The following is a 56,578-nucleotide window of genomic DNA, read 5'->3' as shown; positions in this document are numbered from 1 at the left end:
GATGCCGATGGGCAAGGTCACCGACATGTCGTACGTCCGTTCACCGCTGGCCCGAGCGCTGGGTTACGGCACGTTCATCATGGAGAGCGCAGGCCAGGACCAGGCCCTGCACCGCATCGAGTGGGTGCCGCAGCCGCAGGAGGTCTACAAGACCCTGTGCAGCCAGATCTTCATCTCCCACGACCCCGAGGACGACCCGCGCCTGCAGTTCCTCTCCGATGATCCCGACATCACCAACCCCGGCGTCCGCCCGCCGGAGTTGGCACCGGTGACGGTGCGCATGCGCGGCGACCGGGAGCAGGGCAACCCAGCGGCTCGCCGGGTCCCTGCCGACCGCTTCGACTCGACCCAGGTTCCCGTACGCCGGTCGCCGGACTACCGGCCCCGGCCCGCCGCTGAGCCCAAAGGCTCACTGCGCCAACGTATTCTGCGCGGGCCGCAGGCCTTGCAGAAGCACGAATTCAGCGACGAGGTCCGGGCGTACAACGTCAGCCGGGAGGACGCTGCGCCCCGACAAGAAGTCCGCAATCCGTGGTGGGACCCAAGCGGCCCCGATGACCGTGATTGACTAGCGCCGAGTCTTTCACCAGCAGGAGGCGCGACCCGCATGGCAGTCCGGCCCATCACGATCATCGGGCACAAGGCGTTGCACCAACCGACCAAGAAGGTCCGTGAGGTCACCCCGGAGATACGCACCTTGGTCGCCGACATGTTCGACACCATGGACGCCGCCAACGGGGTCGGGCTGGCCGCCAACCAGGTCGGCGTCCGGTGGCGGATCTTCGTCTACGACTGTGAAGACGGCGACGACGTGCAGCACCGCGGCGTGGTGATCAACCCGGTTCTGGAAAAGGGCGCCGTACCGCCCGGCGACCCCGATCCGAGCGAGGGCCTGGAAGGCTGTCTGTCCGTGCCGGGGGAGCATTACCCCACCGCCCGCTCCGACTGGGCCCGGGTCACCGGCACCGACCTCGACGGCAATCCCGTGGTGCTCGAGTCGACCGGCGGGACACTGGCCCGCGCTCTGCAGCACGAGACGGACCACCTCGACGGGCACCTCTACGTCGAGCGCCTGTCGCCGCGCTACCGCGACGAAGCGCGCCGCGACATCAAGCGCCGGGCCTGGGCCGAGCGCGGTCTGTCCAAGTGGGACCCCGCCACCGTCGAGGCAGAGGACGTCTGAGCCGTGCGCGCCGAACCCGTCGGCCCCCCGCAGGCATTCCACGCCGAAGGTCCGGTGTGGTGGCCGGAGTGGGATGACGGTGGCGGGCGCGACGGGTTCTCCGCCCTCAAGTACGTCGACCTGCTGGCTGGCGACGTCCTCACCCTCTCGCCGTCCGGGTCGGCGACCCGCGTGCACGTCGGCCGCGTGGCGGCAGCGTTGCGGCCGCGATCGCTGGGTGGCGCAGTCGTCGCCACGGAGCGTGGTTTCAGCCTCGGACGGACCTCGTCGCTGACGGATCTCGTGCCGGCACCGGATCTGTGGGCCGACCCTGGGATCCGCTTCAACGACGGCGGTTGCGACCCCGACGGCAACTTCTACTGCGGCACGATGGCCTACTCGCAGGCACCCGGAGCGGGCACACTGTGGCGGCTGGGTACCGATGGGTCCGCGAGCGCCGTACTCGAAGGGGTCACGATCTCCAACGGGTTGTGCTGGTCGCCGGAAGGCGAATCCGCTTACTACAACGACACTCCCACCGGCCAGGTCGACATTTTCGACTGGTCGTCGGCCACGGGTCTCACGCGGCGCCGCCGGTTCGTTGCGATCGACGGCCTGCCCGACGGTTTGTGCGTCGACGAGCAGGGCGGGGTGTGGGTGGCCATTTACGGCGGCTCGGCGGTGCACCGCTACAGCCCGGCCGGTGTCCTGGACGAGGTGATCGAGCTCCCGGTTACCAACGTCACGGCCTGCACCTTCGGCGGTGTCGACCTCAGGACGCTGTTCATCACCACGACCCGCGAGAACGTGCCGGACGGGGAGCAGCCGCTGGCCGGAGCTGTCTTCACCTGCCGGCCCGGCATCGGCGGTATCGCGACCCGCCCCTACGCCGCGTAGCCCGCCTCGCTCCCCGCCGACCCCGCCACTCACGCCCATTGACAAGGGCTTGGAGGCGGATGCCCCTGTTTTGCCAAATCCCGGGGCCGCAGCGATCTGAGCCGGTCTCAACGAACTAACTCTGCCTCCTGCTCGGTGGAAATCGGCTCATCAGCGTGAATAATTGTCGCAACGGTCGATATCGAGACGTGCGCAGACCGGAACGCGTCCGACCTCAAAAACCCAGCTCTGTCGCAAGCCGACACACCCTCAACGGCCGTGTTAGGTTCAGCCCAGCTGTCGCCACGTGGCGGCCGCAATCGTAGCGGAGGGAATGATTCAGTGGCTACAAGACTGAAATTGGGAATAGCCCTAGCCGTCACAGGCGGGCTTATGGCGTTGGGTGCAGGGTCGGCAAACGCTCTTTCCAAGAACTATGCCCACTGCGTATACAGCGGCAGCACGTCGCGTGGGTGCACGAGTGGCACATGGTGGCAAGTGGACAGCACTCGGTATCTTTACGACCGGGCCTACTGGCACTATGTCTTCGGCCCGAACTCAACATATCACGTGACGTATTTTACAGAAGAAGACCTCGGCTCGCTAAGCGAGAATTTTCGATCTTCGAACACGAAGAGCAAAACAGATTTGACCGCGCGCTACCAACATTCCCCCGCCCAGGGTGGCGTCCTTGCCTCCCATTGGACCATCTCCGCCGACGTCTGCGAAGATGAATTTCTATCTCCGGACAACTGCCGAAGCGCAGGCGAACACCTCAGCGGCACAGAAAATTAGACGCAAATGACGTCAGTTTCTTTTTATCAGGTGTCATACAGGTACCCGCGGAGTAGTCGTGTTGCACTCAGTGACATTTCATTTGGCCTCAGCCCGGGGGTCACGGGTCTCATTGGAGTGAACGGCGCCGGAAAATCGACACTGATGGAATTGATAGCGACGATGAGAGCCCCCTCGTCTGGACGAATTGAGTGGGATCCTGCCGGTTCTTCAATTCGAACAATCCAGGAAAGGGTATCACTGGTACCTCAGTCGGCAACGCTACCCCGCGGGTTCTCCGTCTACGATTTCCTCAGGTATTCCTGCTTTTTGAAAGCAGTCCCTCGCTCGTGCCGCGAATCGCGGATAGCAGACTCCATCGACAAGGTGCACCTCACCGACATGTTGAAGGAGAAGTGCGGATCCCTTTCTGGCGGCCAAGCTCGGCGCGTAGTGATCGCGTGGGGCCTGTTATCCCAACCGGAGGTGCTACTGCTGGATGAGCCAACCGCGGGACTCGATGTGTACCAGCGCAGGTCCGTGCGAGAGCTCGTTAAGAGCGGACTCGCTCCTGTCACCTTGATTAGTAGTCATCTCCTTGGGGATCTCTTGGGTGTCGCCCAAAACATGTTGGTGCTCAATAACGGCAAGCTCCATTATCAAGGAAGTATGGCGGAAGCCGTCGAGCTAATAGAGGCGACCGGTGCACCGAAAGATTCCGAAGAGCAATTCATAGCGCTCCTCGAAGGCTCCGAGGAAGGGCGGTCCCTTTGAAGTGGTCGCCGCGGTACGGACCCGCGGTTCTGTTCACCGCAGCAATGCTGGTGCTACAGATGGCAGCAGTCTTTTCGAGGGGCACAAACACCTTCTGGGTTCGCGAGCCCGGGAGTGCGGTCGATTGGGCCGTAGGATCGACACCCTTGGTTGCCGCATGTGTCCTCGGATACTCGGCCTACGCCGCGAGCTCTTTCGTTCCGGGTGGGACTGCACGTGAAACGTTGACGCAGTCACGACCGATCCGGTTGGGAGTGTTCGCCGCACTTCCGGCGTTCTGCGCGGCGCTATCGTCGACGATCATTACGTTGGTCGTGGTGCTGGTCGAGGTATACGCGCACCGGCAAGGCAGCATCGTCGTACCGCACACGCTCGCTCTCCTGGCCCCCGTGGCCTGCATGTACGCCGCAGCGGCTGTCGTGGGCGCGTGTATCGGGATGCTTCTCCAGGGGCCAGCCGTCCCGTTCATCCTAACGATTCTCGGTTTTCTTGCCTTTTTCCTGGCGCGACCGTTTCACCTAGACCGTCTTCTACGAATCGGCGGCAGTACCGGTTCGTCCGCGGACTCAAGCCTTGTGATGAGCAAACTGATGGCTTGGTGCGCCGCTTTTCTTGTGCTGGCACTCATTCCAATGGCGATTGTCGGTCACGTCTCTCGACGGATGCCTGCCTTGGCGTCAACCAAAATCGCTACGGCCATCGCGAGTCTGGGCGCAGTGGTATTCCTCTTCTTTAGCTCCGTGAGCGGTGGGAACGGTTATGCGTACAGGACAATGGCCACATTCCCCGATCACTGTGCACGTACAGGTGACGAAGCCGTCTGTGTGCGATCGGACTCAACCTTTGACGCACAAGATACGGCTCGTGCCCTCAAGCCGTACATAACCTCAGTGGACAGCCTTGGCTCAGTGCCACGGATAACCCGGTGGGGAGTCCTGTCTATCCCTGGTTCTGCGCCGCCAGCATCAGCCGGATACATCATCGCCAATGGTGATGCCTCTCCCGTTCCTCTCAGCTACGAACTCGCACAGGGGGTACTGACAGGTCCGGGTTGCGCCACATTGGCTGGCGACGAGAAGTACGCGGCAACCGTGACAGTTGCGGGTGAGTGGATTATGCACGATGCGACAGGCACAATGACGCCAGGTCTTAGCGCGGCCGAGGTCGCCTGGCTAAATGGCCCGGCCTCGCGGCAATGGGTAGCGCACGCAGCCGCCGCGTTGAGAGCATGTGATCTTTCAAGCGTAACCGCTCCGCCCGGCTGGCCAGCACGTGAGAGCGGCTTCACCTGGTGAAGACCGCGTTACTGTACGCGCGCGCCCGCGGCGGCTCCCTCATTGGCGTAAGCCTTGTAGTGGGCATACTGGTCCTACAGGTATTTCGCGGCGACGTAGTTTTCGCGCCTGGTCAGCCCGAAGGAACACTGATACAAGTATGGTTGCCGATTGGAGCCTCCGTTATAGCGGCTCGAAGCTGCTACGACGTCCTCGGAGAATTGGTTCCGCCATTTCCGCTGCGCCAGAAAATGTGCGCCGACGCGGTATGGCTTAGTCTGGTCGCATTCGCACTCCTGATGCTCAGCGGGCCCGGACTATCGCTCGGTCCAGAGCAGATCCATAGCGGTAGAATATATCCGTTCTTGCCAGTAGCCTTAGTCGTCGCGCTCGCAAATGTACTGAGTCCGCATTGTGGTTTTATCACCGTGTCGATAGTCAGCATCTGCTGCGGCATCATCTTGTATCTTCTTGCTGGACCGACATTGCGTGATGGGAGTGGTTTCGAAATGAGACTGTGGAGCGGAGGAGGGTCGCACGGAACGATGATTGCCATTTTGATAGTTCTGTTCTCGATTGCATACAAAGTGACGTCACCTCTCATCGTCTCGCGGCGGCGATAGCGGATACGTTCTGGACGACCCTCGCCTCCGCCGTCCTCCATCTCGCGCGAATCCTCCGAGCGCAGGGTGTCGTACTGCCGCTGGTCGCATCGCGCTCGTGGTGCCAGCCGTCGTACTTCGTGGTGACGCCGAGTGCACACGCTCGATCACTCCCAGCGTTCGAGCGGCGGTTGACCCATCTGGTACCGGATATGGGGCAATCGCTTCCAAACCTTCCGGACACCATCCCGACACCGCGCTACACCTCGATTTAGCGACTGCCGCCCCGACCGGCTAGAGTGGGGCGTCGCATGACAAGCACCCGTAGCTCAACGGATAGAGCATCTGACTACGGATCAGAAGGTTTGGGGTTCGAATCCCTACGGGTGCACGTACTGAGTTGAGACAGTGCATGAGGACCCCGGGCGGATGCGTCCGGGGTCTTCTCTCATGCCGACCTCACGGTCAACTTGCCGCGCAGCAGGCTGTCACCGGAGTGGGCCGGGTTGTTGTCGTACTGCTCCTGCGAAATGTCCACGATCAGATAGCCGCTCTTGACCAGGCCGGCACTCATCGGGAAGGTCTCGACGCCCTCACCACGCAGCACACCCACCGGGACCATGCGCTTGCCGTCGGTGTTGAGCAACCACACCTGCAGATATCCGTCGCCGGCGTTCAGCGGCTTGGTGGTATCGATGCGCAGCGCCATCCCGGACCGGGAGTCGATCAGTTGGGCCGAGCCACCCTGCTGTCCGGTGTCCAACGTGTCCAGCGCGACCTGGGTGACCGTCGTCGATCGCGGACCGTCGCTCCCCACCAGACGGCCCGCGCCGAACCCAATGACAATGCCCACGACGGCCACGGCTGCTGCCATTGCGAGCTTGCGGGGCCAGGATCGCCGTCGAGCAACCGCACCCGTCTCCGACTGGATGGCCGCCCACACCGACGCCGGCGGTGCCAGCCATTCGGCGTCGTCGGGCGCACCGTAGGCGACAGAGAGCAGATCCCGGAATTCCTGCACCGAGACGCCGCACTGATCGCACGCGCCGATGTGGTCGCGCACGTCATCAGGCAGGTTCTCGCCGAGGGCGGCGGCAGCCAGGATGTCGTCGTCAGGGTGCGCCATCGCTGCTCTCCTCCTTCAACCGCCTCCGTAGTTCGAGCAGTCCTCTGCGGACGTGACTCTTGACGGTACCCAGCGGGATACCGAGTCGTTCGCTGATCTCCGCGTACGGCCGGTCCTCCACGATGGCCATTCGTAGCACCGCGGCGCGTGGATCCCCCAACCTCTCCAACTCGTGCAACAGGAAGATGCGTTGGGCCGCGTCGTCGACCTGCGGGTACGTCGATCCGGCCGCCACCGCGTCCGCGTTGCGTCGCGCGCGGTGCCGCTCGGCCCGCAGATCGGCGATCCGGTGCTTGGTGATGGCGACCAGCCACGCGGCCGGTGAACCCCGGCCGGGCACCAGGGTGTGCCGGCTTCGCCACGCCGACAGGAACACCTGCTGGGTCACGTCCTCGGCGTCCTGGGCGTCCTCTAGCGCCCGGCGGGCGATGGTGTGCACCAGCGTTCCCCAGCGCCGGAACATCTCCGCGAGCGCGTCAGGATCCCCGGACACCAAACGGGCGGACAGTTCGGCGTCCGCGCGCGAGTCCCCCTGCGCCGACACGCCGCTCAGCCAACCACACAAAGCGGATGCCGAGGGTGTGGCCGACGAAGGTACGCCGAAACGCGGACGCGAGCGCACGGCGTACCTTCGTCAGCGGATGGGTCAGAGATCAGCGGGACGCAGCACCGCGGTGATGCCGTGCGCGATCTGCTTGTTGCCGTAGTTGAGGTTGAGCTGGAACAGGTTCACGAACGGGTCGGCGGTGTTCGGGTCGTTGTCCTTCAGCCGGATCAACGGCAGCGGCTTGAGGACATCGACGGTGAACGTCTTGCCCGCTAGCGCCGTGGGCAGGACCGCGTTGTCCGAGCGCAAAGCGGTCACGGCGTCGATCGTTTTGCCCGGCACCACGTGGTACTCCAGGATCTGCTCGATGGTGTCGATCCCGAGACTGCTGACGACGTTGAAGACCTGCTGCTCGGAGCGGACCCACTTGCCGGTCAGGTCATGCACCAGATTCCGGAAGGCGAAGTCCTCCGGCAGGAACGCCGTCAACGGCACGTTCCCGTCCGCGAGGAGGGCGACGGGGCTGGTCGGCTTGGCCTTCACCACGGCGAGGACCGCAGCGGTCACGATGTCGTAGTCGTAGGGGTTGTTGTCGAATCCGACACCGCCCGCGGTCAGGTAGGCGGCCAGGCTGCGGCTGCCTGCGGTGGGCACAGCGGCCTTGGTCTGGGCCGATGCCGGAGCGGCCGCGAGCGCAGGCACCGCCAGTGCGACGGCAACGGCGACTGGTACGAGGTGACGCGTTTTCATCAGAGGGACTCCTCGGAATAGGTAGCGGATGCCAGCAGGCACCCACCAACTTCTCCGGTGCACGGGCCCCGCAGGATGCACCGGACCTCAACCGGTCGACCTACCGACCGATCAGTGTGCGCACCGCGTACAGCTCGGGGAAGAACGTCAGGTCCAGGGCCCGGCGCAGGAAGTCCACGCCGGAGCTACCGCCGGTGCCCGTCTTGAAACCGATCGTGCGCTGCACCGTACGCAAGTGCCGGAACCGCCAGAACTGGAACGCGTCCTCCAGGTCGACCAGGTCCTCGCAGGCGGCGTACTCGGCCCACTGACTACTGGTGTCCTCGTAGATGCGCTCGAAGACCGGCAGTAGCACGTCGTCCTGCACCCACGCCCGTGTCACGTCCCGCTCGAGGACGGATGCGGGTACGTCGTGCCCGTGCCTGGCGAGGTACCGCAGGAATGCGTCGTAGACCGTCGGCGTCTCCAACAGCTCCTGCAACTCGGCCTGCGCCTCCGGCTGCTCGGCGAAGACCCGCAGCATGCCGGCGTTCTTGTTGCCCAGGATGAACTCGACGGCCCGGTACTGGTAGGACTGGAAACCGGAGGATGAGCCCAGGAAGCCGCGGAACTCCGCGTATTCGCTCGGAGTGAGGGTCGCCAGCACCGACCACTGCTCGGCCAGCGTGCGGAAGATGTGCTTGACCCGGGCCAACGCCTTGCGGGCCCGGCTGACGTCGTCGGCCTCGAGATAGGTGCGCACGGCGCGCAATTCGTGCAGGACGAGTTTGAACCACAGTTCCGTGGTCTGGTGCTGCACGATGAACAGCAGCTCATCGGGGTGCACCGGCTGGCTCATCGGGTGTTGCGCGGACAGCAACCGCTCCAGCTCCAGATAGCTGCCGTAGGACATCCGCGAGCTGAAATCGGTGCGGATGCCCGCCTCGATCGGTCGCTCGCCGTCGTTCACCGTCATCGTGGTCCTCTCCTCGGCATAGATGCTCCCACGTGCAAGCGATTGACCAGGCGCGAAGACCCCGTAGCCCCGCAGCGCCGTACTAGCGTCGGAAGGTCCGTCAACACCGACTCGGAAGTGGTGCGCCACCCATGCCCCGATCCAGATCAGCCGCGACAGCGCTCGTCGTCGCAGCCACGCTCCCGTTGCTCAGCCTCGCCAGCACGGCCGACGCCCGGACGACCCCGCGGGTCCCCGATGCGGCCGTCAAGAGCCTGAGCCAGTTCACCGACCAGTTCCTCACCCCACGCACGCACTTCACGATGCAGGCAGACGGTTCGAGCGGGAAAACCGTTGGTGGAGCAGGCATTCCGAACATCGACTCGGTGAAGTCGACGATCCGGACCTACTACAACGCGGACGCGACCGGTATCGCGAACAAGACCAGCTCGCCGTACATCAATGAGATGTCCTCGCTCCTGCGCAAGACGGCCAAGCAGCTGAAGGCGATGTACGCCAAGAGCGCCAAGTCCGGCAAGAAGCCGGCCATCGTCCTCGACGCGGATGACACCACGTTGTGGACCTATGACATGGAAGACAACGCCATGCACTTCAACTTCGACCCCGCATTGCAGGACGTGTGGGTGCAGGGGCAGAAGTTCCCGGCGACCCCGGGGATGGTGAGCTTCGTCAAGGCCGCGCAGGACGCCGGCTTCGCCATCTTCGGCCTGACCGGCCGCGGCGACAGCCAGAAGGCGGCAACGCTGGGCAACCTGTCCAAAGTCGGTTACACCGCCTTCAACTCCGGCAACTTCTACACCAAATGGGCTGGAGCGCAGCCGGATTACATCACCTGTGCCGCCGTGAAGTGTACGACCGTGGAATACAAAGCGGGCACCCGCAAGCACATCGAGTCGCTGGGTTACGACATCGCCCTGAACGTCGGTGACCAGTTTTCCGACCTGCAGGGCGGGTACGCCGATCGGCCGCTGAAACTGCCCAACCCCACCTACTACCTGCCCTCCCCGGACCTGCCGGGCAAGAGCGAGCCGTGGCTCTCGCCGCGCACGCACTTCACCATGAAGGCAGACGGTTCGAGCGGGAAAACCGTTGGTGGAGAAGGCATTCCGAATATCGACTCGGTGAAGTCGACGATCCGGACCTATTACAACGCGGACGCGACCGGTATCGCGAACAAGACCAGCTCGCCGTACATCACAGAGCTGACCCGCCTGACCGGCACCATCAGCCCGGCGCTGAACGCGGCGTGCAGCCTGAGCTCGCGGTTCGGCATCAAGCCGGCCATCGTCCTCGACGCGGACGACACCACGTTGTGGACGTACGACATGGAAGACAACGCCATGCACTTCAATTTCGACCCCGCCCTGCAGGACGTATGGGTACAGGGGCAGAAGTTCCCCGCGACGCCGGCGATGACGGCGCTGGTCAACTCCGCGAACAAGGCCGGATGCACCCTGATCGGTCTGACCGGTCGCGGCGCGGCCCAGAAGGACGCAACGCTGGGCAACCTGGCCAAGGTCGGCTACACCGGCTTCGCCGCCGAGAACTACTACACCAAGTGGGCCACGGGCGAGCAGCCGAGTTACATCAACTGTGCGGCCGCCAAGTGCACGACGATCGAGTACAAGAGCCAGACCCGCGCGCACGTGCAGTCGCAGGGGTACACGATCATCGCCAACTTCGGTGACCAGTTCAGCGACCTCATCGGCGGAAGTGCCCTGGTGCCGGTGAAATTGCCGAACCCGACGTACTACCTGCCCTAGCCACGGGGTACCACGAGGGCCGGGTCGATGCGACCCGGCCCCTTCCTGTTTCCGTCCCCGGACCCCGCTTGACGCGCACCGCCCCTCGTGTCTTAGGTTAGCCTTGCCTGCCTATCCGGGTGGGGGTTCGCTGGGACGAACCTGGACGAAGACTGTGAGCGCTCATGCCGGCCTACACCCGCTGGGAAAAACTCCAGTTGAAGGCCGTCACGGCGTACGCCGGAGCGGTCATGGCCCCGGCGCCGCAACGTACCTACTACGACCTGTTCGAGGCCACGGTCCGCCACGTTCGGCAGGTGGCTCAGCAGGTCCGGCGGATCACCCTCACCGCGCCGCGGATCGCCCAGGCGAGGACCAACGGTCCCGACGAATACTTCGGCCTCACCGTCCCGGGCGCCAGCGGCGACCTGCACCTGCCGGCTCCGAAGATGAACGTCCGTGCTGCGATCGCCGCGATGCCGGAGGCTGACCGCCCCGATCTGCGGTGGTACACGATCCACGAACTACGCACCGCCGCAGCCGAACTCGACTTCGACGTCGTACTGCACGGTGACAGCGGCCCCGGTTCTGCGTGGGCCGTTCGCGCTGAGCCCGGGATGCCCGTAGGTGTCCGCCAGGGCACCGCGACGTACGCTCCCCCACAAGCCGGCGCTCGCCTGCTGATCGGCGACGAAACCGCCGCCCCCGCCATCGGCGCGATCCTGACGCAGGGGCCGTTGCCCGAAGGCTCTCGGGTCCTGGTCGAGACTCCGGACGCCGACCACCTCAGCCCGCTGCCCGACGTACCCGGATTGAGCGTTCTCACCCGCGGCGCGGACGTTCCCGGCAGCGCGCTCACCACCGCGCTGGCCCGGGTCGACACCACTGACCTGGCCTACGCCTGGGTCTGCGGCGAACAGTCGCTGGCCACGGGCATCCGCCGCACGCTCGTCAAAGAGCGCGGCATGGACCGCAAATCGGTTCTCTTCTCCGGCTACTGGAAGCTCGGATCTCCCCGTTTCTGACCACCTCAACCGACTACAGGAGTACCCACCAGCATGACCGTCTCTCGTCGCGCCGTCCTCGGTGCCTTCGGTGCCCTGGGCACCACTGCCGCGCTCGCTGCCTGCTCCACCGGCTCGAGTGACAGCAGCACCCCCTCCGGCACCGGTAGCGGCCCGGGCACCGCGTCCGGCACCTTCCCGGTGAGCATCAAGAACTCGTTCGGTACGGCGACCATCACCCGAGCGCCGGCCCGGGTCACCACCGTGGGTATCGCCAACGAGGACTACCTGGCGGCGCTGGGGGTCGTGCCGGTGATGGCGCCCAAGTGGGAGCAGCCGTCGGGCAACGCCAGCGGTTCGACCGATTGGTTCGACGCCGCGGTCAAGGAACTGGGCAAGGAAGCGCCCCAGCGGTACAGCGTCAGCGACGCCACCCCGATCGACGAGATCGCCAAGTCCACACCGGACCTGCTCTTCGGGCCCTATTCCGGTCTGACCGCGGACGAATACGCCAAGGCGACCAAGCTCGCCCCGACGGTCGCCGCTCCGGGAGCGCCCTACGGGGCCACCTGGCAGCAGTGCCTGGAGATCGCCGGGCAGGCCATCGGCAAGGTGTCCGAGGCGTCGACCGCCAAGGCCGAACTGGAGAAAAAGATCGCCGACGCGGTCGCGAAGTACCCGGCCATCAAAGGCAAGTCGGTCGCAGTGCTGCGCTTCATGCCGACCGACACCTCGAAGATCTATTCCACCACCACCCTCGACCCGCGCACCGCTTTGTTGCTCGAATTCGGTTTCACGACACCGCAGTTCGTCACCGACCTTTCCAAGGCGAACCCGCAGTCCTACGGTGCCGCGATCTCCGCGGAAAAGGCGGCCAGCACCATCGCCGCCGACGTCGCCCTGATCTTCACCGACAAGGAGTCCAGCTTCGACGTGCTGAAGTCGAACGCCCTGTTGGGCAAGATCCCCAACGTCCAGAACGGCACCGCGGTCTTCCTGGCCGACACCTCGGACACCAACGCGATGAACACCCCGACCGTCCTGTCCATACCGGTGGTGCTGGAGAAGTTCCTGCCCCAGATCGGCGACGCAGCAGGGAAGGCGAAATGAGCAACCGAGCCTTCACCCGGCGTACCCTCCTCGGCGTCTTCGGCGCGGGGGCGGCCGGCGCCGCACTCGCCGCCTGCTCGACCGGTTCCACCACTGGATCGCCCTCCGGCAGTGACGGTTCGGGCACCAGCGACGCGGGCACCTACCCCGTCACGATCAAACACGCCCTGGGTACGACGACGATTACCAAGGCGCCCACCCGCATCGCCACCGTGGCCGAGACCGACCAGGACCTGCTGGCCTCCCTCGGGATCGTGCCCGTGCTGGTTCCCGCGACCAGCTGGGGCGGTAACTCCCGCAAGTCGACCGACTGGTTCGACGCGGCCATCAAGAAGCTCGGCAAGGACTACCCGGCGCAGTACAACAACGCCGACAAGCTGCCCGTCGACGAGATCGCCAAGGCCACCCCGGATCTCATCCTGGCCACGAACTCCGGGCTGACCGCCGACGACTACGCCAAGCTGTCCAAGATCGCGCCGACCGTCGCCTACCCGGGTGACCCGTGGGGTACGACGTGGCAGGACTCCCTGGAGCTCGTCGGCAAAGCGGTGGGCAAGACCGGCGAGGCCGCAGCGCTGAAGGACCGGACACAGAAGCAGATCGACGACGCCAAGGCGAAGTACCCGCAGATCAGCGGCAAGACCGCGACCTGGCTCTACCTGGACCCGACCAGCAATGCCACGTTCAGCGTCTACCTGCCGCTGGACAACCGCCCGCGGATGCTCAACGAATTCGGCTTCAGCACACCGGCTTTCGTCGAGACCCTGCAGAAGGCCAACGACGGCAAGTTCTACGCGGACATCTCCGCGGAGAAGGCCAACACCGCACAGGCCGACGTCGCGGTCTTCTACGTGACGGCGCCCGGTGACGTGGACAAGCTGAAGTCGGACAAGCTGCTGGGCCAGATCCCGTCGCTGAAGTCCGGCACCTACGTGGCAGCGGCCGACAACACCATCTCCCTGACCATGGGAGTGCCGACGACCTTGAGCATCCCGGTGGCCATCGAGAAGTTCGTGCCCGACCTGGCGAAGGCTGCGGAAAAGGTCTCGTGACGAAGCGCTCCAGCACAGCCGTGATGGTCAGCATCGTGATGCTGGCCGTCACCGTCATGTTGTCCCTCATGCTCGGCGCGCAGGCCCTGTCCCCGATTGAGGTCGTCAAAGCCGTCTTCGGCGGCAGCACCCCCGAGGTGCAGGCGATCGTGCAGTCGCGCGAATCGCGCACCCTGATCGGCATCATTGTCGGGATTGCGATCGCCCTGTCCGGCGCGGCGATGCAGGGCATCACCCGCAATCCGCTGGCCGATCCGGGACTGCTGGGCGTGGACTCCGGTGCCGCGCTGGCCGTGGTGATCGGTCTCACGACCGGGGTGGCGACCAGCCAGCTCAGCTTCGTCCTGCTGGCGCTGCTGGGCGGAGCCGTGGCGGCCGTGCTGGTCTACTTGATCGCCTCGGCCGGCGCTCGCGGCCCGGACCCGATCACGATGACCCTGGCCGGGGCGGCGATGGCCGCGGCCGCCAGCGGACTGATCGCCGGGCTGCTGATCACCCACCAGCAGGCACTGGACGTCTACCGATTCTGGTCGGTCGGCTCGGTAGGCGGGCGCGACCTGTCGGTGCTGCCGACGACACTGCCCTTCCTGATCGTCGGCCTGCTCATCGTGCTTGCGGGGGCGCCGGCGCTGAATGCTCTGGCGCTGGGCGACGAAATGGCAACGACCCTGGGCCACAACGTACTTCGTGCCCGGGCTCTCATCGCCCTCGGCGCGGTGCTGCTAGCGGCCGGGGCGACATCGATCGCCGGACCGATCGCCTTCGTGGGCCTGGTGATCCCCCACTTCGCGCGCATCCTGCGCGGCCCGGACTACCGGTCGATCCTGCCGCTGTGCATCGTCCTCGGCCCGGTGCTGCTGCTGCTCGCCGACGTCATCGGCCGCGTGATCCAACCCCCGGTGAAGTGTCCGCCGGCATCCTGACCGCAGTCGTGGGTGTGCCGGTGCTGATCTACCTGGTGCGCCGACCGGGGGTGGTGGTCGCGTGACGACGATCCTGTCCCAGGAAATCCGGCCCGAGTCGGTCGAGAAGGTGCGCTCGACCCGCAAACGGGTGGCTCGGCGTACGTCGATCGTGCTGACCGCGGTCATCCTCGTCTGGTTCACTCTGTTCGCCGCCCGGGTGCTGCTCGGCGACTTCACCATCACCATCCCGGACTTCTTCCGGATCGCCTTCGGCGGCGCACAGCTGCCGCCGGCGACCTTCATCCTGATGGAATCCAAACTGCCTGCGGCAGTGGCGGGTACGCTCGCCGGTCTGGCGTTCGGCGCCAGCGGGGCCGCCTTCCAAACGATGCTGCGGAACCCCTTGGCCAGCCCCGACGTCCTCGGCGTGACGCTGGGCTCGTCTGCCGCAGCGGTTTTTGCCCTCGTCGTGCTCGGCTGGTCCGGCCTGAGCATGTCCCTGGCCGCTCTCGTCGGCGGTATGGCTGTCGCAGTGGCGATCAACCTGTTGGCGGGGCGGGGCTCGGCCGCGACGTACCGGATGATCCTGATCGGCATCGGTGTCTCGGCGGGACTGTCCTCGTTCATCCAATGGATGTTGCAGCGCACCAGCATCTTCCAGGCGCAGGACGCGATGGTGTGGCTCACCGGCAGCCTCGCGGTCATCCCCTGGGACGGCGTCGCGCGCCTCGCGATTGCGGTGGTCGCGCTCCTGCCGCTGCTCGTGGCGTGCCTGCACGGTCTTCGGTTGCTCGAACTCGGTGACGACACCGCGCTGGCGCTGGGTCTCAACGCCGGTCGGCTACGACTCACCGTGAGCGTGCTCGTGGTGCTCCTGTGCGCGATGGCCACCTCGGTGACCGGACCCATCTCCTTCATCGGGCTGCTGTCCGGCCCGATCGCCCGTCGCCTGTGCGGCGGACGCCCGAATATCCTGGTCGCGGCGTTCGTGGGAGCCGCGACCGTGGTAGGCGCCGACTACATCGGCACCTACCTCATCCCCAACACCAATCTGCCAGTGGGTGTCATCACGGGTATCGCAGGTGCTCCCGTGCTGATCCTCCTGCTGCTCAAGTCGAGAGCGACGATCAAGGATGGCTGAGTTGACTGCCCTTCCCGTGACCACCAGCCGGTTGTCGGCCTCCGGGGTGAGTCTCGGGTACGACGACCGGCGGGTCATCGAGGACCTCACCTTTGCGCTGCCGGACGGTGAGATCACCGCCATCGTGGGGGCCAACGGTTGTGGCAAGTCCACCTTGCTGCGCGGCCTGACCCGGTTGCTGAAACCGACGTCGGGATCGGTCGTGCTGGACGGAAGGGACATTCACGCCATGTCGGGCAAGGAGGTCGCCCGCACGGTGGCTCTCCTGCCGCAGTCGCCGCTGGCGCCGGAAGGCATCACGGTGACCGAGCTGGTCAGCCGTGGCCGGCACCCCTACCACGGGATGTTCAAGCAGTGGTCGGCCGCCGACGAACGCGCGGTCACCGAAGCACTCGAGGTCACCGGCACGATCGAGATGGCCGACCGGGCGGTAGCGCAGTTGTCCGGTGGGCAGCGGCAACGCGTGTGGATCGCGATGGTGCTGGCCCAACAGACCGACCTGCTCCTGCTCGACGAGCCGACGTCCGCGTTGGACATCGCGCACGCCGTGGACGTGCTCGACCTGGTGACCGAGCTCAACCGCGACCGCGGGACGACGGTGGCGATGGTCCTGCACGACCTCAACCTGGCGGCGCGCTACGCCACCCACCTGGTCGCCGTACATCGTGGCTCGATCGTCGCCTCCGGTGCACCCGCCGACGTGGTCAATCCCGAGGTGGTCGAGCAGGTCTTCGGCATCGCCGCGCACGTCATCGCCGACCCCGTCTCGGGCACCCCGCTGATCATCCCGATCGGTCGCCACCACCGCGGCTAGACCGCTCTGCCTGCGCCGCGGCACCTTCATCGCGGCACCTTCATCGCGGCATCTTCATCGCGGCACCTCCTCATCCCTGCACCCTTTCCCCTGCGGTTTGGAAGCCGCCGCACCACGCTGCGCGCTCGTACGGTGCAGCGGCTTTCAAACCTCTGCTTGGCGTCGTGTCATGAAAAGTTGACATCCTTTCTGACGTCAAGTAATCTTCACAACGTGAGCGATCAGGAGATCCCGAGCCAGCAGCTTTCGACAGCTGCGACCGACGCAACGAGCCTGGACCCACGGACCGGTCTGACCGCCGTACGGGCCCTGCGCCAACTCGCGGACGCGCTCGAGCAGGTCCAGGTCGCCAACGCCCGCTCCCAAGGGTGGAGCTGGCAAGCCATCGCCGACGTGCTGCAGGTCAGCCGTCAGGCAGTGCACCAGAAGCACTCGCAGTGATTGCTTCCCCCAACTTTTCAAGGAGAACCGCATGTTCAACCGTTTCGATACTGAAACCCGGATCGCCGTCATGCAGGCGATCGACGAGGCCCGCGAACTGGGCCACGACCAGGTGGGCACCGACCACCTGCTGCTCGGCCTGTTGGCCAACGCCCGCGGCGACGCGGCGCGTGCGCTGACGCAGGCCGGTCTGGATTTCGCGACTGCCGAATCAGCCGTGATCGCCTTCCACGAAGCACACCCCTCCCCCGAGGCCGAGAACAAATCCGCCTCGGACGACGAGGAATTGGACGCCGACCTGGCCGCAGATCGTGAGTCGTTGGCCGCCGTCGGCATCGATTTGGACTCCGTCCGGGAGGCCGTTCGTCGGCGCTTCGGCGCAGACATCGCCGAGAACTGGGGCACCGGCCGGCGGGGCGACGGTTTCGGCCCGAGAGGCCGTGGCCGGGGACGGCGCGGTCCGCGCAGCGAGCGCCTCGGCCCGATGCGTCGGTTCAGTCCGCAGTTGCGCGACGTGATGACCGGCCTCATGCACGAGGCGAGGATGGACTTCACCCAGAGCCGGCTCGACGAGGCGCAGGAGCGTCTCAACGAGCAGCGCGAGGCGGGCCCACGTGACTTCGCGGACGCCCGGGAGGGCGGCCCGCGCGGTGAGCGCGGCCCTCGGGGTCGCGGCCGGGGTCACCACACCCACCACCGCTTCGCACCGGGCGGTCCGCGAGAGGGCATGCGCCCCGGGCCCGGCGAATGGGGTTTCGGCCCCGACGACTTCGGCGGACGCGGACCCGGCCGCGGCGAAGGCCGCGGGGAGGGTCGCGGCGGACGCCGTGGTTTCGGCGGCCCGCGACTGAGCGCTGACAAGGTGCTCGTCGCCCTGCTGCAGTCCGACGACCCGGCCCTGGGCGCTGTACTCGGTCAGATCGACCGGCAGGCCCTGATCGGTGCAGTGGGCACCGACGCCTGACCCGGCAAATTCACTGGCCGTGGGGGCTTCATGACCTTGAGTCATGAAGCCCCCACGGCCATGTCACGACCCGCGGGTTTCCCGAATGATGAGATAAATGACTAATTCAGGAAACCTTATGATCAGGAACCCTGTTTTTTAAGAGTGGCCGGTGTCACTCTTTCTAGCGGTGCGGCACTTCCGCGCTGACCAGACGAAAGGACACCGTTCATGCACGTGAGGTTCTCGACCCTCGTCGGATGCGCAGCAGCCGCTGCACTCGCCCTCGTGGCCCCGGCGGCCCACGCGACCACGTCGCCGGGACCCGCTGCCGGCACCCAGCATTTCACCGGAGCGCTGCCCGACGGGGCGACGTGGGTCGGCGACCTGCCGGCCAACTGGAATGGCACCTTGGTGTTGTACAGCCACGGCTTCGGCACCCTCAATCCCGTCGACTCGCCCAATGCCGCAACACAATCCGCTCTCCTACAGGAGGGTTACGCATTGGTGGGGTCGTCGTACGCCGGTCCCTCGTTGTGGGCGGTCGCCTCTGCGCCCGCGGACCAGTTCGCGGCCCTGGCCGCCATGAAGAAGCTGACTGGACGCCCCAACCAGGTGCTGGCCTACGGTACGTCGATGGGCGGGCTGATCAGCTCGCTGGAGGACGAGCGGGCGAACGGACGCCTCGACGGCGCACTGACGACCTGTGGCCTGCTCGGGGGCGGGGTCAACCTGAACAACTACCAACTGGACGGCGAGTACGCGATTGCCCGGTTGCTTGCGCCGGGGCAGGACATCAAGCTGGTCGACTACGCGTCACCGGCCGAGGCGAGTACGGCTGCGGCGCAACTGAAAGCAGCCGTCGTCGCGGCCCAGCAAACCCCCGAGGGCCGCGCGCGAATCTCTCTGGCGGCCGCCTTGCTGAATACACCGGACTGGTTCGCCGGTGACAATCCGCCGCGCTCGGCGGTCGAGCAAGAAGTCCAGCAGGAGCAGTGGCTGGAAATCCAGATCGGTTTCGTGGTCGGTGCCCGCCCGTCCATCGAGCAGGCGGTCGGCGGCAATGCCTCGTGGAATGCCGGAGTCGATTACGACAGCCTCCTGCAGCAGTCCGCGCAGTACCGGACGGTGAAGTCGTTGTACCGCGCGGCGGGCGTGAACCTTTCGACGGATCTGCGCAATCTCACCAGCCATGCCGACATCTACCCCGATGTTGCTGCGCTGAAACGGCTTTCGAAGACGGCCGTGCCCTCTGGGCGGTTGCAGGTCCCCGAGCTCACCCTGCACACCATCTCCGATCAGCTGGCGCCGGTGTCGTTCGAGAATTGGTACCGCGACCGTGTGCAGCAGGCCGGAAGAAGCACCCTTCTCCGCCAGGCATACGTGAAATCCATCGGGCACTGCAGCTTCTCCCCGAGCGAGATCGTCGCGGGGCTGAAGAGTCTTCAGCAGCGCGTCAGCTCCGGCTACTGGCCAGCCACGAGTGCGGCCGCGCTCAACGCACGGGCACAGGCCGGGGGCTGGGAGCTGGCCGCTTCGTGAACTTCGCGCCGCCGACGTTCGTCAACGCCCGCGGATTCGCTGGCTGGCCGCGCGGCTGACCAGCGCATCGTCCTCGGCGGGTTCATGACTGCGGGTCATGAACCCGCCGAGCCGCAAGTGGTCACAGCCACTTGTTGCGTTTGAAAAGGAAGAAGAGGGTCCCGCACACCAGGACCATCAGCATCAGGCTGAACGGATAGCCCTCGGCCCAGCTCAGTTCCGGCATCTTCGTGAAGTTCATCCCGTAGATCCCGGAGATCAGCGACGGCGCGAAGAGGATCGCGGCCCACGCCGAGATCTTCTTGACCTCGTCGTTCTGCGCCATCCCCGCCTCGGTTAGCCGGCGCATCTCCTCGTTCTGGGTCTGCGCGACCATGGTCGCGTTGAGGGTGAGGATGTTGGCCAGGGATTCGCGGAACCCGCTGACCCGCTCGGCCACGATCGTGGCGTGGTCGGCGACGTCGCGGAAGTTGTTCTGCAAATCCTCCGTGGTGCCGTACTTCGCGAAACCCTCTTCGATGTGATGCAGCACGTCCAGCAACGGGCGCACCGCGCGTTGGAATCCGAGGACTTCCTGCGACAACTCGTAGATCCGTCGCGACACCGTCGGGTCGGATTCGAAGACCTGCGCCTCGATCTCGTCGATGTCGTTCTCGAGGCCTGCGACCACGGGCCCGTAGCCGTCCACCACGTAGTCGGCGACGGCGTAGAGCACCGCCTCCGGGCCCAGCGCCAGCAGCTCGGGACTGGCCTCGAGCCGCTCGCGTACCGGTGTGAGCGAAGGCTCGGGGCTGTGCCGGACGGTGATGACGAAGTCGGGGCCGAGGAAGACGTGGATCTCACCGAAGGCCACCGTCTCCGTGCGGTCGTCGTAGGTTGCGGCCCGTAGAACGACGAAGAGCGTGTCGCCATAACGTTCGATCTTGGGTCGCTGGTGGGCCAGGATCGCGTCCTCGACCGCCAGCGGGTGCAGGTTGAACGTCGCCGCGAGCTCGTGGATCTGGTCCTCGCTCGCTCCGTGTACGCCGATCCAAGCCATCGGCGCGCGACCCGCCTCGGTCTCGTGCAGGGCGAGGCAGTCGCGGACTTCACCGATCGTCTCCGGCCGATCGACCCGATGCCCCTCGAGATAAACCGCTCGCTCGACCACCGAGGAATCGACCGGCCGGGTGGCCGCAGGCGTCTCGGCCGGTTCAGGCTGCTGTGCGGACCGGGTACCGAGCGAGCGCAATACCTCGGGGATGTCGTCGTTCCCCCAGCGTTTCCACGTCGGCACGCGCTCAGCCTACGGCTCCCCGGCTCGGGTGGAGGACGAAGCTGCGGCCTAGGGGTTGGCGGCCAGGAAGACGAACGCGAAGAGGATCCACAGGTGCAGCGCGCCCTGCATCCGGGTCGCCCGGCCGGGCACCACGGTGAGGATGCCCACCGCCACGGTGAGCGCCAGCATCACGATCTGCATCGACCCCAGGCCCAGGTGCAGCGGCACCGGCAACCAGATCGACGCCAGGGCGATCACCGGGATCGTCAGACCGATGGAGGCCATCGCCGAGCCGTACGCGAGGTTCAGACTGATCTGCACCCGGTCTCTGCGCGCGGCGTTGACGGCCGACAACGATTCGGGCAGTAGGACGAGCATCGCGATGATCACACCGACGAACGAGTGCGGAAAGCCCAGGGCCGCTACGCCTTCCTCGATCGGCTTCGACTCGACCTTGGCCAGGCCCACCACTGCGACCAGCGAGACCAGCAGCAGTCCGAAGCTGGCCCACGCCGAACGCGTCGACGGCGGCTCCGCGTGATCGTCGGACATGTCGACCAGTTCGTTGTTCTCATCGACCGGCAGGAAGAAATCGCGGTGCCGGGTCGTCTGCGTCACCACGAACAACCCGTAGATGACCAGCGAACAGACCGCAGCGAAGATCAACTGGGAGCCGGTGAATTCCGGTCCTGGAGCGCCCAGGGTGAACGACGGCAACACCAGGCACACGGTGGCGAGCGTCGCCACCGACGCCAAAGCGGTCGCCGTACCCTCGACGTTGAAGTTGACCGTGTCGTGCTTGATCGAGCCGGCCAACAACGAGGCGCCGACGATCCCGTTGCACGTGATCATGACCGCCGCGAACACGGTATCCCGGGCCAGGGTCGACGCGTCGTCCCCGCCGCTGACCATCAGCGTCACGATCAACGCGACCTCGATCACCGTGACGGCCACGGCCAGCACCAGCGACCCGAAAGGTTCACCGACCTTGTGTGCCACGGCTTCCGCATGCTGCACGGCAGCCAGCACGGAGCCGATCAGCAGGACGGCTACCACGGCGATCCACACCGGGCCAAGGTGCTGGCCCCAGGTGAAGGGCAGGGGGATCAGCGCAAGGATCGGAGCCAGAGTGGTCCAACGCAACCAGAACGGATGTCTCGGCGGTACGGACGTCGCCACGTCGAAATTCTCCTGTGCGTGGTGCGGGGTCGGGAGGCCATCCTCCCATGGCGACGAAACCGCACGAGCGACCGCACAAAGGTCAACGGATCCTCCCAACGCCCGGATTTTCCCAGCGGTGCCCTGACCCGCTCCCATAGCGTTGAGGAGTGACCACTCTCGCATCGGCGATCACGACGCCCGACCCGGCAGCACTGGAGGAGTGGCTCGATGAAACTCCTGACCGCGGCGACCGAGAACGCCAGTTGCGCGAGCTGGCCACGCCCGATCGGACGCGCCTGGTGGCTGCTCTGCAACCGCAACTGGCGGACCGGCTGCTGGCGGTCATCGAACCCCGCACCGCCGCGAATCTGCTCACCTCCGCAAGCCCCGCCACCGCCGCCGGTCTCCTCGCGGCGCTCGACTCCGATATCGCCGCCGACATACTGCGAGAGCTTCCGGAGTCGACCGCCGTGGCCTTGATCGGGGCGCTGCCCCCGGCGCGTGCGCTGGTTCTCAACGGCCTCCTGTCCTGGCCGCCGGACAGCGCCGCTGCGCACATGGTCCCCGAGGCGTTGGTGATCTCGAAGGACCAGGACGTGGACAGCGCGCTGCGCCAACTGCGGGAGCAGACCGCTGCAGCGCCCGTGGATTCGCTCGCCGCGGCGTACGTCTACGTGGTGGACGACGACCGCCGGTTGCTGGGGGTGGTGTCTCTGCAACACCTCGTCCTTGCCGCTCCGGGCACCCCGGTGACCGATCTCACCGAGACCGACATCATCACGGTCACAGCGGACACCGACGAGGAGGTCGCCGCGCGCACACTGACCGACAACCGGCTCGCCGCCCTGCCGGTCATCGACGAGAACAGCACGTTGCTCGGCGTCATCACCGCCGACGTCGCCGCGGACATCGTGGAGGACGAGACCACCGAGGACGCCGAGCGGCAGGGTGGCTCGGAGCCGCTGGACGTGCCGTACCTGGACGCGTCCCCGGTGCGGCTGTGGCGCAAACGCGTCATCTGGCTTCTGGTGCTCTTCATCGCCGAGGCCTACACCGGGACGGTGCTGCGCTACTTCGAGGACGAACTGGATGCCGTGGTCAGCCTGGCTTTCTTCATCCCGTTGCTGGTCGGTACCGGCGGTAACACCGGCACCCAGATCACCACGACGCTGGTGCGCGCGGCCTCGACCGGTGAGGTGGGCCTGCGCGACCTGCGCAAGGTACTGCCGAAGGAACTGAGCGCTGCGGTCATGATCTCGGCCACCATGGCCGCCGTCGGGCTGGTGCGAGCTTGGACTCTGGGCGTCGGGTGGCCGGTCATGATCACGGTGTCCATCAGCCTGGCCGCAATCGTGTTGTGGTCGGCCCTCGTCGCCTCGATCCTGCCGCTGCTGCTCACCAAAACCAGGATCGATCCCGCCGTGGTGTCGGCGCCGATGATCGCGACCATCGTCGATGGCACCGGACTGCTCATCTACTTCATGATCGCCAAGGCCATCATTCCCGAGCTCGGCCAGTAACCCAGCCGCCCGCGAGCGACACAGAGCCCGCATAGACTCCTCACAGGTTGACCCTGGCGCACACATAGTGCCCGACCTGAAACTGGACACCATGAGCACATCCACGTTGAAGCGTTCCGACGGCACGCCCGTTCGCGTTCTGGTCGTCGACGACGAGAGCAACCTGACCGAGTTGCTGAGCATGGCCCTGCGCTACGAGGGCTGGGAGATCAAGAGCGCGGCCACCGGTACCAGCGCGGTCAAGACGTCCAAGGAGTTCAAGCCCGACGCCGTCGTGCTGGACATGATGCTGCCCGACTTCGACGGGATGGAGGTGCTGCGCCGGCTGCGCGACGACGACCCGACCCTGCCGGTGCTCTTCCTGACTGCCCGCGATTCGGTGGAGGACCGGGTCGCCGGCCTGACCGCCGGCGGCGACGACTACGTCACCAAGCCGTTCAGTCTCGAGGAAGTGGTCGCACGGGTGCGTGCCCTGCTACGGCGTTCGGTGCAATTGACGCAGGATTCCTCCTCCGTGCTCGTGGTGGGCGACCTCAAACTCGACGAGGACTCCCATGAGGTCACCCGGGACGGCGAAGAAATCAGTCTGACGGCCACCGAATTCGAGCTGTTGCGGTACATGATGCGCAACCCCAAGCGGGTCCTGTCCAAGGCGCAGATCCTCGACCGGGTCTGGCACTACGACTTCGGCGGCCAGGCCAATGTCGTCGAGCTGTATATCTCCTACCTGCGCAAGAAGATCGACGCCGGTCGCGCGCCGATGATCCACACGATGCGCGGCGCGGGTTACGTGCTCAAGCCCGCATCCTCCTGACCCTCCGGAAGTTCCGTGACCTTCACCGCCAACCCGGCCCGCTGGACGCTTCGCACCCAGCTGGTCGCCTCGTTGATCGCGCTCTTCCTGATCATCACCGCCGCCGTGGGCAGCCTCACGGTGGTGGCGCTGCGGAATACATTGACCAATCAGGTCGACCAGCAGTTGATGGCGAGCGCCCAGGCCATGGCCAACGGCGGGCCGGGCATCGGCGGCCCGAACGGCAGCCCGAGCAACGGCGGGTCGCTGGAGGTCGACTACCTGTCCGACGGCAGCGTCCTGCAAATGACCGACCGCTACACGAACGTGACCAGTCCCCGGGCGTTCGTCACCCGGCTGGGCGGAGAGAACATCCAGCTCAGTGCCGTCCAGATCGCCTCGCTGCGCGAGTCGGGGATCAGTAGAACCCCGACCACCGTTTCCCTGGGAAGTGAGCTCGGCAGCTATCGCGTGGTCTCCGTCCAGAACGACCTGGACTACCGGACCGCCGACGGGGACCGGGCCACCGTCCAGGTCGTCAGCGTGATCGGGCTGCCCGTGGACTGGGTCGACAGCACGGTCGCCCGGACCGCTTTGGCCATCGCGTTGCTCTCCGGCGCCGGCGTGCTCCTGGTCGCTGCCGGCGTGGCCTGGATCGTGCGCCGTACCCTTCAACCCCTGCGCCGGGTCGCCGCCACCGCGACCCGGGTCTCCCACCTACCCCTCTCCGAGGGCAAGGTGGAGATGTCCGACCGGGTGGCGGAGGCGGACACCGATCCGAACACCGAGGTCGGCCAGGTGGGCGCTGCGCTCAACGAGATGCTCGATCACGTCAACCACGCGCTCGACGCGCGGTACGCCAGCGAGTTGCAGGTGCGCCAGTTCGTCGCGGACGCCAGCCATGAGTTGCGTACGCCGCTCGCCTCGATCCGCGGCTACGCCGAATTGTCCCGCCGCGAGAAGGAGCCGGTGCCCACCGGAGTCAGCCACGCCCTGGGGCGGATCGAATCCGAGGCCGACCGGATGACAGCACTGGTCGAGGACCTACTACTGCTCGCCCGTCTCGACGCCGGCCGTCCGCTGGAGCGCTCCGAGGTCGACATCACCCGGCTGCTGCTGGAGACCATCGGCGACGCGCACGCCGCGAGCCCGGAGCACGATTGGCAGCTGGACCTGCCCGATTCGCCGGTGGAGGTCGAAGGGGACGAGGCCCGGTTGCGGCAGGTCATCATCAACCTGCTGGGGAACGCCCGCCGGCACACTCCCGACGGCACCACTGTCGTCGCCCGAGCGCGAACCGCCGGCGATCAGGTCGAGATCTCCATCACCGACAACGGACCGGGTATCGCACCGGAACTGGTCCCGCGCATCTTCGAGCGATTCACCCGTGGCGACGAAGCCCGCACTCGTACCGAGGGATCCACCGGTCTGGGGCTGTCCATCGTCAGTGCCGTGGTGGCCGCCCACCACGGGACCGTCGAAGTCCACTCGCGGCCGGGCGCCACGACCTTCACACTCTCGATTCCTCGCCGGGCCGGCAGTGGGCCTACTGTCGACTCCGAAGGCGTGACCCTGGCGGAGCCCGACCGGCCGAGCCGGCCCGCCACCACCACCTCCGAACCGACCAGCGACGACGCTGTGGGAGCCAGTCGATGAGCACCGCCAACTACCATTCCCCGATGCCGTCTGACCGGCGGGTCCTGACCGGGCAACTGATCCGGTTCGCGGCAATCGGCGTCGCCAGCACCGTGCTCACCCTGGGCCTGTTCGCCGCCTTCGATCAGTTCATGGGCCGCCAGCTGGCCAACCTCACGGCCTTGGTGCTCGCCACCGTCCTCAACACCGCCGCCAACCGGTACTTCACCTTCGGGGTGCGAGGGTCGCAGGGGCACGCCAAGGTGCAACTGCAGAGTCTGGCGCTGCTGGCCATCACCTGGGCGGTCACCGCTTTGTCGCTCGTCATCCTGCACCACGTGGCACCGGGAGCTTCGACCTTCTGGGCGACCGTCACCCTCGCCGCTGGCAACCTGATCGCGACCGCCGTGCGATTCGTGCTGCTGCGTCGATGGATGAAACCGTCTACCTCCTCGGCGCAGAACGCAGCCGAGGCCATCCCGACCGAACTCTGAGCGTCGTTCAGCTCGGCTTGGTCATCGACAGGACGTCCAGGGCACTGTCCAACTGCTCCTCGGTCAACGTGCCGTTCTGCACGTGACCGCGCTCGACGACGACCTCACGGATCGTCTTGCGCTCCTTCAGCGACTGCTTCGCGATCGCAGCCGCCTCGTCGTAGCCCACGAAGTGGTTCAGCGGCGTCACAATCGACGGCGAGGACTGCGCGTAGGTCAGGCACTGATCCACGTCCGCCTCGATGCCGTCGACGCACCGGTCCGCGAAAACCGTTGTCACACTGGACAACAGCCGGATGGACTCCAGCACGTTGCGCGCGATCACCGGGAGCATCACGTTCAGTTCGAAGTTGCCGGCGGCGCCGCCCCAGGCGACGGCCGCATCGTTGCCGATGACCTGCGCAACCACCTGACACATCGCCTCGGCCAGCACCGGATTGACCTTGCCCGGCATGATGGACGAGCCCGGTTGCAGATCCGGCAGGTGGATCTCGGCCAACCCGGTGCGCGGCCCGGAGCCCATCCAGCGGATGTCGTTGCTGACCTTGTTCAGGCCGACCGCGATCGTGCGTAGCACCCCGGACAGCTCGACCAGTCCGTCGCGGGCGCCCTGCGCCTCGAAGTGGTTGCGAGCCTCGGTCAGGGGCAGACCGGTCTCCTCGGACAGCAGGGTGATGACTTCACCGGCGAATCCGGCGGGAGCGTTGATACCGGTACCGACCGCCGTACCTCCCAGGGGAGCTCGGCGACCTGGGGCAGTACGCCGCGCAGCCGGTCCACGCCGTACCTCACCTGGGCGGCATAGCCGCTGAACTCCTGGCCCAGGGTCACGGGCGTGGCATCCATCAAGTGCGTGCGGCCCGACTTCACCACGGTCTCGAAGGCGGTCGCCTTGGTCTCCAAAGCGGCCGCCAGGTGTTCCAGCGCCGGGATCAGGTCGTTCACGACCGCCTTGGTCGCGGCCACGTGCATGGCCGAGGGGAACTGGTCGTTGCTGGACAGCGGATCGTTGACGTCGTCGTTGGGGTGCACCGGCTGACCCAGCTTCTCCTGCGCCAACGTCGCAATGACCTCGTTGGCGTTCATGTTGGAGGAGGTTCCCGAGCCGGTCTGGAAGACGTCGATCGGGAACTGGTCGTCCCAATCGCCCTGCGCCACTTCGGCGGCCGCAGCGGCGATGGCGTCGGCCTTGTCCTGGTCGAGCACGCCGCGTGCGGCGCGCACCCGGGCGCCGGCGCCCTTGATCAGGGCCAGGCCGGCGATCAGTTCGCGCTCGATGGGTTGCCCCGAGATCGGGAAGTTGGCCACCGCCCGCTGCGTCTGTGCCCGCCACTTCGCGTCGAAGGGGACCTCGACCTCCCCCATCGAATCCCGCTCGATCCGTACCTTCACCGGTCCCACGTCAGTCGTCATATTTCAACGCTACGCCGGATGAGGTGGCCCTGACGGCCGGGGATCAGTCCAGCGGGTTGCCCTCGATGTTGCTCACGATGCCCCGGACGATGCCGGTGCCGTCCTCACAGCGCAGTTCGTCGTACCACGCTTGCGTAGCGGCCGGGTCCTTCGCGTGCGTCACATCGCACCGCTTGCGCGCGCGCAACACCAGGTCACCGGCGCGTTCGGTGCGCTTCTTCTCGTATCGTTTGAGCGCATCCTCGACGCCAAGAGTGTTGACCCGCAATGCAATGGACAGTGCGATGGCGTCCTCCATCGCCGAGCAGCCGCCCTGGCCGATGTCCGGAGTCGTGTTGTGCCCGGCATCGCCGACCAGTGTGACCCGGCCTTTGGTCCAGGTGTGGAACGGCTCGACGTCGAAGATCTCGACCCGGTTGGTGGTCATCGGGTCGAGCGTCGAGATCAACGATTGGACGCCCGGCGCCCAATGCCCGAAGTGCTCGGCGAGGACCTCCTTGGCACTCGCCCGGTCGTAGTCCAGGCCTGCCGGCAACGGCACATCGAAGAAGAAGTAGAACCGGCCCTCGGATACCGGCATGACCGAAACCCGTTTGCCCTCACCGACATACGTCGTCCACTGGTCCGCCGGTCCGAAGTCGGTGTTGACCGGGACCAATCCGTTCCAGTTGACGTATCCGGCGTACCGGCGCTGCGTGGGAGCACCCAGGACGTAGTCGCGGGTCATCGACTTGGCCCCATCGGCACCGATCAGCAGATCGCCGGTCGCCGTCGAACCGTCGGCGAAGGTGGCCGTCACCTGCGAGCCGTCATCCGCGATGTCGACCATCCGCATGCCGAAGTGGATCTCGTCGATGCCGTACTCCTGCATCAGCATCAACTGCAGTTCCGCACGCGCGACCGGGAACGGCCGTTGCCCCACCTGCTCGATCAGCGGCGCCAACGAGAACTGGCACATGCCCTCGCCGGTCAGGCCATCGACGTACGCCATGGAGTCCATCACCCCGCCGAGTTTGACCATCTGCTCGTGCAGGCCGAGGTAGTTCATGCACTTGACCCCGTTGGACCATACGGAGATGGCGGCACCGACCGGTTTGTTCTCGGTGACCTGCTCGTAAACCTCGGTCTCGAAGCCGGCCTGCTTCAGCGCGATCGCCGCACTCAGTCCGCCCATCCCCGCACCGATGATGATCGCTTTCATATCGCGCTCCGTCCGTGCCGATCCGCCTCGTGTCGACGCTATGGGCGGCGTGCTTCGGGGAATGTGCGATGACGTTGCCACCGTGTTACGGCCGGAGTACGACGAAGTGACCTCGGTCACTTCGGGCGGTTGGCAACCGACCTTCGCATGCGTAGGTTCTGGCCATGAGACTCCTACGCATCGCAGCCGCGGCCACCCTCGTCACCGCCGCCGCTCTGGCGGGGAGCACCGCGACGGCGTCCGCCACCACGGCGCCGACCAAGCCCGTGGCCTCCGTCGACCTCACCCGCTACCTCGGGTCGTGGTACCAAGTCGCCGCCATCCCGCAGTGGTTCTCCCTGCAGTGCGCCAAGGATTCGACCGCCACCTATACCGCCAACCCGGACGGGACGGTCGGCGTACGCAACGCCTGCACCACCTACTGGGGATCCAGCAGTGTTGTGACCGGCAAGGCCAAGGTGCAGAACGCACCGGCCACTTCCGAGCTCGCCGTCTCGTTCCTGAAGCTCTTCGGTCAGCAGATCTATACCGGCACCAACTACCAGGTCATCGGCCTCGGCGCCGCCTACGACTGGGCCGTCGTGACCGACCCCGCTCGCTCGAGCGCGTTCGTGATTTCCCGTGCCCCGGCGCTGACCGCTGCGCAGAAGGCCACGGTTGAGTCTGTGCTCACCGAGAACGCCATCGACCCGTGCCGCCTGCAGGTCACGCCCGTCACCGGTGGAAAATCCAAGACCGGCAAGTTCTGCTAGTCGTCTCGCATGGCCTCGATGAGTTCGTCCTTGGTCATCGTTGAGCGTCCCGGGATCTGCAACTCGCGGGCCCGCTTCACCAGATCGGCTTTGGTCCACTCTTCGTAGCCGGGGGATTTGCCGCCCTTCCTGCCGACGGCAGACCGCGACGACTTCGCGGCTGCGTTGGCGATCCGGGCGGACTTCTGCTTGGAGTTGCCCTCCTCGCGCAGCGTTTCGTAGAGCTCCGGATCCTTCACGGACGGTCCGGGGTCGCGCTTCTTGGCTGGCATGAGGGCACCTTCCCTTCGTGGGGTTGGCAGCCAGCCTCTCGCCGTACGTCGATCGGCCGCACCACCCGAACGGCGCTAAAGGCGCCACGACAGGGCCACTCGACCCACGCAACCGCCCTACCCCCGCACCACCGGAACAACACAGGGCCACTCGACCCACGCAACCGCCCTACCCCCGCACCACCGCAACAACACAGGGCCACTCGACCCACGCAACCGCCCTACCCCCGCACCACCGCAACAACACAGGGCCACTCGACCCGGACGCCGGACGCCCACCCCCTGTGGATATTCCACGACCCGCGACCCGGGAACCGTCAACACTGGCGACATGCGCACGACATTCAGCACCCGTAACCAACTGTTGGCGCGCGGGTGCCGGCGGCACAGCTTCGACCGGGTGGGGCTTACCAACGGATAACTCGCGATGTCTTCGTCGATCCGCACGTGAAGGTGACCTTCGAACTCCGGGTCGACGCGTTTCTGCATCGGGCTCCGACCCGAGCAGTCGTATCACGCCACACCGCAGCGACTTTGCTGGACGCGATCGTGCCGCACAGCGGGACAGTTCACTTCAACGGGCCGGCGGGCTCGCGCTGGCGCCCGGCCGGCACCACGATTCACCGCCGTCAGGACACCCCGTGGGTCCTTCACAATCACCGGCCGGTCACTCCCGCGGCCTGCACCTTCACGGAGTTGGCCGAGGATCTCGAACTCGTCGACCTGGTGGTACTCGGCGATTCCCTGGTCCGAAGAAAGCACGTGTCGTGCGAGGGGCTGGTCGCCGCGGCCGCGGACGGCAGCGGGAGGCATGCGATCCGAGCACGGACTGCGGCGGGTTTGGTTCGCGCGCGGGTCGAATCGGCCAAAGAAACCCGGACGCGCCTGCTCCTGGTCTTCGCCGGGCTGCCCGAACCCGAATGCAACTACCGGATCCTGGACGAGCACGGTCGCGAAAAGTGGCGGCTCGATCTGGCGTACCCGGCACTCAAGGTCGCCATCGAGTACGACGGTGACCATCACTTCGACTCCGCCGAGCAACGCCAGAAGGACCGGCTGCGGCGTGAGTGGTTGATGGCGCACGGATGGCAGGTCATCACGATCGTCGCGACCGACCTGTGGCGTCGACCGGGGCAGGTCCTCGACCGTGTTGTGCAAGCGCTCGCGGCCGCCGGTTCAAAGGCCCGGGTTTGCCGTTTGGCCTGGCAGGAACACTTCCCGGTGAGGTGAGGCGGGTCGACCCCGGCAAAACAGGGCCACTCGACCCAGGCAACCGCCCTAGCTCCGCGCCACCGCAACAACACAGGGCCACTCGACCCACGTGCGCAGCGGGTACGAGTAGGCAACGAAATGTCCGGCACCCCTCGCTTGCGCGCGGAGCACCGGACATTTTCGTTGGCGGAGGCGGAGGGATTTGAACCCTCGATGGGGGTTTAGCCCCAAACCCGCTTAGCAGGCGGGCGCCATAGACCAGACTAGGCGACGCCTCCCCACCCGGCCAGGGGCCGAGTCGCTCACACCGCCGCAGCAGGTGAGCGACCGCAAGGCTACCGGCCACAGCACTCCGCTCCAAACTGCGCTCGGCGACGGGCGCTCGCGACGAAGCTGGGCATTTCCTGTGGCAGCCCCGTCGGACCCGTATATCGCTCGATTGCATGTCATGCTCAGCGATGGATGCAATGATCGGACGTTGCATAAGTGACAATTGCTGATGCACACCGTTTGAAAGCGAGACTTTTCGATGCCAGACAATCCTGGCACCACTGGGGGGAGCGGCGGGGCCACGGCGCACCGGCTGCCGGGGCAGGGTGCAGCGAGTAGTCGCACGCCGCCCCCGCGGCCGGGGCCGGCGTCGGACGACCCGCCCCCGAGCCGGCACGCCGCGCGCACCGTGCGCTCCTATGACGTACGCCGAGCGCTGACCTTGATCGCGATGAGCACCGTGATCCCCGGGCTCGGCCTGATTTTCACCAAGGCTCGCAAAGTCGGCGTCATTCTGCTCGGGATGTTCCTGGTCGCAGCCGTCGTCCTGGGTTTCATGCTGCTCAAGGGCGGTTTCGTCCAAGGCGCGGGTCGCCTGGGAACCGGAAAAGGTCTGTGGTTCCTGCTCTTCATGTTCATCATCGGCGGCTTGTTGTGGTTGGCCGGCATCGTCCTCACGGCTCGCGAGACGATGGATCTGCGGTGGCCGCAGCAGACGAAGTGGCTGCAGCGCGGTTTTGCCTTCGTGATGTGCTTGCTCGTGGAGCTTGTCAAGTTTTCTGTGTAAGGAATCGGTTTCTCGTTGTTGGTGTTTTGGGGTTTACAGGTGGGGGTTGATGCGGTCGGGGTAGAAGACCGCGAGTTGTGCGAGGGCTTGTTTCCAGTTGGTGACGACTTGTCCTTCGACGAGGCGCCCGGGGGCTTTGCGTGTGGCTGCGGGTCGTCCTTTCTCTTTGGCGCGTTCGCGGGCTCGTTTGTCTTCGATGTTGCAGATCGCTAGCCACAGCAGCTTGATGACGGCGTCGTCGGAGGGGAAGTGGCCACGGTTCTTGGTGACCTTGCGCAACTGGAAGTTCAACGACTCGATGCTGTTGGTCGTGTAGATCACCCTGCGTAGTTCGGGTGGGAACCCCAGGAACGGGATGAACCGGTCCCACGCGGCGTACCACGTCTTCCACGCGTGTGGGTATTTGATGCCCCACTCGGAGTCAGCGAAGTCATCCAGCGCCGCTCTGCTGGTCTTCTCATCGACCGCGGTGTACACCGGTCGCAGTGCAGCGGCGACCTTCTTGCGGTCCTGGTAGCCCACGAACCGCATCGCGGCCCGGATCAGGTGCACCACGCAGGTTTGCACGGTCGCGGCCGGCCAGGTCGCTTCGATCGCATCGGGCAGGCCGGTCAGCCCGTCGCAGCACACGATCAGCACGTCGCGCACGCCGCGGTTGGCCAGGTCCGCGCAGACCCCGGCCCAGAACTTCGCGCCTTCGGTTTGCTGCAGCCAGATCCCCAAGACGTGCTTGATGCCGTCCATGTCGACCCCGACCGCGATGTGCGCGGCCTTGTTGATCACGTGCCCGCCGTCGCGGACCTTGACCACGATCGCGTCCAGGTAGATCACCGGGTACAACGCGTCCAACGGGCGCGCCTGCCAGGCCAGGACTTCCTCGGTCACGGCGTCGGTGATGTTGCTGATCGTCTCGTGGGACAGTTGCGTGCCCAGCGTGGCTTCGAGGTGGTCGGCGATATCGCGGACCGTCATCCCGCCGGCGTACAGGCTGATGATCATGTCATCCAACCCGCCCAAGCGCCGCGAGCCCTTGGGCACCAGCCGCGGGGTGAACGTCCCGTCCCGGTCCCGTGGCACCGCCAGATCCACATCCCCGGCCTGCGTCGCGAGCGTCTTGGGGCTCGAGCCGTTGCGGGAGTTGGGGAACTGGTCGGCGTCCGGGTCGCCCTTGGCGTAGCCGAGGTGATCGGTCAACTCCACGGCCAGACCCCGTTCCAGGCTGGCCTTGATCAGCTCGGTGACGAACCCGCCATCCCCGGTCAGTTCCAGCTGCCCGTCATCGATCTTGGCGAATAGCCCGTCCAACGCCCCGGACTCGGCCAGCTCGCTGACCGCGGCCCGCGCCGGGGACGCAGCCCGGATCGCGCGCCGGGCAGCCAACCGGCTCTCACCCTTCACGGACGGGGCATCGTTCACTTCAGCCTCAACAGTTTCATTGGTCACAGACGACATCGTGTCGCTCATAACGGTCCTTTCTCAGGACCGACTCCTTACACAGACCATTGGACACGCTCTGCTCGTGGCCGCACCCGCCACGGCGGCGACGCGCTACGTGCTGGTCACCCAGGACACGTTCAACACGATCTTCACCGATTACAAGAATCCCACCGCGCACGGCCCGACGACCGGTGACGACCCGTGGGCGGACACCCCGCGGGTGAACATGCTGTTGATCGGGTCCGATGCAGGCGCGGATCGCTGGGCGGTCCGCACCGACTCCCTGATGGTGGCCAGCATCGACACCCGGACCGGTGACACCACGCTGATCAGCATCCCCCGCAACTTCGAGGGCGTGCCGTTCCCGGAGGACAACCCGCTGCACACGATCTATCCCGACGGGTTCCGCTGTCCGCAGCACGCCTGCCTGATGGATGCGGTGTGGGTCGAGGCGGAGTACAACCACCGCAATCTCTTCCCCGCCTCCGAGACTCACCCCGGCTGGACGACCACCAAGCAGGTCGTGGGTGCGATCACCGGACTGCCGATCGATTACAGCGTCGTGGTCAACCTCGCCGGATTCCAGCAGCTGGTCGACGCGATGGGCGGTGTCTGGATCAACGTGCCCAAGGGCGGCATCGCCATCGGCGGCAAGCTGACCTCGAGCGGCTACATCATCCCCGGCAGCATCACCGGCCGGATCCCCGAGGGCTATCACAAGCTCGACGGCTACCAGGCCCTGTGGTACTCCCGCAGCCGCGTCGAGAGCGGCGACGACGACCGCACCCGTCGTCAGCGCTGCATGGTCAACGCGTTGATCGGGCAGGCCAGCCCGCTCACCTTCCTGACCCACTTCGTCGACATCATGAACGTCGCCAAGAACAACATCTCGCTGGACATGCCGCAGGACGACCTTCCGGCGTTCGCCCAGCTGGTGGAGACGATGAAGAAGGGCAACGTTCGCACGGTCAACATCACGACCAAGAACAACGCGCAGGTCGACTTCGACCACGTGCGCAAGTTGATCTCCGAGGGCATCGCCAAACCGCACGACGCCAAGGCACCCACCCCGACCGCAGCCACATCGCCCTCATCGAGCCCGTCGTCGGCACCCTCGACGACGACCACGACGACTCCGGGGTCCAGCACCTCCAGCACGGCCATCTCGGACACGGTGGACAGCTGCTGACCCGACCGCACACAGAAGGCCCCGGCAACCGTGAGGTTGCCGGGGCCTTCTGCTGAAACGACCTAGCGGCCGTTCATGAAGTCTGCGGTCAGACGGCGACGACGTTGGTCGCCTGCGGACCCTTGTCGCCCTGGGTGATCTCGAACTCGACGCGCTGTGCCTCGTCCAACGACCGGTAACCCTGGGTCTGGATTGCGGTGTAGTGGACGAAAACGTCCGGGCCGCCGCCATCCTGGGCGATGAAGCCGAAGCCCTTTTCAGCGTTGAACCACTTGACGGTTCCCTGTGCCATGCGGGGTAACTCTCTTCTGTGAAGCGTTGATTCCGGTGCTCCACCTTGTGCGAAACACCGAGCCGCACCCACCACCCCCGCGGACAGCACACCGAAATGTGGCCCTGACGCAAAAATGCCCGCATCGGCGGGCACCTCTTCGTCGTGCGAGGAACTGCAACTGCAACTGCATTGAACTTAGCACGAACCCTCCGCAGTCCTACCCTTGCGACGTCGGTGAATTCCCGGTGAACTCGTTGATCGACCCGCTGCGCCGCCGCGTCCACGCCCGCAGAAGGTCGGCGAAAACCCGTACCGCGGGCGAGGGTTGACCCGGCCGCATGACCAGCAGCAGCTCCCACGGCGGCACGCCGCGCACCGGGATGGTGACCAGGCCCGCCACGTCGGCGACCGGGACCGGGACCACCGCCACCCCGAGGCCGGCCCGCACGTAGTCGGGCACTGCACCAAGATCGGGTACCTCCACCGCAACCCGCCGCTGCCCGCCCGCGGTCTGCACCATCGCGTCCAGTTGATCGCGCGTCCCGAAGCCGCGGGGCAGGTCGATGAATGGCTCAGCCATCAGATCGCCCACCCCGAGTTCCCGGCGATCCGCCAGCCGGTGCGCGGCCGGCAGCACCGCGACGTACGGCTGCCTGGTCAGGCGCACCACGTCCAGTCCGGACAGTAACTCCCGGCGCAGCCCGACCAGCGTCATGTCCAGCCGGCCCCGCCGCAGATCCGCCGCCAGACCGGTCGATCCGCGTGGCGACACCGACATCTGCACGTCAACCAGCGGGTTCTCCTGTTGGAACCGGGCGATCGCCGAAGGTAGTTGCAGCCAGGCCAGATTCGTGATCACCCCGAATCGCAGCCGGCCCCGCACGCCCGCTTTCGTCTGCGCTCCCTGCTCGCCCAATCGACGTACGCCGTGCATCACCTCCCGCGCGATCGGCAGGGACTGCTCGCCCAGGGCGGTCAACGTGACCGTGCGGGTCGACCGCTCGAACAGCGCACCGCCCAGTTGCCGCTCCAGCGCAGCGATACCGGCCGACACGGTGGACTGTGCGGCCTGGACGCGCGCCGCCGCTCGGGTGAAATTCAGTTCCTCCGCGACCGCGACGAAGAACTCCAAGTGCCGGGTATCCATGACCTCATGATCGATGATTACGATTACTGTGATCAAGATTGTCCGTTGGACACGATCAGTGGCGTATCGCGACCCTTGACGTATGACGACTTCCCTTCCGGTGACCGAGGTCTCCGCCGACGCCGGCCGATCGGCCCACGGGCGCGGCTTCTGGCTGCTGGCCGCGACCTTCATGACCCTGATGGCCTTCACGACCGTTCCGACGCCGATCTACCGCTATTACCAGGAGCGCGACGGCTTCCCGACGTTCGTGATCACGCTGATCTTCGCCGCGTACGGCATCGGGGTGATGATCGGTCTGTATTTCGCCGGGCACCTCAGCGACGTGCACGGTCGGCGCCGAATGCTGGCCGTGGCGATCGGTCTGACCATGATCAGTGCGGCAATTTTCGTCATCTCGCAGGACACCCCCGCGCTACTGATCGCCCGGCTCATCTCCGGGCTGGCGATCGGCGTCCTGACCCCGACGGCAACAGCGGCGTTGGGGGAGCTCGCCGCGGCTCACCGCCCCGACCGCTCGCCCGCCTTCGCATCGACCGTGGCGACCGTGGTCAACACCGGGGGCCTGGCCCTCGGCCCGCTGATCGGCGGCCTGCTGGTCACCCTCCTGCCGGACCCGATGATCATCCCGTACGTCGTGTTCCTGGCCCTGGCAGTACTGACCGTCGTGGCCCTGTGGGCAACCCCCGAAACCGTGAATCCCGTTCCCGCGCAGAATCGTCCGGCGTACCGCCCGCAGCAGGTGGCCCTGCTGCCCGAGGGCCGGGCGCCGTTCCGCGCAGCAGCGCTGGCGGCGGGTGCGGCCTTCTCCGTGCTGGGTTTCTTCACGTCCCTGACCGGAACGTTCGTCGGGCGTGTCCTCGGGTACGGCGCTCCCCTGGTCACCGGCGCCATCGTCTTCGGCGTGCTCGGCGCATCCGCCCTGGTGCAAGTCCTGCTCGGCGGCCTCGACCAGCGTCGGCGGCTGATCACCGGCGTCTGCTCGATCGTCATCGGGTTGGCCCTGGTCGCGCTTGCTGCCATCGTGCGCACCCTGCCGCTGTTCGTGGTCGCAGGAGTGGTCGCCGGTGCGGGCGTCGGCCTCATCTTCCAGGCGTCCGTCGCCACCGCAGTGCGTTTCAGCCAGCCCGACGCACGGGGTGGGACGCTGGCGGGACTCTTCCTCGCGGCGTACGTCGGGATCACCCTGCCGGTCATCGCGGTCGGGGTGGTCGCGACGTGGTGGTCGATCCCGACCGTGCTGGTGGTCTTCGCGGCGCTGGTGGCGCTGACCATCCTGGCCTGCGCACCGGTGATGCTTCGTTCGGCCGCGCGGGGGTGAACCATCAGCCCCGAGTGGTAGGTATGGCGCGTGCTGCGTTTCTACGTCCTGGTCGTCCTCGCCTTCCTCGGCATCGTCAGTGCCACCGTCGCGGCGATCGGCGGATGGGCATGGTGGCTGCTGGTGGCGATCGTGGTGTGCTTCCTGGCGGTCGCCATCTACGACGTCACCCAGAAAAAGCACGCCGTTCTGCGCAACTACCCGGTCTTCGGCCACCTGCGTTTCCTGATGGAGGCGATCCGTCCGGAGATGCAGCAGTACTTCATCGAGCGCAACTTCGACGGCCGGCCCTACGACCGCAACACCCGCACGACGATCTACCAGCGCGCCAAGGGGATCAAGGGCGAGCACCCGTTCGGCACCGAGCGGGATCTGTACGAAGTGGGGTACGAGTACCTGGTGCACTCCACGGCACCGGTCAAGACCATGGAGCGCCCGCCGCGGGTACGGATCGGCGGCCCGGATTGCACCCAGCCCTACGACATGGCGCTGCTCAACGTCAGCGCGATGAGCTTCGGCGCCCTGTCCGCGCACGCGATCGAAGCGCTGAACCGCGGAGCGCAGGCCGGCGGCTTCGCCCATGACACCGGCGAGGGCGCGATCAGTCCCTACCACCGCCGTGGCGGCGGCGACCTGGTGTGGGAGGTCGGCTCGGGCTACTTCGGCTGCCGCACCAAAGACGGCGGTTTCGATGAGCAGGAGTTCGCCAAGAAGGCGGCCGACGATCAGGTCAAAATGGTGCATCTGAAGCTCTCGCAGGGCGCCAAACCCGGCATCGGCGGTGTCCTACCGGGGGCGAAGGTGACTAAGGAGATCGCCCAGACCCGCGACGTACCGCAGGGCCAGACGGTCGTGTCGCCCGCCTACCACCAGGTGTTCAGCACACCGCGGGAGCTGGTGCGCTTCATCGGGCACATGCGGGAGCTGGCCGGCGGCAAGCCGACCGGCTTCAAGCTGTGTCTCGGCTCGCGCACCGACTTCCTGGCCATCTGCAAAGCGATGCTCGAGGAGCGGATCTACCCCGACTTCATCACCGTCGACGGCGCCGAAGGCGGACGGGCGCGGCGCCCGTGGAGTATTCGGACCACGTGGGGATGCCGCTGACCGAAGGTCTGATGACGATCCACAACGCGCTGATCGGCGTCGGGCTGCGCGACCGGATCAAGATCGGCGCCTCCGGGAAGGTCTCCACGGGGGTCGATGTCGTCAAGCGCCTGATCCAGGGCGCCGACTACCTCAACGCGGCGCGCGCCATGATGATGGCCGTGGGCTGCATCCAGGCCCAGGAATGCGACAAGAACACCTGCCCCGTGGGTGTCGCGACCCAGGATCCGCGACGGCAACGCGCCCTCGACGTGCCGAGCAAGGCCCAGCGCGTCACCGACTACCAGCAGGGCACCGTCAACCAGGCGATGCAGATCGTGGCGTCGATGGGTTTGCACTCCTTCGAGGATCTGCAACCGCACATGCTGCGCCGCCGGATCAACCACGGCACCATCGAGTCCTACGCGGAGATCGTGCAGGGCCTCCGATCGGGTGAGTTGCTGGACGAGCCACCGCAAGACTGGGCGAAGGACTGGGCCGCAGCGGACCCGGACCGCTTCGCCCCGTGAAATCCGCACGCTCCCAGGAGATCTCGTGACCACCATCGCCGACCTGATCATCACCGCACTGGCCGACCACGGCGTACGTCAGGTCTGGGGGTGGTCGGTGACGCCCTCAACCCGGTGACCGACGCGATCCGCCGGGAAGAGCGGATGGAATGGCTCGGCGTACGTCACGAAGAGGCAGCAGCGTTCGCTGCCAGCGCCCAGTCCCAACTGACCGACGACCTGGCCGTGTGCATGGGGACGGTAGGGCCGGGAGCTATTCACCTGCTCAATGGCTTGTACGACGCGAAGAAGTCCCACACCCCCGTCCTGGCGATCTGTGGTCAGGTGCCGCGGGAATCAATGGGCACGGACTTCTTCCAGGAGGTCGACAACGACAAACTGTTCGCCGACGTCTCGGTGTTCTGCCAGACGCTGGTCGGGCCCGAGCAGGTGCCCTATCTGATCGAGCAGGCGGTGAACGCCGCTCTGTCGCAACGAGGCGTGGCGGTGTTGACGCTGCCCGGTGACGTCGGCGGTCTGGAGGTCGACAAGGACACACCGGTGCCGCAGTTCGTGTCGAGCGCACCGACCCTCGTTCCCCAAGCGGCGGCCGTCACGGCCGCCGCAGAAGCCATCAACGCGGCCGCGAAAGTGACGATGCTGGTGGGCATGGGCGCTCGGGGGGCGCGCGATGAGGTGTTGGAGCTGGCGGGACGGTTGAACGCGCCCATGGTGCTGAGCCTCAAGGGCAAGGAAGGCCTGGAGCACGACAACCCCTACGAGATCGGCCAATCCGGGCTGATCGGCAATCCCGCCACGGCTCTCGCTTTCTCGTCGTGCGATGCATTGGTGATGGTCGGCACGGACTTCCCCTACACCGAATTCCTGCCCGAGGGGAAGACGGTCGTGCAGTTGGACGTGCGGGGCGCGCACATCGGGCGGCGGACCCCGGTGACCCACCCGATCGTCGGCGACGCTGCCCTGGGGATCAAGGCGCTGCTGTCCGGACTGGAGCCGAAGACGGACACGGGCCACCTGGATCACGCTCGGACGCTCTATCAGAAGTGGCGGGACGGCCAGGAGCACTTCACCGATCCGGCTTACGAGCGCAAGGGATTCGGGCTGTTGCGCCGCAAGGTCGACAATCCCGACGAACGGATCCGGCCGGAGTTGCTGGCCGCTGCCGTGGACCGGCACGCCACCGACGACGCAATCTTCACCTCCGACACGGGGATGTCGACGGTGTGGCTGTCACGGTTCGTGCGCTTCGGCGAATCGCGGCGGCTGATCGGTTCCTACAACCTGGGCTCGATGGCCAACGCCATGCCGCAGGCCCTCGGCGCGCAGGCCCTGGACCGCGTACGGCAGGTGATCTCCTTCAGCGGCGACGGCGGTCTGTCGATGTTGCTCGGCGACCTGATGACCGCGGTCACCCACGACCTGCCGATCAAGGTGGTGCTCTTCGACAACGGCCGGCTGGGGATGGTGAAGCTGGAGATGGAGCAGGTCGGATTGCCCGAGTTCGGCACGGTGCTGCACAATCCCGACTTCGCCGCTGTCGCCAACGCACTGGGACTCAAGGGGATCCGGGTGACAGAGGCAAAGGACGTGGATTCCGCCGTCGCGGAAGCCCTGGCGCACGACGGTCCGGTACTGCTCGACGTACTCACCAATCCGGACGAGATCTCGGTGCCGCCCAAGCCGACCTTCGCCCAGATGAAGGGCTTCGCGATCGCCAAGAGCAAGGAGTTCGTCGACTCCCCGGAGTGAGGCTCAGGCTTTCAACCACGCCTTGGCTGCGGACAGCAGGGCAGCGACGCCGATCTGAAGTGTGGGAGTGATGACCGGCGCGAAGAAGGGTGAGTGGTTCGAGGGCAACTCCCCCACGATGCGCTGCAGCTCCGCGATGGAGGTGGCGCTCTTGAACAGCGCGGGGTCGGCGCCACCGAGGATCCAGAACGCCAACGGCGCTCCCGCCGCCTCCGCCAGGACGCTGACGTCCTCGCTACCGGTGACCGAACCCGGCTGCGCCTGGATCACCTCCGGCAGGTCGCGCGCGAATGCTTCACGGACCTGAGCCGCTGCGGCATGGTCGTTGACCGCGGCGGGGAAGGACTCGACGTACTCGACGGTCGGCTCTTTGGTCGCACCGCTCGCCATTGCCTCTGCCTTGGTGATCCGCTCGATGGCGGCGACAATGCGGTCGCGCACTCCCCGGTCATACGTGCGCAACGTGAGGCGCAGTTGAGCGGTGTCGGGGATCACGTTGAAGGTGGCGCCGCCGCTGTTGATGGACACCACCGACAACACGGCCATCTCGGTGCCGGCCACCTCGCGGGAGACAATGCCCTGCAGCCGGAGGGTCAGGGCAGCGGCCATCAGGACCGGATCGATGGTGGTCTCGGGTCGTGATCCGTGGCCGCCGGCCCCGAAGAGAGTGATCAGGATGGCATCGGGGGCCGCGAAGGAGGCACCGTCCTGGACACCCAGGAAGCCCGCCGGTGCGGGGGCCACGTGCTGACCGAGCACGACGTCCGGCTTCGGGACGATGTCGAACAACCCGTCCTTGACCATCGCCCCGGCCCCGGCGCCGAGCTCCTCCGCTGGCTGGAAGACCGCGATGAGCGTGCCACTCCACGAGTCATCCGCCGCGAGCGCCCGGACCGCACCGATCAGACAGGTGGTGTGTACGTCGTGCCCACAGGCGTGCATGACCGGCACCGTGTCGCCGTTGGCGGCAGTGGCCGTCCTGGTGCTGGCGTAGGGCAACCCGGTCTCTTCGGCCACCGGGAGGGCGTCCATGTCGGCGCGCAGCAGGACGGTCGCCCCGGCACCCCGGCGCAGGATGCCCACCACTCCGGTACCCCCGATGCCGGTCGTGACCTCGAAACCGGCTTCGGTCAGATGCTCGGCCGCGATTGCGGCGGTCCGCTGCTCCTGGAAGGACAGCTCCGGGTTCAGGTGCAGATCTCGATAGACGTCGGCGAGTTCGGCGTCGGTCAGGGCGGCCATCGTGGACTCCTGGGTAGGTGGTGGATCAGGGCAGGTGTGGGTAGCGGACGATGAGTCGTTTCAACGCAGCGGAGACGACGAGTGCCACTGCCGCAGCGATCAGTGTGTAGCCGATGCGATCGGCACTGCTGTGTACGACGCGGTCGGCCGGCACGGTCAACACCACCAGCGCGAACGTGAGCAGAGCGGCGAAGATCCAGTAGCGGGCGGTTACGTAGGCCATGGCCGTCAGGAGCGCCGCGACGACTCCGACCAGGGTCAGCGTGGTACCCCTTCCCAGTAGCGAGATGACCGCGGTCGCGACGATCGCGCCGAGGACAGTACCCCCAGCCCGTTCCACCGAACGGCTCATCGAGTGTTTCTGGTCCGGTGACAGCACGACCAGCGTCGTGAGCACGACCCACCACACGTTGGTCCCCGGGATCCACGCAATCGCGGCGTACGTCTCGATCGCCAGCAGGAGGGCAAGCACGACTCCGAAGGTCACCAGGTGGGTGGTCAGTGGCGGGTGCGGTTGCGCCAGATCGCCGAGTAGGAAGTGCCCGGTGATCGCGACCCAGAGCCCCCGAAGAGCACGAATCCTGCTGCAGCAGCAGCCGCCGGGACGGTGTTCGCCGGGTGGTCCTGCAGCATCGTCACGTGTGGTGCCGCGATCGCCGCAAGGGCCGCCTGGGTTGCGACATAGGTCGCGGGTACCTCCCAGCCGTGGCGAAAGGACCACGCAACCACCAGACCCAGGACCGCCATGAGCCCGGCGGCCAGCGCGGCGTGCGGGCTGACCAACAGACCGACGAAAACCACCGCAGAAGTCGCGAAGGCGACGCCCAGAGCGACCAGTGACCCGCTGATCAGTGACACGAACGTCGGCAGCACACCGACGTAGACGAGGGTGGCATCGCCGCCCGCCGGGCTGAGGAACACGATGAACAGCGGTGCGAGGCACAGCAGAATGCCCGCTGCATACCGGGCGATCGCTCCGGGCGTTGCCGTCAACGCCATCGGATCACCGCGGACTCAGCCCCAGCCCATGCGCCGCTTGAGAGTGAGCCAGGGCCAGAGGGATCCGGCAATCACACCCGCTGCGAACAACACGATGAACCAGACCCAGCCCGGCATCGACCAGTGCAGGCCGAGGAAGCGCAACGTCGCCGACGCCGTGTTGGAAAAGATGAAGATCAGCGCCAGGACCACGATGACCGCAGCGGCGATCGTACGAGCGTTGATGAAACTGGACCTTTGGTCCTTGGCAACCGGTGATGTGCTCATCAGGCACCCTCCATGGTGTTTGTCATCCCGCGAGGGGCTCACTCAGCTGGGCAGTTTGTCGGCGCCCTCATCAATGACCTCGTCGACCTTATCCTTGCCCTCCCCGACCAGGTCGCCGAGCTTGTCCTTGCTCTCCTCGACGAACTCGCTGACCTTCTGCTTCACGTCGGAGAATTTACCGCCGGTCTTGTCGTCAGCGAAGCCTTCCGTGGCATCGACGGCCTCTGAGAACTTCTCCTGACCCGCTTTCAGAAGCTGCTCGGCCTTTTGCTTGGCGTCATCCAGAAACCCCATGTCAGCTCTCCTTGATCGATTCGATGGGCCAGATCCGCCGACCACGCCGCACGCGCCGCTGGTCGGAACCGGCTGCGCTTTAATGATACGGAGCGTTCCGTAATTGACGCCCGGATGTCGGAAAGTGTCCGATGTCGTGCACACTCCGGAAGAGGGGCCGCCACGTCCGCGTACTTCGCTCGGCGGAGGGCGTGGGAACCGTCCGTCTCGCTCGTACCTCGCGAGCCCTCCTCCCTCATGAGGGCGCCGCGGGCCTCGCTTCGCTCGGCGGAGGGCGTGGGATTCGAACCCACGATGGGCGTAAACCCATAGCGGTTTTCAAGACCGCCGCACTAGGCCACTATGCGAGCCCTCCTTGCCGCCTCTATGAGGCAACTGGGCCATCCTACGGGGGCTGGGCTTCCGGTCGATCGGGGATACTGGGACGGACCTGACGCCTTCGCAGAGGACCACCATGAACAAGCTGACACTGCTCACCGGTGCCGCCATCGGGTACGTTCTCGGCGCCCGCGCCGGACGGCAGCGTTACGAACAACTCAGAACGACGGCCGGCCGGGCGTGGCGCAGCGACGCCGTGCAGGGCCAGGTCGGGAAGGCCACGAACCAGATCAAGCAGAAGGGTCCCGAGGTCGCCGCCGCCGCCGGCCAGGCGGCCGTGCGCGGAGCCGCCGATGCGGCGAAATCTGCTCTAGCAGCAGGGTTTTCGGCCGCAACCACCAACAAGCCGAGCGGACCCGTGCTGCAGGGCGACCTGGCCGACGAGACACCGCTGGTGCGAGGCACGTACGCCGACGGGTCGTCGTACGACGCACCGGGCGAGGACGCACCGCACGAGGTCACCGAGGCGGCTGACAGCGCCCGCTGATCAAGCCCCCTACCGCCCGAAATCCGCGAAATTCCGCCGATATATGGTGGACTGTCGTCAGGACCGCAGAGTCGCGACCCTGTGGCCCGTCGTCAGGTGCCCGGCCACGGGCGCACCCGATAAGAGACAGGACCATCCATGAACCGCACTGACCTCGCGAGCACGATTGCTCAGCGCACCGGCGTCTCCGTCAAGGACGCCACTGCTGTGATCGCCGGCCTGAACGACGTCATCCTCGAGGCGATCGGCCGCGGCGAGAAGATCCAGCTGCCGGGTCTGCTGACCATCGAGCGGGTCGAGCGTTCCGCTCGTACCGGCCGCAACCCGCAGACCGGCGCCGAGATCAAGATCCCGGCGTCGCACGCGGCCAAGATCACCGCCGGCAGCAAGCTGAAGGCTGCCGCCAAGGGCTGAGACCCAGTCCGTCCGTGAAGCGCCCCGCCGGATCCGGTGGGGCGCTTCTGCATCGGCACCGGCGCGCGCCTGCTCACGAACCCGCGCGGCCGTCGTACTGTGCCAGCCGCCGATCGGTCGCGGCGATCTGTGCGGGGTTGTCGACGAATGCGAAGTAGGCGAGGTGGCACAGCCCGATGTGCACCGCGCAGGCCCGCAGCCGCACGTCGAAGAGACCGGCCTGCGGATCACTGCCGGCGAACCGCTGGCGGGCCAGGGCCGGTACGTCGTGCGCGGCCAGACCGGGATGCCACGGCGCCCAGAAATCCAGCCAGGCGATGTCGTAGAGGTAGTCGCCGGCGAAGAGGCAACCCCAGTCGAAGATCGCTTCGATACGTGAGCCGTCGGCGGCAGCGAGCACGTTGCCGTGCAACAGATCCGAGTGAACGAAGCTGCGGGGCGGCTCCACGCCGTCGACCAGCCCGTGCAGGAACTCGAGGCCCGCGTGGAACGAGTGATCCCCGGTCGGCGAGCCTGCCAGCCGTGGTGCCCATCCGCCACCGCGGGCGCTCGGGTCGTCCTGCAGGTCGGTGAGCCACTCGCGCCACGGCCGGGTGACGCCGACGATCGCCGGATCGAATGGCAGATCGAGGCCGCCGGTGTCGACGTCCGCCGGCGCAGCGGCCACTAACGGGACCGCTCGCAGCGCGTCGACCGCGTCGAAGACGTGCGGGAGAGCACGGCCCCAGGCCGACGCGTCCAGATCCTCCAGGAAGACGCCGTACCGGCGGCCGGTCACCATCGCGAACTCGTCGTCGACCGGGAAGATCGCGTACGCCGGCGGTACCGGCAGTTGCGGGCATTCCCATCCGCTGGCCAGCGCGTCCTTGGCGAAATCGTCCAGATGCGATCCGACCCTGACCACGACGGGCGCCTCGGTGCCGTCGACCAGGGCGCTGGCCGTGAACGCCCTCGACCACGCCCCGCTCCGCTCGACCGGCACCAGCGGCCCGACCAGCGGCAGGCGTTCCCGGACGGCCGCAGTCAGACGCTCGGGCGAGATCACCCTCGCAGGCTAGAAGCCTCAAGGGCGCGGCGCGAACCGTTTTCGGGCGCTCAAAGGTCGAAGACAGGCACGGAATGCCTGCCCGGACAGGGGATCCTCCCGGAACCGGAGGGCGGCCCGCAGCTCAGATGTAGACCGCCGGATCGGCGTACGGGTCCAACTCGTCCTTGCCCGGGAACCGCACGGTCGCCGGAATACCCGTGGCGACAGCGGCAGGAGGTACGTCGCGTACCACCACCGCGTTGGCCCCGATCTGTGCGGCCGGGCCGATCCAGACCGGTCCGAGCACGCGTGCTCCGGCACCGATGGTCACGCCGTCGCCCACGGTCGGGTGCCGCTTGACCTTCTGCAGCGACCGGCCGCCCAGGGTGACCCCGTGGTAAAGCATCACGTCGTCGCCGACCTCGGCGGTCTCCCCGATCACGACACCCATGCCGTGGTCGATGAAGAACCGCCGGCCGATGGTCGCGCCGGGGTGGATCTCGACCCCGGTCACGGCACGGGCCGTCTGCGCGGCGAGACGCGCCGGCAGCCGCCAGCGACCGCCGCGCTGCCACATCCCGTGCGCCACCCGGTGCGCCCAGATCGCCTGCAGCCCCGGAGAGGTCAACGCCATCTCCACACGGCCGCCCGAGGCAGCAGGATCACGCTCGATCGCCGCGTCCAGGTCCTCGACCGCACGAGCCCGGGCACGGCGTACCCGACCCAGCACGCCACGCGCGGCAGGCAACGCAGCCGGGTGCTCCGCGACCGGCTCGGGATCACCGAACCGCCCCGGCCCCGAGGGCTGTTCACCTGTCGACGTGCCGTGGTCGACCGCCTCGGCGCGCAGGCGGCGGGTCAGGTGGAGGCTCAACTCAGTCGACCAGACCCTCGAAAAGGATCGTCGACAGGTAGCGCTCGCCGAAGGAGGGGATGATCACGACGATCGTCTTGCCCGCGTTCTCGGGGCGGGTGGCGACCTGGTTCGCGGCTGCCAGCGCGGCGCCGGAGGAAAGCCCGACCAGCAGACCCTCCTGTGTCGCCGCCTTGCGGGCCCACTCCACCGAGGTCTGGGCGTTGACGTCGATGACCTCGTCGTAGATGTCGGTGTTCAGGATCTCCGGCACGAAGTTGGCGCCGATACCCTGGATCTTGTGCGGGCCGGGCTCACCGCCGTTCAGGATCGGCGACTCCTCGGGCTCCACGGCGATGATCTGGACCGAGGGCTTGCGGGCTTTCAGGACCTCGCCGACACCTGTGATGGTGCCGCCGGTGCCGATGCCGGCCACGACGATGTCGACTTCGCCGTCGGTGTCCTTCCAGATCTCCTCGGCCGTGGTCTGACGGTGGATTTCGGGGTTGGCGGCGTTGGCGAACTGGCGGGCAAGTACCGCGCCCCGCTCCTTGACGATCTCGTCCGCCTTGTTGACGGCGCCCTTCATTCCCTCCGAGCCCGGGGTCAGCACCAGTTCGGCACCGAAAGCGCGCAGGAGGGCCCGGCGCTCCTTGCTCATGGTCTCCGGCATCGCCAGCACGACCTTGTAGCCCTTGGCCGCGCCGACCATGGCGAGCGCGATGCCGGTGTTGCCCGAGGTGGCTTCGACGATGGTCCCGCCCGGCTTGAGCTCACCGCTGTCCTCGGCGGCCTTGATGATCGCTGCTCCGATGCGGTCCTTCACCGAGGCACCGGGGTTGCTGTACTCCAACTTCGCCGCGACGATCGCGTCGGAGTCGATGAGGCGGTTGATCCGGACCAGCGGCGTGTTACCGATGGCCTGGGTGACGTCGTCGAGAATCGGCATTGCAGGTCCTTCTCAGCTGAGGCGCAGCACACAACATCCGCCGCGCGGGTTCGTTATAGACATTCCAACACTGTGTTATTGATCGCGCAAACCAATCCCGCACATCGGGCCATCGAGGCGCCTTCCGCCCACCCGGGCCGGGGCGCCGACCAGCGCGGTACACCGCCGATCGGAAGTTACTGGCGGGTAGCGGGTGTCTAGACTATCCCCATGTCAGCACTGCAGATCGTGGCCGCAATCATCGCGCTCGGCCTGAGCGCGATCGCCGTCGTTATGGTCGCGCGCACTGTCGTGGGAATGATCGCCACCTTCCGCGTCGGCCGGCCGGAATCCCGGTCGGATCACCCGGCCGCGCGCACCCGCACGCTGGTGCGGGAGTTCCTGGGTCACACCCGGATGTCGCGGTTGCCGGTGGTCGCCGCAGCGCACTGGATCACGATGATCTCCTTCATCGTGCTGTCCCTTGCGGTCCTGCAGTCCTACTTCCAGATCTTCAAACCCGATTTCGTGCTGCCGATCATCGGGCACTTCTTCCCGTGGGGCTGGATCGTCGACCTGTTGGGGTGGTTCGGCCTGATCGGGATCACGGTCCTGATCCTCAACCGGGTCAAGCGCCACCCGGCGCGAGCACCGGGCAAGGACGGGCGTTACTCGCGGTTCTTCGGCTCGACGTTCTGGCAGGCCTACTTCGTCGAGATCGTCATCCTGGTCGAGATCCTGTGCGTGCTGACGCTGCGAGGACTGGAATACGCGCTCGAGTCCCACGAGGGAGACACTGCCGCGGATGCGCTGCACTACCCGCTGACCGGGTGGTACGGCCAATGGCTGACGCACCTGTCCACGGACAGCCTCAAGCAACTGATCATCGTGATCTCCGCCATCAAGATCATCACCGCGATGGTCTGGATCATGGTCATCGCCAGCAACGTCACGATGGGCGTGGCCTGGCACCGTTTCCTGGCGTTCTTCAACATCTGGTTCAAGCGCCACCCCAAGGGACGTACTTCTCTGGCCGCTCTGCAGCCGATGAAGGTCGACGGCCAGGTCGTGACCATGGAGGCGCTGGAGGACCTCGACGAAGACGCCACGCTGGGGGTCGGCAAGGTCGAGGAGTTCACCTGGAAGGGCCTGCTGGACTTCTCCACCTGCACCGAGTGCGGCCGCTGCCAGAGCCAGTGCCCGGCCTGGAACACCGAGAAGCCGCTGTCGCCCAAGCTGCTGATCATGACGCTGCGCGAACACGCCAACGCCAAAGCGCCCTACCTCAAGGCGGCGCAGGACGCCCGCGCCGGTCTACCGGAAGCGACCACCGCGCTCGCCGAGCTGCCGCTGGTCGGCGAGACCGGGTACGACGTCCTGAACCCCCTGACCGCATACAACCCGCACGGCCCGGATGCCGTCATCGACCAGGACGTGCTGTGGTCGTGTACGACGTGCGGTGCCTGCGTGGAGCAGTGCCCCGTGGACATCGAGCATGTCGACCACATCGTCGACATGCGCCGCTACCAGACCCTCATCGAATCGGCCTTTCCCAGCGAGCTGGGCGGCCTCTTCAAAAACCTCGAGGGCAAGGGCAATCCGTGGGGGATGTCGCCGCGCGCCCGCTTGGACTGGGCCAAGGGACTGCCTTTCGAGGTCAAGGTCTTCGGCCAGGACGTGGAGAACCTCTCCGAGGTGGACTACCTGTTCTGGGTCGGCTGCGCCGGTGCGTACGAGGACCGCGCCAAGAAGACCACCCGCGCCGTCGCGGAGTTGTTGGACACCGCCGGAGTCAGCTTCGCCGTCCTCGGCGACGGGGAGTCCTGCACCGGTGACTCCGCCCGCCGCGCGGGCAACGAGATGTTGTTCCAGGCCCTCGCCAGCCAGAACGTCGAGACGCTGAACGAGGCCGGTGCAACCAAGATCGTGGTGACCTGCCCGCACTGCTTCAACACGCTGAAGAACGAATACCCCCAGCTGGGCGGCGAATACGAGGTCGTACACCACACGCAACTGCTGAACCGTCTCGTACGCGACAAGCGCCTCGTGCCGGTTGCCCGCCCGGACGAGGCCGACGTGTCCGGCGCCGCCTCCACCGCCCCCAGCGTGACCTACCACGACCCGTGCTACTTGGGCCGGCACAACGGCGTCTACGCACCGCCGCGCGAACTCATCGGCTCCCTGCCGGGTGTCGAGCTGCGCGAGATGGAGCGCGCGGGCGAGAAGTCCTTCTGCTGCGGTGCCGGTGGCGCTCGGATGTGGATGGAGGAAAAGCTGGGCTCGCGGATCAACCTCAACCGCACCAAGGAGGCCGTGGCCACCGGAGCGGACCGCATCGCGATCGGTTGCCCGTTCTGCCGGGTGATGATCACCGACGGACTCACTGCGCAGCAGGCCAGCGGCGATGCCCGCCCCGAGGTCGAGGTCGTGGACGTCGCCAACATGCTGCTGGCCGCCGTACGCCGGGGCCAGAGTCCCGAACCCGAGCTGGAGTCCGCGGCAGCGCAGGCCTGAGCCCTCGCCTCGACAGGGTTTGGAACACGCTGCACCACCGCAGCGCCGCCGGAGGGCACCGCCTTCCAAAGCCCGGGTAGTCGATCGGCGCAAGATCCTCGAGGTCAGGTGTGCGGCGGATGGTGCAGGTCGACCGCGAAGAACCGTCGCTCGTGCCACTGCCCGTCGGTCGTGCAACTGAGGGCGGTCACGACCGCATCGTGATCGTAGCCAGTCCATCGTTCGGCGTGCTGACGCTCGTACTCCACCCAGGACTCCACGACGAACTGCTCGATGAGCAGCCCTTCCCGGTCGCCGCTGCGGTACAGCCGCCAGGCCCGTCCTCCCGAACGGCTGCGGGCGCGACGGACCACGCGCATTGCTTCGGTGAAGCGGGCGAAGTGGTCCGGTCGCACCTGGTAGCTGATCGACACCAGCACCGGGCCGTCGTCCGGGCGCGGCTCGAAGATCAGCGTGGGTGTCGCCCAGGCCGTCGACAGTGCCCGATCGAGCCGGCCGGTCATCGGATCCATCGGTAGGACAACGACACTCAGCGCGGCCAGGAGGAGACAACCGGCCGCGACGAACAGTGCCGTCGAGAGTCCGGCCTTGGACGCCAGGGCTCCCCACACCAGCGCACCGATCGACTGCGACCCCATGAAGACCATCAGGTAGACGGCCATGCCGCGAGCGCGGACCCATGCCGGCAGCGTCAGCTGAAGACCGGCGTTCAAGGTCGTCAAGGTCCCGATCCAGGCGATCCCGGCGAAGAGCAGGATGATCAGGGCCAGCCACAACGGTGCACTGGCCGCCGCCGCGGTGGCCGCGCCGAAGACCAGGGCCGAACCGGCCAGAAGGACGTTGGGCGGCAGCTTGCGCAAGGTCGGCATCAGCGCCGCACCGAGCAGCGCTCCGATGCCCAGCACACCCAGCACCACGCCGTACCCGCCGGAGCCCAGCCCCCAGCGGCGGGCGGACAGCGGCAGCAGCGACCACAGCGCGGAGCCGGGAAAGGCGAACAGGGCGGACCGCACCAGGATTCGCTTGACCGTGGGCGCCGCGACCACGTAACGCAACCCGATCCACATCGACGTGGTGAGGTGCTCGCGTTCGAAGAGCCGACGGTCCGGCGGGCGTTTCCAGCGCCACAGGCTCCACAGCAGGACCACGAAGGACAGCGCGTTCAGTGCGAACACCGCCCCCGGGCCGCCGGCCGCCACGAGCAGACCGCCGATCGCCGGCCCGATGGCCCGCGCCGCGTTCACCGTGATCGAGCCCAGCGACGAGGCCGCAGAGATTTGTTCGCGAGGCACCAACTCCGGCTGGATGGCCTGCCAGGCCGGCGCAGTCAACGCACTGCCTGCTCCGAGCAGGAAGGTGATGGCCAGCAGCAGTGCGGGGGTGAGCACGTCCGCCCAGGCCAGCACCGCAAGCAACAGCGCCATCACAGCTGAATAGATGGACAGGCCGATCAACAGGCGGCGACGATCGTAGCTGTCGGCGAAGACCCCGCCCGGCAACGACAACAGCAGAGTCGGCGCCATACTCGCGGTCTGCACCAGCGCGATGATCGTGGGACTGGCCGAGCGCTCCACGAGGAACCATTGGGATCCGACCGTCGCCATCCACATGCCGATGTTGGAGATCAGCTGGGCGATGAACAGGCTGCGGTAAAGACTGTTGCGCAACGGTGCCCACGCCGACTCGGCAGACCCCTGCGAAGCGTCCGAGGAGTCGGCAGTGCTCATCCCACCACTATGAAGGGCGTTGCAGTTCAAAGGTGTAGGTCGTGGCGGTCCCGCCCAGGAAGACCCCGTCCGCCCGCCGGTAGAAATCTTGCGCGGCGATGACGTCGGTGTCGTGGCCCAGCAACGCGTGGGCCCGCTCGGCGTAGCCGTGGGAGTTGTGCGTCGCGAAGTTGTTTGCGGCATCCGCCGGCGCCGCGCAGCTGATCTGCGCCTGGTTGATCCTGTCGGCCGTGTCCTGGTTGTCCGCATGGTGCACCACGTCGCCGTTGATCCCGACGTCCAACCCGTTCACCTGCGCCGGCAGAGCCATCCCGGTGACCGGCGCGGCAAAGGTCACCACTTCGCGGATGTTCAGCTCCTTGGCCAGTTGCGGATCGTGAGCCATGCTGGCAGCGAGAATGCCGCCCTGGCTGTGCCCGGTGAGCATGACCGGCTCGCTGCCCGGTTGCACACCGGCTTGTCGTTGCGCCGAGGAAAGCGCCTGTTGCACAGCTGGTTTGAGAGTCGACGACATCCCGGCCATCAGCCGGAGGTTCGCGGTGAGGTCGGCCGGGTTCTCCTGGGAGACCGGCGACCACTGAGCCGTCCCCGGGATACTCACGATCCACGCACCCGTGCCGTCGGGTTGCTGGACATGACGCACCAGGATGCGCTCGCGGTCCGCCGGTGACTTGCCGGCGACGTTGATGTCGTCGACCAGACCGCCGAGATCCGTCGGCCCGGCGCCGGTCGGAACACGGGACGGGATCTGGTTGACGGTCAGCGGGTTTGAGTCCTTGAAAAGACCGAGCACCTCACCGGTTGTCACGATCCCGGTCAGTTGTTGCTCGGTGGACAGCAACTCCATGCCGGGGGATTCAGCGAGGTGTGCAGCAGCAGCACCAGGTTGCCGGTCAGGCCCTCTGTGCCGGGGATGATGTCGTGGTCGATGCCGACCTGCCGGGCGCCATAGTTGACGACGGTGCCGACCAGTTCGTACGGCACCGACACCGGCAGCATGGCCTGTTGCACACGCAGCATCAGCTCCCGGGTAGCGGCCTCCCGCGCGTCGTAGAGGTCCGCGGCCAGGCGCACCAACCGGGCCAGTGTCTCGATGCGCAGGGTCAACGCACCGACACCGGTCGGCCCCGCCGTCAGTGCCGCCGCCTGGCAGGTGATGTCCGCGGCTGAACCGGGCGACAGGACGGCACCGGTCACCGGCAACCGCAGCAGCACCGCCGTCAGCCTGATCACCGTGTCGCGGGCGACATCGCCGCTGCGATCGAGCAGATCGGCCGCAGTCCGTAGACCGGCCGTGTCGGCCGCGACGGACTGCGAACCGCCGCTGCTGGTGCAGAACCCGGCACCGTCGGCAGGCGCCGTGAGCGGTGGGCGGGTCGGTCGTGGCTGACCGGGGACCCCGGCGAACAGGTGATGGGTGTCGATGTCGCTCATGCCGCCTCCCTTGTGAAGATGGGGTCGCAGATGGCGTTCAACATGGCTTGCAGGGACAACGCGCTCACCGGCTCGCACATCAGCTCCCCTTGTCCGGCCGGTGAGAGCAATCCCCATCCGGAGCGCAACGCGATGGCGTTGAGCATGCACACGACCGCACCCGGCAACCCCTCTGACCGAAGTTGCTGAGCGGTTCCGATACCGGCCGCGCCGACCTGTCCCGGGCCTAGCACGGTGACGGTCAGTTGGCCGCTGGCACCGAAGGCGAAGTCCCGCAACCACTGCGGGACGAGCTCCCACCCCGTGAGCCCGAGCGCGGCGTCGACCCGTGCGGGATCAGCGCAGCGGATCGCCTCGGCGACCAGCAGCGCATCTGCTGCATCGATCGGACCGTGCGTCGTCACCGGGAGGCAGTCGCTGAACCGCAGTTCGGCGTCGGTCTCGATGGTCAGCTGCAGATCGATGAGTTCGGTCACCAAGGACCACGCCGGGCCGCTGCCGATCAGGGCTGACGGGATCCGATGCGGCAGGCCGCCGCCGGGAGGCAAGCTGAATCGTACTGAGTCGTATTCACGTTCGCGTCCGCCGGCCAGCACAACCTCCGTCGCCGCGGCCGTGTGCGCACTGGCCACCAGGAACGTACGCCGCTGCGCACCGATCAGGGAAAGAGCGTCCCACCAGGTCAGGTCCGACTCACGGACCAGATCGCTCACGACGCTCCGCCCGGAAGCAACAAACGCACCGGACTGACGACCTGGGTCAGTCCCGTGAGGAAGCTCTCGTGATCCTCGACGTGCCGAGCGTGGGACAGCAGTGTGTCGTGCAGCCGCTCCAGGTCGCCCGACAGCCGGCGGTAGTCGTCGCAACCCTCCCGTAGCTTCGAATGGTATTGCGCTGCAGCCGAACCCGACCAGTGCACTGTCGCGCGCCCGGCGACCCGAACCCCTTCGTCGCGTAAGTCTTGCGCCATCGTGGCCACTGCGCGTGCCACCTCGCGAATGGTCTGTGCATCGTCCATGCGAGGAACGCTAGGCAACCGCGGGGTAGGCGCGCAGAGCTCGGCTACCGCAGCTGTGGACAACCCCTCAGACGGTGACGGACTCGTCCTCGTCGGTGACGGCGGCACCTTCGAACTGCGCCATGTAGAGGTTGTAGTAGGCGCCACCGGCCGCGAGCAACGCCTCGTGACTGCCTTGCTCGACGATGCTGCCGTCCTCCATCACCAGGATGGTGTCGGCGTCCCGGATCGTCGAAAGCCGGTGTGCGATCACGAAACTCGTGCGGTCGGAGCGCAATGCCGTCATGGCGTCCTGCAACATGACCTCTGTGCGCGTGTCCACCGAACTCGTGGCCTCGTCCAGGATCAACAACGCCGGGTCGGCCAGGAACGCCCGGGCGATGGTGATCAGCTGGCGCTCCCCGACCGACAAGTTGGCCGCTTCGTCGTCGATCACCGTGTCGTAGCCATCGGGCAGCGACCGCACGAACCGATCCACGAACGTCGCTTGCGCAGCGGCCATGATCTCGTCCTCGGTCGCGTCGAGCCGGCCGTAGGCGATGTTCTCGCGGATCGTCCCGCCGAACAACCAGGTGTCCTGCAGCACCATGGCGATCCGGGACCGTAGCGCGGCCCGGGGCACCGACGCGATGTCCACGTCGTCCAATGAGATCCGACCGCTGTCGATGTCGTAGAAGCGCATCACCAGGTTGACCAGAGTCGTCTTCCCGGCACCGGTGGGGCCGACGATCGCGACGGTCTCACCCGGCTGCACGCTCAGGTTGAGGTCGTGGATGAGTGGCTTGGCCGCGTCGTACCCGAAGGTGACGTCCTCGAAGGTGATCTTGCCGCGCACGTCCGGCAGGTGGCCCTGCGCGTCGGCGGGCTCGTCGGGGGCGTCCAGGACCTCGAACACCCGCTCGGCGCTGGCGACTCCGGACTGCATCAGGTTGACCATCGACGCCAACTGGGTCAGCGGCTGGGTGAGTTGGCGGGTGTACTGCACGAAGGCCGTCACGTTGCCCAGCGTCATGGACCCGGCGGCCACCTGCAGCCCGCCCAGAACGCACACCGCGACGTACTGCAGGTTGCCGACGAACATCATGATCGGCATCATCAGCCCGCTGATGAACTGGGCCTTCCAGCTCACGTCGGCCAGTTTGTCGTTGGTGGTCTTGAACGCTGCCTCGACCTCCGGGCCGCGGCCGAACACCTTGACCAGTTCGTGCGCGGTGAAAGTCTCCTCGATGCGGGCATTGAGCTGGCCGGTGGTGGCCCACTGAGCCACGAAGAGTTTCTGCGAGCGCTTCATGATCTGGCCGGTGAGCACCAGGATCACCGGAATCACCAGCAGCGCGATGAGCGTCAGCCACCACGAGATCGTGAACATCATGATGATCACACCGACAACGGTCAGCAGATTGACCAACAGCTGGCTCAGGGTCTGCTGCATCGACTGACCGATGTTGTCGATGTCGTTGGTGACCCGGGAGAGCAACTCACCGCGCGGGCGCGAGTCGAGGTACTTCAACGGCAAGACGTTGATCTTGTCCTCGACGTCCTTGCGCAGCCGGTTCATGGTCTGCTGCACGGCGTAGTTCAGCAACCGCGCCTGGATGAATTGCATCGCACCGGCGAGCAGGTAGAGGCCGAGCACGATGAGCAGGATCGTGCCCACGGCACCGAAATCGATCCCGGCGCCGGGTACGAAGTGCTCCATCTTGGCGATCATGTCGGCGAAGGTGTTCTCACCTCTCGCGCGTAGACCGTCCACCACCTGCTGCTGGGTCGTGCCGGCGGGAACACGGACGGCCTTGCTGACCGCACCGCTGAAGATGCGGTCCACCGCCATGCCGAGCACCCGGGGCCCGACGACACTCAGCGCGACCGAGCCGATGGACAACAACAGGATCGCAATCAGCGAAACCCGGTGTGGCGCCAGCAGTTTGAACAACCGGACGGCAGAACCCTTGAAGTCCTTGGTC

52 protein-coding genes, 3 tRNA genes and 2 pseudogenes (1 of these 57 only partly in view) are annotated in these 56,578 nt (G+C 66.5%); 29 read left to right on the top strand and 28 right to left on the bottom strand.

Annotation, left to right across the window (positions count from 1 at the left end; all coding sequences use genetic code 11):
- From ACFQBT_RS01095 to ACFQBT_RS01075, 5 genes are all read left to right on the top strand, one after another.
- Positions 1-568 carry the 3' portion of a PH domain-containing protein gene (locus ACFQBT_RS01095; protein WP_377819989.1) on the top strand. The gene continues 323 nt to the left of window position 1, outside the view, so the window shows 568 of its 891 coding nt (coding positions 324-891); the start codon falls outside the window, past its left edge; its stop codon occupies positions 566-568.
- 39 nt (positions 569-607) lie between these two features.
- Positions 608-1,183 (top strand): peptide deformylase, encoded by a 576-nt coding sequence (gene def / locus ACFQBT_RS01090; protein WP_377819988.1) that lies wholly within the window; start codon positions 608-610, stop codon positions 1,181-1,183.
- Between the two features lie 3 nt (positions 1,184-1,186).
- Positions 1,187-2,059, top strand: coding sequence for an SMP-30/gluconolactonase/LRE family protein (locus tag ACFQBT_RS01085; protein ID WP_377819986.1), 873 nt, complete (start codon positions 1,187-1,189; stop codon positions 2,057-2,059).
- Between the two features lie 780 nt (positions 2,060-2,839).
- On the top strand, positions 2,840-3,586 hold the full coding sequence (locus tag ACFQBT_RS01080) for an ATP-binding cassette domain-containing protein (protein WP_377819985.1): 747 nt from the start codon (positions 2,840-2,842) through the stop codon (positions 3,584-3,586).
- 2,194 nt (positions 3,587-5,780) lie between these two features.
- A tRNA-Arg gene (locus ACFQBT_RS01075) sits at positions 5,781-5,853 on the top strand.
- A gap of 57 nt (positions 5,854-5,910) precedes the next feature.
- On the opposite strand, the gene ACFQBT_RS01070 is transcribed toward ACFQBT_RS01075, so the two are convergent.
- From ACFQBT_RS01070 to ACFQBT_RS01055, 4 genes are all read right to left on the bottom strand, one after another.
- Complete coding sequence (locus ACFQBT_RS01070; protein ID WP_377819984.1) at positions 5,911-6,588, bottom strand: anti-sigma factor; 678 nt, start codon at positions 6,586-6,588, stop codon at positions 5,911-5,913.
- Positions 6,575-7,132: an RNA polymerase sigma factor gene (locus ACFQBT_RS01065; protein WP_377819983.1), complete on the bottom strand. Its 558-nt coding sequence runs from the start codon at positions 7,130-7,132 to the stop codon at positions 6,575-6,577. Before ACFQBT_RS01065 ends, ACFQBT_RS01070 begins: the two co-directional genes overlap by 14 nt.
- Positions 7,133-7,234: 102 nt before the next feature.
- Positions 7,235-7,885: a fasciclin domain-containing protein gene (locus ACFQBT_RS01060; RefSeq protein ID WP_377819982.1), complete on the bottom strand. Its 651-nt coding sequence runs from the start codon at positions 7,883-7,885 to the stop codon at positions 7,235-7,237.
- A 100-nt stretch (positions 7,886-7,985) separates the two neighbouring features.
- Positions 7,986-8,840 carry a tryptophan 2,3-dioxygenase gene (locus tag ACFQBT_RS01055; protein ID WP_377819981.1) on the bottom strand — a complete coding sequence of 285 codons (855 nt, stop codon included), beginning with the start codon at positions 8,838-8,840 and terminating at the stop codon, positions 7,986-7,988.
- Positions 8,841-8,971: 131 nt separating this feature from the next.
- Here ACFQBT_RS01055 and ACFQBT_RS01050 point away from each other — a divergent pair, with 131 nt between their 5' ends.
- The 10 genes from ACFQBT_RS01050 (at position 8,972) to ACFQBT_RS01005 (ending at position 19,534) form a co-directional block, all read left to right on the top strand.
- Positions 8,972-10,603, top strand: coding sequence for an HAD family acid phosphatase (locus ACFQBT_RS01050; protein ID WP_377819979.1), 1,632 nt, complete (start codon positions 8,972-8,974; stop codon positions 10,601-10,603).
- A gap of 164 nt (positions 10,604-10,767) precedes the next feature.
- Positions 10,768-11,607 carry a siderophore-interacting protein gene (locus tag ACFQBT_RS01045; RefSeq protein WP_377819977.1) on the top strand — a complete coding sequence of 280 codons (840 nt, stop codon included), beginning with the start codon at positions 10,768-10,770 and terminating at the stop codon, positions 11,605-11,607.
- A 33-nt stretch (positions 11,608-11,640) separates the two neighbouring features.
- The gene (locus ACFQBT_RS01040) at positions 11,641-12,696 is read left to right on the top strand and encodes an ABC transporter substrate-binding protein (protein WP_377819976.1); all 1,056 of its coding nucleotides are present in this window, start codon (positions 11,641-11,643) and stop codon (positions 12,694-12,696) included.
- On the top strand, positions 12,693-13,748 hold the full coding sequence (locus ACFQBT_RS01035; RefSeq protein WP_377819975.1) for an ABC transporter substrate-binding protein: 1,056 nt from the start codon (positions 12,693-12,695) through the stop codon (positions 13,746-13,748). Before ACFQBT_RS01040 ends, ACFQBT_RS01035 begins: the two co-directional genes overlap by 4 nt.
- The gene (locus ACFQBT_RS01030) at positions 13,745-14,671 is read left to right on the top strand and encodes a FecCD family ABC transporter permease (protein ID WP_377819974.1); all 927 of its coding nucleotides are present in this window, start codon (positions 13,745-13,747) and stop codon (positions 14,669-14,671) included. Before ACFQBT_RS01035 ends, ACFQBT_RS01030 begins: the two co-directional genes overlap by 4 nt.
- A 61-nt stretch (positions 14,672-14,732) precedes the next feature.
- Positions 14,733-15,794, top strand: a complete 1,062-nt coding sequence (locus ACFQBT_RS01025; RefSeq protein ID WP_377819973.1) for a FecCD family ABC transporter permease — start codon at positions 14,733-14,735, stop codon at positions 15,792-15,794.
- Positions 15,787-16,608 (top strand): ABC transporter ATP-binding protein, encoded by an 822-nt coding sequence (locus tag ACFQBT_RS01020; RefSeq protein ID WP_377819972.1) that lies wholly within the window; start codon positions 15,787-15,789, stop codon positions 16,606-16,608. Before ACFQBT_RS01025 ends, ACFQBT_RS01020 begins: the two co-directional genes overlap by 8 nt.
- Before the next feature lie 213 nt (positions 16,609-16,821).
- The gene (locus tag ACFQBT_RS01015) at positions 16,822-17,049 is read left to right on the top strand and encodes an RNA polymerase subunit sigma-70 (protein ID WP_377819971.1); all 228 of its coding nucleotides are present in this window, start codon (positions 16,822-16,824) and stop codon (positions 17,047-17,049) included.
- A 31-nt stretch (positions 17,050-17,080) separates the two neighbouring features.
- The gene (locus ACFQBT_RS01010) at positions 17,081-18,013 is read left to right on the top strand and encodes a Clp protease N-terminal domain-containing protein (RefSeq protein ID WP_377819970.1); all 933 of its coding nucleotides are present in this window, start codon (positions 17,081-17,083) and stop codon (positions 18,011-18,013) included.
- A gap of 210 nt (positions 18,014-18,223) precedes the next feature.
- A complete protein-coding gene (locus ACFQBT_RS01005) occupies positions 18,224-19,534 on the top strand; it encodes an alpha/beta hydrolase (protein WP_377819969.1) in 1,311 nt (436 codons plus the stop codon).
- Between the two features lie 121 nt (positions 19,535-19,655).
- Here the strand turns inward: ACFQBT_RS01005 and ACFQBT_RS01000 are convergent, their stop codons facing one another.
- A complete protein-coding gene (locus tag ACFQBT_RS01000) occupies positions 19,656-20,810 on the bottom strand; it encodes a magnesium and cobalt transport protein CorA (protein ID WP_377819968.1) in 1,155 nt (384 codons plus the stop codon).
- Positions 20,811-20,858: 48 nt separating this feature from the next.
- Entirely contained in the window at positions 20,859-21,971 is a 1,113-nt protein-coding gene (locus tag ACFQBT_RS00995) for a calcium:cation antiporter (protein ID WP_377819967.1), read from the bottom strand.
- A 149-nt stretch (positions 21,972-22,120) separates the two neighbouring features.
- On the opposite strand from ACFQBT_RS00995, the gene mgtE reads away from it, so the two are divergent.
- From mgtE to ACFQBT_RS00975, 4 genes are all read left to right on the top strand, one after another.
- Positions 22,121-23,473 carry a magnesium transporter gene (gene mgtE, locus ACFQBT_RS00990; protein WP_377819965.1) on the top strand — a complete coding sequence of 451 codons (1,353 nt, stop codon included), beginning with the start codon at positions 22,121-22,123 and terminating at the stop codon, positions 23,471-23,473.
- A gap of 91 nt (positions 23,474-23,564) precedes the next feature.
- Positions 23,565-24,287 carry a response regulator transcription factor gene (locus ACFQBT_RS00985; RefSeq protein WP_377819963.1) on the top strand — a complete coding sequence of 241 codons (723 nt, stop codon included), beginning with the start codon at positions 23,565-23,567 and terminating at the stop codon, positions 24,285-24,287.
- Positions 24,288-24,302: 15 nt separating this feature from the next.
- A complete protein-coding gene (locus ACFQBT_RS00980; RefSeq protein WP_377819962.1) occupies positions 24,303-25,922 on the top strand; it encodes a sensor histidine kinase in 1,620 nt (539 codons plus the stop codon).
- A 23-nt stretch (positions 25,923-25,945) separates the two neighbouring features.
- Positions 25,946-26,395: a GtrA family protein gene (locus tag ACFQBT_RS00975; RefSeq protein ID WP_377819961.1), complete on the top strand. Its 450-nt coding sequence runs from the start codon at positions 25,946-25,948 to the stop codon at positions 26,393-26,395.
- 7 nt (positions 26,396-26,402) lie between these two features.
- Here the strand turns inward: ACFQBT_RS00975 and ACFQBT_RS00970 are convergent.
- Positions 26,403-27,808, bottom strand: a pseudogene (locus ACFQBT_RS00970) (class II fumarate hydratase).
- 43 nt (positions 27,809-27,851) lie between these two features.
- The gene (gene hpxO, locus ACFQBT_RS00965) at positions 27,852-29,009 is read right to left on the bottom strand and encodes an FAD-dependent urate hydroxylase HpxO (RefSeq protein WP_377819960.1); all 1,158 of its coding nucleotides are present in this window, start codon (positions 29,007-29,009) and stop codon (positions 27,852-27,854) included.
- 164 nt (positions 29,010-29,173) lie between these two features.
- Here hpxO and ACFQBT_RS00960 point away from each other — a divergent pair, with 164 nt between their 5' ends.
- A complete protein-coding gene (locus ACFQBT_RS00960) occupies positions 29,174-29,761 on the top strand; it encodes a lipocalin family protein (protein ID WP_377819959.1) in 588 nt (195 codons plus the stop codon).
- Here the strand turns inward: ACFQBT_RS00960 and ACFQBT_RS00955 are convergent.
- Positions 29,758-30,033: a DUF7218 family protein gene (locus tag ACFQBT_RS00955; protein WP_377819958.1), complete on the bottom strand. Its 276-nt coding sequence runs from the start codon at positions 30,031-30,033 to the stop codon at positions 29,758-29,760. The genes ACFQBT_RS00960 and ACFQBT_RS00955 overlap by 4 nt on opposite strands.
- A gap of 453 nt (positions 30,034-30,486) precedes the next feature.
- Between ACFQBT_RS00955 and ACFQBT_RS00950 the strand changes: the two genes are divergently transcribed.
- Positions 30,487-31,263, top strand: coding sequence for an endonuclease domain-containing protein (locus tag ACFQBT_RS00950; protein WP_377819957.1), 777 nt, complete (start codon positions 30,487-30,489; stop codon positions 31,261-31,263).
- A gap of 166 nt (positions 31,264-31,429) precedes the next feature.
- Here the strand turns inward: ACFQBT_RS00950 and ACFQBT_RS00945 are convergent.
- Positions 31,430-31,523, bottom strand: a tRNA-Ser gene (locus ACFQBT_RS00945).
- A gap of 251 nt (positions 31,524-31,774) precedes the next feature.
- On the opposite strand from ACFQBT_RS00945, the gene ACFQBT_RS00940 reads away from it, so the two are divergent.
- Positions 31,775-32,302 (top strand): hypothetical protein, encoded by a 528-nt coding sequence (locus ACFQBT_RS00940; protein ID WP_377819956.1) that lies wholly within the window; start codon positions 31,775-31,777, stop codon positions 32,300-32,302.
- 33 nt (positions 32,303-32,335) lie between these two features.
- Here the strand turns inward: ACFQBT_RS00940 and ACFQBT_RS00935 are convergent, their stop codons facing one another.
- Positions 32,336-33,664: an IS256 family transposase gene (locus ACFQBT_RS00935; RefSeq protein WP_245934222.1), complete on the bottom strand. Its 1,329-nt coding sequence runs from the start codon at positions 33,662-33,664 to the stop codon at positions 32,336-32,338.
- A 157-nt stretch (positions 33,665-33,821) separates the two neighbouring features.
- On the opposite strand from ACFQBT_RS00935, the gene ACFQBT_RS00930 reads away from it, so the two are divergent.
- The gene (locus ACFQBT_RS00930; protein ID WP_377819955.1) at positions 33,822-34,928 is read left to right on the top strand and encodes an LCP family protein; all 1,107 of its coding nucleotides are present in this window, start codon (positions 33,822-33,824) and stop codon (positions 34,926-34,928) included.
- Between the two features lie 88 nt (positions 34,929-35,016).
- Here the strand turns inward: ACFQBT_RS00930 and ACFQBT_RS00925 are convergent, their stop codons facing one another.
- Positions 35,017-35,220: a cold-shock protein gene (locus ACFQBT_RS00925; protein ID WP_109687934.1), complete on the bottom strand. Its 204-nt coding sequence runs from the start codon at positions 35,218-35,220 to the stop codon at positions 35,017-35,019.
- 199 nt (positions 35,221-35,419) lie between these two features.
- Positions 35,420-36,349, bottom strand: a complete 930-nt coding sequence (locus tag ACFQBT_RS00920) for a LysR family transcriptional regulator (protein ID WP_377819954.1) — start codon at positions 36,347-36,349, stop codon at positions 35,420-35,422.
- 82 nt (positions 36,350-36,431) lie between these two features.
- Between ACFQBT_RS00920 and ACFQBT_RS00915 the strand changes: the two genes are divergently transcribed.
- The 3 genes and pseudogenes from ACFQBT_RS00915 to ACFQBT_RS00905 all read left to right on the top strand — a co-directional run bounded on the left by ACFQBT_RS00915 (position 36,432) and on the right by ACFQBT_RS00905 (position 41,032).
- Complete coding sequence (locus tag ACFQBT_RS00915; RefSeq protein ID WP_377819953.1) at positions 36,432-37,670, top strand: MFS transporter; 1,239 nt, start codon at positions 36,432-36,434, stop codon at positions 37,668-37,670.
- Positions 37,671-37,898: 228 nt separating this feature from the next.
- A pseudogene (locus tag ACFQBT_RS00910) lies at positions 37,899-39,283 on the top strand (FMN-binding glutamate synthase family protein).
- 90 nt (positions 39,284-39,373) lie between these two features.
- Positions 39,374-41,032 carry a thiamine pyrophosphate-dependent enzyme gene (locus ACFQBT_RS00905; RefSeq protein ID WP_377819952.1) on the top strand — a complete coding sequence of 553 codons (1,659 nt, stop codon included), beginning with the start codon at positions 39,374-39,376 and terminating at the stop codon, positions 41,030-41,032.
- A 3-nt stretch (positions 41,033-41,035) separates the two neighbouring features.
- Here the strand turns inward: ACFQBT_RS00905 and ACFQBT_RS00900 are convergent, their stop codons facing one another.
- The 6 genes from ACFQBT_RS00900 to ACFQBT_RS00875 form a co-directional block, all read right to left on the bottom strand.
- Complete coding sequence (locus ACFQBT_RS00900; RefSeq protein ID WP_377819951.1) at positions 41,036-42,274, bottom strand: amidohydrolase; 1,239 nt, start codon at positions 42,272-42,274, stop codon at positions 41,036-41,038.
- 25 nt (positions 42,275-42,299) lie between these two features.
- Entirely contained in the window at positions 42,300-42,761 is a 462-nt protein-coding gene (locus tag ACFQBT_RS00895; protein WP_377819950.1) for an FUSC family protein, read from the bottom strand.
- A gap of 11 nt (positions 42,762-42,772) precedes the next feature.
- Entirely contained in the window at positions 42,773-43,273 is a 501-nt protein-coding gene (locus ACFQBT_RS00890; RefSeq protein WP_377819949.1) for a hypothetical protein, read from the bottom strand.
- 15 nt (positions 43,274-43,288) lie between these two features.
- Positions 43,289-43,540, bottom strand: a complete 252-nt coding sequence (locus ACFQBT_RS00885) for a LapA family protein (protein ID WP_377819948.1) — start codon at positions 43,538-43,540, stop codon at positions 43,289-43,291.
- Between the two features lie 42 nt (positions 43,541-43,582).
- Complete coding sequence (locus ACFQBT_RS00880) at positions 43,583-43,834, bottom strand: Rv0909 family putative TA system antitoxin (protein ID WP_377819947.1); 252 nt, start codon at positions 43,832-43,834, stop codon at positions 43,583-43,585.
- Between the two features lie 268 nt (positions 43,835-44,102).
- Positions 44,103-44,189 (bottom strand) — tRNA-Ser (locus tag ACFQBT_RS00875).
- Positions 44,190-44,288: 99 nt separating this feature from the next.
- On the opposite strand from ACFQBT_RS00875, the gene ACFQBT_RS00870 reads away from it, so the two are divergent.
- Positions 44,289-44,699 (top strand): YtxH domain-containing protein, encoded by a 411-nt coding sequence (locus ACFQBT_RS00870; RefSeq protein WP_377819946.1) that lies wholly within the window; start codon positions 44,289-44,291, stop codon positions 44,697-44,699.
- A 138-nt stretch (positions 44,700-44,837) separates the two neighbouring features.
- A complete protein-coding gene (locus tag ACFQBT_RS00865; RefSeq protein WP_377819945.1) occupies positions 44,838-45,113 on the top strand; it encodes an HU family DNA-binding protein in 276 nt (91 codons plus the stop codon).
- Positions 45,114-45,186: 73 nt separating this feature from the next.
- Here ACFQBT_RS00865 and ACFQBT_RS00860 read toward each other — a convergent pair whose 3' ends face one another.
- From ACFQBT_RS00860 to cysK, 3 genes are all read right to left on the bottom strand, one after another.
- Positions 45,187-46,158, bottom strand: a complete 972-nt coding sequence (locus ACFQBT_RS00860; RefSeq protein ID WP_377819944.1) for a phosphotransferase — start codon at positions 46,156-46,158, stop codon at positions 45,187-45,189.
- Between the two features lie 124 nt (positions 46,159-46,282).
- The gene (gene epsC, locus ACFQBT_RS00855) at positions 46,283-46,888 is read right to left on the bottom strand and encodes a serine O-acetyltransferase EpsC (protein WP_377825299.1); all 606 of its coding nucleotides are present in this window, start codon (positions 46,886-46,888) and stop codon (positions 46,283-46,285) included.
- A gap of 127 nt (positions 46,889-47,015) precedes the next feature.
- Positions 47,016-47,942, bottom strand: a complete 927-nt coding sequence (gene cysK, locus ACFQBT_RS00850; RefSeq protein ID WP_377819943.1) for a cysteine synthase A — start codon at positions 47,940-47,942, stop codon at positions 47,016-47,018.
- 210 nt (positions 47,943-48,152) lie between these two features.
- Here cysK and ACFQBT_RS00845 point away from each other — a divergent pair, with 210 nt between their 5' ends.
- The gene (locus ACFQBT_RS00845) at positions 48,153-50,435 is read left to right on the top strand and encodes a (Fe-S)-binding protein (protein WP_377819942.1); all 2,283 of its coding nucleotides are present in this window, start codon (positions 48,153-48,155) and stop codon (positions 50,433-50,435) included.
- A gap of 104 nt (positions 50,436-50,539) precedes the next feature.
- Here ACFQBT_RS00845 and ACFQBT_RS00840 read toward each other — a convergent pair whose 3' ends face one another.
- The 6 genes from ACFQBT_RS00840 to ACFQBT_RS00815 form a co-directional block, all read right to left on the bottom strand.
- Complete coding sequence (locus ACFQBT_RS00840; protein ID WP_377819941.1) at positions 50,540-52,162, bottom strand: MFS transporter; 1,623 nt, start codon at positions 52,160-52,162, stop codon at positions 50,540-50,542.
- Between the two features lie 7 nt (positions 52,163-52,169).
- Positions 52,170-53,009, bottom strand: coding sequence for a PGAP1-like alpha/beta domain-containing protein (locus ACFQBT_RS00835; RefSeq protein WP_377819939.1), 840 nt, complete (start codon positions 53,007-53,009; stop codon positions 52,170-52,172).
- Entirely contained in the window at positions 52,979-53,596 is a 618-nt protein-coding gene (locus ACFQBT_RS00830; RefSeq protein WP_377819938.1) for a hypothetical protein, read from the bottom strand. The genes ACFQBT_RS00835 and ACFQBT_RS00830 overlap by 31 nt, the downstream gene beginning before the upstream one ends.
- Complete coding sequence (locus ACFQBT_RS00825) at positions 53,593-54,309, bottom strand: hypothetical protein (RefSeq protein ID WP_377819937.1); 717 nt, start codon at positions 54,307-54,309, stop codon at positions 53,593-53,595. Before ACFQBT_RS00825 ends, ACFQBT_RS00830 begins: the two co-directional genes overlap by 4 nt.
- On the bottom strand, positions 54,306-54,614 hold the full coding sequence (locus tag ACFQBT_RS00820) for a WXG100 family type VII secretion target (RefSeq protein WP_377819936.1): 309 nt from the start codon (positions 54,612-54,614) through the stop codon (positions 54,306-54,308). The genes ACFQBT_RS00825 and ACFQBT_RS00820 overlap by 4 nt, the downstream gene beginning before the upstream one ends.
- A 67-nt stretch (positions 54,615-54,681) precedes the next feature.
- Positions 54,682-56,547 carry an ABC transporter ATP-binding protein gene (locus tag ACFQBT_RS00815; protein WP_377819935.1) on the bottom strand — a complete coding sequence of 622 codons (1,866 nt, stop codon included), beginning with the start codon at positions 56,545-56,547 and terminating at the stop codon, positions 54,682-54,684.
- Between the last annotated feature and the right edge of the window lie 31 nt (positions 56,548-56,578).

Origin of the sequence: Branchiibius cervicis (genome assembly GCF_042661605.1) — a bacterium.
Taxonomy (GTDB): Bacteria; Actinomycetota; Actinomycetes; order Actinomycetales; family Dermatophilaceae; genus Branchiibius; species Branchiibius cervicis.
This window is presented reverse-complemented; position numbering and strand designations above follow the sequence as displayed.

What these genes read in the sequence shown, in the direction of transcription:
- def (WP_377819988.1), top strand. Translation starts at nt 608, where the DNA reads ATGGCAGTCCGGCCCATCACGATCATCGGGCACAAGGCGTTGCACCAA.
- ACFQBT_RS01080 (WP_377819985.1), top strand. Translation starts at nt 2,840, where the DNA reads ATGACGTCAGTTTCTTTTTATCAGGTGTCATACAGGTACCCGCGGAGT.
- ACFQBT_RS01070 (WP_377819984.1), bottom strand. Translation starts at nt 6,588, where the DNA reads ATGGCGCACCCTGACGACGACATCCTGGCTGCCGCCGCCCTCGGCGAG.
- ACFQBT_RS01060 (WP_377819982.1), bottom strand. Translation starts at nt 7,885, where the DNA reads ATGAAAACGCGTCACCTCGTACCAGTCGCCGTTGCCGTCGCACTGGCG.
- ACFQBT_RS01055 (WP_377819981.1), bottom strand. Translation starts at nt 8,840, where the DNA reads ATGACGGTGAACGACGGCGAGCGACCGATCGAGGCGGGCATCCGCACC.
- ACFQBT_RS01050 (WP_377819979.1), top strand. Translation starts at nt 8,972, where the DNA reads ATGCCCCGATCCAGATCAGCCGCGACAGCGCTCGTCGTCGCAGCCACG.
- ACFQBT_RS01045 (WP_377819977.1), top strand. Translation starts at nt 10,768, where the DNA reads ATGCCGGCCTACACCCGCTGGGAAAAACTCCAGTTGAAGGCCGTCACG.
- ACFQBT_RS01040 (WP_377819976.1), top strand. Translation starts at nt 11,641, where the DNA reads ATGACCGTCTCTCGTCGCGCCGTCCTCGGTGCCTTCGGTGCCCTGGGC.
- ACFQBT_RS01035 (WP_377819975.1), top strand. Translation starts at nt 12,693, where the DNA reads ATGAGCAACCGAGCCTTCACCCGGCGTACCCTCCTCGGCGTCTTCGGC.
- ACFQBT_RS01020 (WP_377819972.1), top strand. Translation starts at nt 15,787, where the DNA reads ATGGCTGAGTTGACTGCCCTTCCCGTGACCACCAGCCGGTTGTCGGCC.
- ACFQBT_RS01010 (WP_377819970.1), top strand. Translation starts at nt 17,081, where the DNA reads ATGTTCAACCGTTTCGATACTGAAACCCGGATCGCCGTCATGCAGGCG.
- ACFQBT_RS01005 (WP_377819969.1), top strand. Translation starts at nt 18,224, where the DNA reads ATGCACGTGAGGTTCTCGACCCTCGTCGGATGCGCAGCAGCCGCTGCA.
- ACFQBT_RS00985 (WP_377819963.1), top strand. Translation starts at nt 23,565, where the DNA reads ATGAGCACATCCACGTTGAAGCGTTCCGACGGCACGCCCGTTCGCGTT.
- ACFQBT_RS00975 (WP_377819961.1), top strand. Translation starts at nt 25,946, where the DNA reads ATGCCGTCTGACCGGCGGGTCCTGACCGGGCAACTGATCCGGTTCGCG.
- hpxO (WP_377819960.1), bottom strand. Translation starts at nt 29,009, where the DNA reads ATGAAAGCGATCATCATCGGTGCGGGGATGGGCGGACTGAGTGCGGCG.
- ACFQBT_RS00960 (WP_377819959.1), top strand. Translation starts at nt 29,174, where the DNA reads ATGAGACTCCTACGCATCGCAGCCGCGGCCACCCTCGTCACCGCCGCC.
- ACFQBT_RS00955 (WP_377819958.1), bottom strand. Translation starts at nt 30,033, where the DNA reads ATGCCAGCCAAGAAGCGCGACCCCGGACCGTCCGTGAAGGATCCGGAG.
- ACFQBT_RS00940 (WP_377819956.1), top strand. Translation starts at nt 31,775, where the DNA reads ATGCCAGACAATCCTGGCACCACTGGGGGGAGCGGCGGGGCCACGGCG.
- ACFQBT_RS00925 (WP_109687934.1), bottom strand. Translation starts at nt 35,220, where the DNA reads ATGGCACAGGGAACCGTCAAGTGGTTCAACGCTGAAAAGGGCTTCGGC.
- ACFQBT_RS00920 (WP_377819954.1), bottom strand. Translation starts at nt 36,349, where the DNA reads ATGGATACCCGGCACTTGGAGTTCTTCGTCGCGGTCGCGGAGGAACTG.
- ACFQBT_RS00915 (WP_377819953.1), top strand. Translation starts at nt 36,432, where the DNA reads ATGACGACTTCCCTTCCGGTGACCGAGGTCTCCGCCGACGCCGGCCGA.
- ACFQBT_RS00900 (WP_377819951.1), bottom strand. Translation starts at nt 42,274, where the DNA reads ATGGCCGCCCTGACCGACGCCGAACTCGCCGACGTCTATCGAGATCTG.
- ACFQBT_RS00890 (WP_377819949.1), bottom strand. Translation starts at nt 43,273, where the DNA reads ATGGCGTTGACGGCAACGCCCGGAGCGATCGCCCGGTATGCAGCGGGC.
- ACFQBT_RS00885 (WP_377819948.1), bottom strand. Translation starts at nt 43,540, where the DNA reads ATGAGCACATCACCGGTTGCCAAGGACCAAAGGTCCAGTTTCATCAAC.
- ACFQBT_RS00880 (WP_377819947.1), bottom strand. Translation starts at nt 43,834, where the DNA reads ATGGGGTTTCTGGATGACGCCAAGCAAAAGGCCGAGCAGCTTCTGAAA.
- ACFQBT_RS00870 (WP_377819946.1), top strand. Translation starts at nt 44,289, where the DNA reads ATGAACAAGCTGACACTGCTCACCGGTGCCGCCATCGGGTACGTTCTC.
- ACFQBT_RS00865 (WP_377819945.1), top strand. Translation starts at nt 44,838, where the DNA reads ATGAACCGCACTGACCTCGCGAGCACGATTGCTCAGCGCACCGGCGTC.
- cysK (WP_377819943.1), bottom strand. Translation starts at nt 47,942, where the DNA reads ATGCCGATTCTCGACGACGTCACCCAGGCCATCGGTAACACGCCGCTG.
- ACFQBT_RS00845 (WP_377819942.1), top strand. Translation starts at nt 48,153, where the DNA reads ATGTCAGCACTGCAGATCGTGGCCGCAATCATCGCGCTCGGCCTGAGC.
- ACFQBT_RS00840 (WP_377819941.1), bottom strand. Translation starts at nt 52,162, where the DNA reads ATGAGCACTGCCGACTCCTCGGACGCTTCGCAGGGGTCTGCCGAGTCG.
- ACFQBT_RS00835 (WP_377819939.1), bottom strand. Translation starts at nt 53,009, where the DNA reads ATGGAGTTGCTGTCCACCGAGCAACAACTGACCGGGATCGTGACAACC.
- ACFQBT_RS00830 (WP_377819938.1), bottom strand. Translation starts at nt 53,596, where the DNA reads ATGAGCGACATCGACACCCATCACCTGTTCGCCGGGGTCCCCGGTCAG.
- ACFQBT_RS00820 (WP_377819936.1), bottom strand. Translation starts at nt 54,614, where the DNA reads ATGGACGATGCACAGACCATTCGCGAGGTGGCACGCGCAGTGGCCACG.